The sequence below is a fragment of the Mesorhizobium sp. M1088 genome, from assembly GCF_040318575.1.
Lineage (GTDB): Bacteria > Pseudomonadota > Alphaproteobacteria > Rhizobiales > Rhizobiaceae > Mesorhizobium.
In genome coordinates this window covers 1-54,077 of record NZ_JAMYMO010000001.1, presented here as the reverse complement: position 1 = coordinate 54,077, position 54,077 = coordinate 1, and the positions used below count along the sequence as shown (strand labels likewise).

General features: G+C 61.9%; 58 protein-coding genes and 8 pseudogenes (1 of these 66 running past the window's edge). 26 read left to right on the top strand and 40 right to left on the bottom strand.

Annotated elements, in window-relative coordinates:
* The 3 genes from uxuA to NKH49_RS00315 form a co-directional block, all read right to left on the bottom strand.
* Positions 1-408 carry the 5' end (the start) of a mannonate dehydratase gene (gene uxuA / locus NKH49_RS00325; RefSeq protein ID WP_352925088.1) on the bottom strand. The gene continues 792 nt to the left of window position 1, outside the view, so only the first 408 of its 1,200 coding nucleotides appear in the window; the start codon lies at positions 406-408; its stop codon lies off the left edge, out of view.
* 154 nt (positions 409-562) lie between these two features.
* Positions 563-1,222, bottom strand: a complete 660-nt coding sequence (locus NKH49_RS00320; RefSeq protein ID WP_352612058.1) for a ThuA domain-containing protein — start codon at positions 1,220-1,222, stop codon at positions 563-565.
* 11 nt (positions 1,223-1,233) lie between these two features.
* Positions 1,234-2,331, bottom strand: a complete 1,098-nt coding sequence (locus NKH49_RS00315; RefSeq protein WP_352612056.1) for a Gfo/Idh/MocA family protein — start codon at positions 2,329-2,331, stop codon at positions 1,234-1,236.
* A gap of 265 nt (positions 2,332-2,596) precedes the next feature.
* On the opposite strand from NKH49_RS00315, the gene NKH49_RS00310 reads away from it, so the two are divergent.
* Positions 2,597-3,505: a dihydrodipicolinate synthase family protein gene (locus NKH49_RS00310; protein WP_352612054.1), complete on the top strand. Its 909-nt coding sequence runs from the start codon at positions 2,597-2,599 to the stop codon at positions 3,503-3,505.
* On the opposite strand, the gene NKH49_RS00305 is transcribed toward NKH49_RS00310, so the two are convergent.
* The 6 genes from NKH49_RS00305 to NKH49_RS00280 form a co-directional block, all read right to left on the bottom strand.
* Positions 3,506-3,886: a DUF1801 domain-containing protein gene (locus tag NKH49_RS00305; RefSeq protein WP_352612052.1), complete on the bottom strand. Its 381-nt coding sequence runs from the start codon at positions 3,884-3,886 to the stop codon at positions 3,506-3,508.
* A gap of 109 nt (positions 3,887-3,995) precedes the next feature.
* The gene (locus NKH49_RS00300) at positions 3,996-4,466 is read right to left on the bottom strand and encodes a DUF1801 domain-containing protein (protein ID WP_352569221.1); all 471 of its coding nucleotides are present in this window, start codon (positions 4,464-4,466) and stop codon (positions 3,996-3,998) included.
* Between the two features lie 4 nt (positions 4,467-4,470).
* Entirely contained in the window at positions 4,471-4,701 is a 231-nt protein-coding gene (locus NKH49_RS00295; RefSeq protein WP_352612050.1) for a hypothetical protein, read from the bottom strand.
* Between the two features lie 87 nt (positions 4,702-4,788).
* Complete coding sequence (locus tag NKH49_RS00290) at positions 4,789-5,181, bottom strand: VOC family protein (RefSeq protein ID WP_352502145.1); 393 nt, start codon at positions 5,179-5,181, stop codon at positions 4,789-4,791.
* Between the two features lie 71 nt (positions 5,182-5,252).
* The gene (locus NKH49_RS00285; protein ID WP_352473443.1) at positions 5,253-5,663 is read right to left on the bottom strand and encodes an SRPBCC family protein; all 411 of its coding nucleotides are present in this window, start codon (positions 5,661-5,663) and stop codon (positions 5,253-5,255) included.
* Positions 5,660-5,983 carry an ArsR/SmtB family transcription factor gene (locus tag NKH49_RS00280; protein WP_023716560.1) on the bottom strand — a complete coding sequence of 108 codons (324 nt, stop codon included), beginning with the start codon at positions 5,981-5,983 and terminating at the stop codon, positions 5,660-5,662. The genes NKH49_RS00285 and NKH49_RS00280 overlap by 4 nt, the downstream gene beginning before the upstream one ends.
* A gap of 194 nt (positions 5,984-6,177) precedes the next feature.
* On the opposite strand from NKH49_RS00280, the gene NKH49_RS00275 reads away from it, so the two are divergent.
* The 4 genes from NKH49_RS00275 (at position 6,178) to NKH49_RS00260 (ending at position 7,581) form a co-directional block, all read left to right on the top strand.
* Positions 6,178-6,420 (top strand): type II toxin-antitoxin system Phd/YefM family antitoxin, encoded by a 243-nt coding sequence (locus NKH49_RS00275; protein ID WP_352502143.1) that lies wholly within the window; start codon positions 6,178-6,180, stop codon positions 6,418-6,420.
* The gene (locus NKH49_RS00270; RefSeq protein WP_352612047.1) at positions 6,417-6,845 is read left to right on the top strand and encodes a type II toxin-antitoxin system VapC family toxin; all 429 of its coding nucleotides are present in this window, start codon (positions 6,417-6,419) and stop codon (positions 6,843-6,845) included. Before NKH49_RS00275 ends, NKH49_RS00270 begins: the two co-directional genes overlap by 4 nt.
* A gap of 108 nt (positions 6,846-6,953) precedes the next feature.
* On the top strand, positions 6,954-7,184 hold the full coding sequence (locus tag NKH49_RS00265; protein ID WP_023676182.1) for an AbrB/MazE/SpoVT family DNA-binding domain-containing protein: 231 nt from the start codon (positions 6,954-6,956) through the stop codon (positions 7,182-7,184).
* Positions 7,174-7,581: a PIN domain-containing protein gene (locus tag NKH49_RS00260; RefSeq protein WP_352502141.1), complete on the top strand. Its 408-nt coding sequence runs from the start codon at positions 7,174-7,176 to the stop codon at positions 7,579-7,581. Before NKH49_RS00265 ends, NKH49_RS00260 begins: the two co-directional genes overlap by 11 nt.
* An 87-nt stretch (positions 7,582-7,668) precedes the next feature.
* Here NKH49_RS00260 and NKH49_RS00255 read toward each other — a convergent pair whose 3' ends face one another.
* The 9 genes from NKH49_RS00255 to NKH49_RS00215 form a co-directional block, all read right to left on the bottom strand.
* Positions 7,669-8,925, bottom strand: a complete 1,257-nt coding sequence (locus tag NKH49_RS00255; RefSeq protein WP_352612043.1) for an RNA polymerase sigma factor — start codon at positions 8,923-8,925, stop codon at positions 7,669-7,671.
* An 86-nt stretch (positions 8,926-9,011) separates the two neighbouring features.
* Positions 9,012-9,413: a YciI family protein gene (locus tag NKH49_RS00250; RefSeq protein WP_051406115.1), complete on the bottom strand. Its 402-nt coding sequence runs from the start codon at positions 9,411-9,413 to the stop codon at positions 9,012-9,014.
* A 204-nt stretch (positions 9,414-9,617) separates the two neighbouring features.
* Positions 9,618-10,400 carry an ABC transporter ATP-binding protein gene (locus tag NKH49_RS00245; protein ID WP_352451005.1) on the bottom strand — a complete coding sequence of 261 codons (783 nt, stop codon included), beginning with the start codon at positions 10,398-10,400 and terminating at the stop codon, positions 9,618-9,620.
* Between the two features lie 10 nt (positions 10,401-10,410).
* Positions 10,411-11,208: an ABC transporter permease gene (locus tag NKH49_RS00240; RefSeq protein ID WP_352925128.1), complete on the bottom strand. Its 798-nt coding sequence runs from the start codon at positions 11,206-11,208 to the stop codon at positions 10,411-10,413.
* A 97-nt stretch (positions 11,209-11,305) separates the two neighbouring features.
* The gene (locus tag NKH49_RS00235) at positions 11,306-12,307 is read right to left on the bottom strand and encodes an ABC transporter substrate-binding protein (RefSeq protein WP_502904858.1); all 1,002 of its coding nucleotides are present in this window, start codon (positions 12,305-12,307) and stop codon (positions 11,306-11,308) included.
* Positions 12,308-12,532: 225 nt separating this feature from the next.
* Positions 12,533-13,264, bottom strand: a complete 732-nt coding sequence (hutC, locus tag NKH49_RS00230; protein ID WP_352502138.1) for a histidine utilization transcriptional repressor HutC — start codon at positions 13,262-13,264, stop codon at positions 12,533-12,535.
* Positions 13,265-13,295: 31 nt separating this feature from the next.
* Positions 13,296-14,318 (bottom strand): zinc-dependent alcohol dehydrogenase, encoded by a 1,023-nt coding sequence (locus NKH49_RS00225; protein ID WP_352925126.1) that lies wholly within the window; start codon positions 14,316-14,318, stop codon positions 13,296-13,298.
* Between the two features lie 15 nt (positions 14,319-14,333).
* Complete coding sequence (gene hisD, locus NKH49_RS00220; RefSeq protein ID WP_352612040.1) at positions 14,334-15,656, bottom strand: histidinol dehydrogenase; 1,323 nt, start codon at positions 15,654-15,656, stop codon at positions 14,334-14,336.
* Positions 15,657-15,736: 80 nt separating this feature from the next.
* Positions 15,737-16,510, bottom strand: a complete 774-nt coding sequence (locus NKH49_RS00215; RefSeq protein ID WP_352473450.1) for an SDR family NAD(P)-dependent oxidoreductase — start codon at positions 16,508-16,510, stop codon at positions 15,737-15,739.
* 198 nt (positions 16,511-16,708) lie between these two features.
* Between NKH49_RS00215 and NKH49_RS00210 the strand changes: the two genes are divergently transcribed.
* From NKH49_RS00210 to NKH49_RS00200, 3 genes and pseudogenes are all read left to right on the top strand, one after another.
* The gene (locus NKH49_RS00210; RefSeq protein ID WP_352925086.1) at positions 16,709-18,775 is read left to right on the top strand and encodes a N,N-dimethylformamidase beta subunit family domain-containing protein; all 2,067 of its coding nucleotides are present in this window, start codon (positions 16,709-16,711) and stop codon (positions 18,773-18,775) included.
* Positions 18,658-19,026 (top strand): annotated as a pseudogene (locus NKH49_RS00205) (hypothetical protein); the annotation flags it as partial. The gene NKH49_RS00210 and the pseudogene NKH49_RS00205, both read left to right, overlap by 118 nt.
* Before the next feature lie 281 nt (positions 19,027-19,307).
* On the top strand, positions 19,308-19,853 hold the full coding sequence (locus tag NKH49_RS00200) for a dihydrofolate reductase family protein (RefSeq protein WP_352502134.1): 546 nt from the start codon (positions 19,308-19,310) through the stop codon (positions 19,851-19,853).
* A gap of 730 nt (positions 19,854-20,583) precedes the next feature.
* On the opposite strand, the pseudogene NKH49_RS00195 reads toward NKH49_RS00200, so the two are convergent.
* Positions 20,584-21,476 (bottom strand): annotated as a pseudogene (locus tag NKH49_RS00195) (NAD(P)/FAD-dependent oxidoreductase).
* On the opposite strand from NKH49_RS00195, the gene NKH49_RS00190 reads away from it, so the two are divergent.
* The 3 genes and pseudogenes from NKH49_RS00190 to NKH49_RS00180 form a co-directional block, all read left to right on the top strand.
* Positions 21,475-21,663: a hypothetical protein gene (locus tag NKH49_RS00190; RefSeq protein ID WP_352542047.1), complete on the top strand. Its 189-nt coding sequence runs from the start codon at positions 21,475-21,477 to the stop codon at positions 21,661-21,663. The pseudogene NKH49_RS00195 and the gene NKH49_RS00190 overlap by 2 nt on opposite strands.
* Before the next feature lie 101 nt (positions 21,664-21,764).
* The gene (locus NKH49_RS00185; protein WP_352612030.1) at positions 21,765-22,415 is read left to right on the top strand and encodes a TetR/AcrR family transcriptional regulator; all 651 of its coding nucleotides are present in this window, start codon (positions 21,765-21,767) and stop codon (positions 22,413-22,415) included.
* Positions 22,411-22,638: pseudogene (locus NKH49_RS00180) on the top strand (hypothetical protein); the annotation flags it as partial. The gene NKH49_RS00185 and the pseudogene NKH49_RS00180, both read left to right, overlap by 5 nt.
* A gap of 424 nt (positions 22,639-23,062) precedes the next feature.
* On the opposite strand, the pseudogene NKH49_RS34895 reads toward NKH49_RS00180, so the two are convergent.
* The 3 genes and pseudogenes from NKH49_RS34895 to NKH49_RS00165 form a co-directional block, all read right to left on the bottom strand.
* A pseudogene (locus NKH49_RS34895) lies at positions 23,063-23,227 on the bottom strand (GMP synthase (glutamine-hydrolyzing)); the annotation flags it as partial.
* A gap of 96 nt (positions 23,228-23,323) precedes the next feature.
* Positions 23,324-23,911, bottom strand: a complete 588-nt coding sequence (locus NKH49_RS00170; protein WP_352502216.1) for an NAD(P)H-dependent oxidoreductase — start codon at positions 23,909-23,911, stop codon at positions 23,324-23,326.
* A 508-nt stretch (positions 23,912-24,419) separates the two neighbouring features.
* Entirely contained in the window at positions 24,420-25,316 is an 897-nt protein-coding gene (locus tag NKH49_RS00165; protein ID WP_352502130.1) for a LysR family transcriptional regulator, read from the bottom strand.
* Between the two features lie 276 nt (positions 25,317-25,592).
* Between NKH49_RS00165 and NKH49_RS00160 the strand changes: the two genes are divergently transcribed.
* The 5 genes and pseudogenes from NKH49_RS00160 to NKH49_RS00140 all read left to right on the top strand — a co-directional run.
* Positions 25,593-26,327: an SDR family NAD(P)-dependent oxidoreductase gene (locus NKH49_RS00160; RefSeq protein WP_352473458.1), complete on the top strand. Its 735-nt coding sequence runs from the start codon at positions 25,593-25,595 to the stop codon at positions 26,325-26,327.
* A 62-nt stretch (positions 26,328-26,389) separates the two neighbouring features.
* Positions 26,390-26,989: an NADPH-dependent F420 reductase gene (locus NKH49_RS00155; RefSeq protein WP_352872170.1), complete on the top strand. Its 600-nt coding sequence runs from the start codon at positions 26,390-26,392 to the stop codon at positions 26,987-26,989.
* A gap of 3 nt (positions 26,990-26,992) precedes the next feature.
* Positions 26,993-27,499, top strand: coding sequence for an SRPBCC domain-containing protein (locus NKH49_RS00150; RefSeq protein WP_352450990.1), 507 nt, complete (start codon positions 26,993-26,995; stop codon positions 27,497-27,499).
* Positions 27,500-27,533: 34 nt separating this feature from the next.
* Positions 27,534-28,346 (top strand): SDR family NAD(P)-dependent oxidoreductase, encoded by an 813-nt coding sequence (locus NKH49_RS00145; protein ID WP_352473461.1) that lies wholly within the window; start codon positions 27,534-27,536, stop codon positions 28,344-28,346.
* Between the two features lie 3 nt (positions 28,347-28,349).
* Positions 28,350-28,462: pseudogene (locus tag NKH49_RS00140) on the top strand (alpha/beta fold hydrolase); the annotation flags it as partial.
* Between the two features lie 713 nt (positions 28,463-29,175).
* Here NKH49_RS00140 and NKH49_RS00135 read toward each other — a convergent pair.
* From NKH49_RS00135 to NKH49_RS00125, 3 genes are all read right to left on the bottom strand, one after another.
* Positions 29,176-30,093 carry an oxidoreductase gene (locus NKH49_RS00135; protein ID WP_352617781.1) on the bottom strand — a complete coding sequence of 306 codons (918 nt, stop codon included), beginning with the start codon at positions 30,091-30,093 and terminating at the stop codon, positions 29,176-29,178.
* Between the two features lie 49 nt (positions 30,094-30,142).
* Positions 30,143-30,712, bottom strand: a complete 570-nt coding sequence (locus NKH49_RS00130) for a TetR/AcrR family transcriptional regulator (RefSeq protein WP_352502126.1) — start codon at positions 30,710-30,712, stop codon at positions 30,143-30,145.
* A gap of 705 nt (positions 30,713-31,417) precedes the next feature.
* Positions 31,418-32,074 (bottom strand): TetR/AcrR family transcriptional regulator, encoded by a 657-nt coding sequence (locus NKH49_RS00125; protein WP_352617784.1) that lies wholly within the window; start codon positions 32,072-32,074, stop codon positions 31,418-31,420.
* An 88-nt stretch (positions 32,075-32,162) separates the two neighbouring features.
* On the opposite strand from NKH49_RS00125, the gene NKH49_RS00120 reads away from it, so the two are divergent.
* Positions 32,163-32,528 carry a VOC family protein gene (locus tag NKH49_RS00120; protein ID WP_023676207.1) on the top strand — a complete coding sequence of 122 codons (366 nt, stop codon included), beginning with the start codon at positions 32,163-32,165 and terminating at the stop codon, positions 32,526-32,528.
* Positions 32,456-33,034, top strand: coding sequence for a GFA family protein (locus tag NKH49_RS34890; protein ID WP_502893840.1), 579 nt, complete (start codon positions 32,456-32,458; stop codon positions 33,032-33,034). The genes NKH49_RS00120 and NKH49_RS34890 overlap by 73 nt, the downstream gene beginning before the upstream one ends.
* Before the next feature lie 71 nt (positions 33,035-33,105).
* Here the strand turns inward: NKH49_RS34890 and NKH49_RS00115 are convergent, their stop codons facing one another.
* The 4 genes from NKH49_RS00115 to NKH49_RS00100 form a co-directional block, all read right to left on the bottom strand.
* Positions 33,106-33,843: an SGNH/GDSL hydrolase family protein gene (locus tag NKH49_RS00115; RefSeq protein ID WP_352617787.1), complete on the bottom strand. Its 738-nt coding sequence runs from the start codon at positions 33,841-33,843 to the stop codon at positions 33,106-33,108.
* 37 nt (positions 33,844-33,880) lie between these two features.
* Complete coding sequence (locus NKH49_RS00110) at positions 33,881-34,828, bottom strand: sigma-70 family RNA polymerase sigma factor (RefSeq protein WP_352617790.1); 948 nt, start codon at positions 34,826-34,828, stop codon at positions 33,881-33,883.
* Positions 34,829-34,847: 19 nt separating this feature from the next.
* The gene (locus NKH49_RS00105) at positions 34,848-35,780 is read right to left on the bottom strand and encodes an alpha/beta hydrolase (RefSeq protein ID WP_352502123.1); all 933 of its coding nucleotides are present in this window, start codon (positions 35,778-35,780) and stop codon (positions 34,848-34,850) included.
* Between the two features lie 811 nt (positions 35,781-36,591).
* Complete coding sequence (locus tag NKH49_RS00100) at positions 36,592-37,509, bottom strand: AraC family transcriptional regulator (protein ID WP_352502121.1); 918 nt, start codon at positions 37,507-37,509, stop codon at positions 36,592-36,594.
* A gap of 132 nt (positions 37,510-37,641) precedes the next feature.
* Between NKH49_RS00100 and NKH49_RS00095 the strand changes: the two genes are divergently transcribed.
* From NKH49_RS00095 to NKH49_RS34885, 4 genes and pseudogenes are all read left to right on the top strand, one after another.
* Positions 37,642-38,385, top strand: a complete 744-nt coding sequence (locus NKH49_RS00095) for an SDR family NAD(P)-dependent oxidoreductase (RefSeq protein WP_352502120.1) — start codon at positions 37,642-37,644, stop codon at positions 38,383-38,385.
* A gap of 10 nt (positions 38,386-38,395) precedes the next feature.
* Positions 38,396-38,797, top strand: a complete 402-nt coding sequence (locus NKH49_RS00090; protein WP_352502119.1) for a VOC family protein — start codon at positions 38,396-38,398, stop codon at positions 38,795-38,797.
* 4 nt (positions 38,798-38,801) lie between these two features.
* A complete protein-coding gene (locus NKH49_RS00085) occupies positions 38,802-39,143 on the top strand; it encodes a nuclear transport factor 2 family protein (protein WP_352502118.1) in 342 nt (113 codons plus the stop codon).
* Positions 39,144-39,150: 7 nt separating this feature from the next.
* Positions 39,151-39,362, top strand: a pseudogene (locus NKH49_RS34885) (P-type conjugative transfer protein TrbJ); the annotation flags it as partial.
* 191 nt (positions 39,363-39,553) lie between these two features.
* Here NKH49_RS34885 and NKH49_RS00075 read toward each other — a convergent pair.
* The 6 genes and pseudogenes from NKH49_RS00075 to NKH49_RS00050 all read right to left on the bottom strand — a co-directional run bounded on the left by NKH49_RS00075 (position 39,554) and on the right by NKH49_RS00050 (position 44,759).
* Positions 39,554-40,405, bottom strand: a complete 852-nt coding sequence (locus NKH49_RS00075; RefSeq protein ID WP_352541805.1) for a LysR family transcriptional regulator — start codon at positions 40,403-40,405, stop codon at positions 39,554-39,556.
* 167 nt (positions 40,406-40,572) lie between these two features.
* Entirely contained in the window at positions 40,573-40,875 is a 303-nt protein-coding gene (locus NKH49_RS00070; protein ID WP_352502116.1) for a tautomerase family protein, read from the bottom strand.
* A 93-nt stretch (positions 40,876-40,968) separates the two neighbouring features.
* Positions 40,969-41,951, bottom strand: a pseudogene (locus NKH49_RS00065) (zinc-dependent alcohol dehydrogenase family protein).
* Between the two features lie 149 nt (positions 41,952-42,100).
* Positions 42,101-42,400 (bottom strand): annotated as a pseudogene (locus tag NKH49_RS00060) (helix-turn-helix domain-containing protein); the annotation flags it as partial.
* A 207-nt stretch (positions 42,401-42,607) separates the two neighbouring features.
* Positions 42,608-44,170 (bottom strand): glutamine-hydrolyzing GMP synthase, encoded by a 1,563-nt coding sequence (gene guaA, locus NKH49_RS00055; RefSeq protein ID WP_352473470.1) that lies wholly within the window; start codon positions 44,168-44,170, stop codon positions 42,608-42,610.
* A gap of 55 nt (positions 44,171-44,225) precedes the next feature.
* Positions 44,226-44,759, bottom strand: coding sequence for a MarR family winged helix-turn-helix transcriptional regulator (locus NKH49_RS00050; RefSeq protein WP_352617798.1), 534 nt, complete (start codon positions 44,757-44,759; stop codon positions 44,226-44,228).
* Between the two features lie 71 nt (positions 44,760-44,830).
* Between NKH49_RS00050 and NKH49_RS00045 the strand changes: the two genes are divergently transcribed.
* Complete coding sequence (locus tag NKH49_RS00045) at positions 44,831-45,157, top strand: hypothetical protein (protein ID WP_352617801.1); 327 nt, start codon at positions 44,831-44,833, stop codon at positions 45,155-45,157.
* Here the strand turns inward: NKH49_RS00045 and NKH49_RS00040 are convergent.
* The 3 genes from NKH49_RS00040 to NKH49_RS00030 all read right to left on the bottom strand — a co-directional run bounded on the left by NKH49_RS00040 (position 45,129) and on the right by NKH49_RS00030 (position 47,703).
* Positions 45,129-45,803: a 5'-methylthioadenosine/S-adenosylhomocysteine nucleosidase gene (locus NKH49_RS00040; protein WP_352617804.1), complete on the bottom strand. Its 675-nt coding sequence runs from the start codon at positions 45,801-45,803 to the stop codon at positions 45,129-45,131. The genes NKH49_RS00045 and NKH49_RS00040 overlap by 29 nt on opposite strands.
* 26 nt (positions 45,804-45,829) lie before the next feature.
* Positions 45,830-46,288 (bottom strand): PaaI family thioesterase, encoded by a 459-nt coding sequence (locus tag NKH49_RS00035; RefSeq protein WP_023677140.1) that lies wholly within the window; start codon positions 46,286-46,288, stop codon positions 45,830-45,832.
* A 125-nt stretch (positions 46,289-46,413) separates the two neighbouring features.
* A complete protein-coding gene (locus tag NKH49_RS00030; protein WP_352617806.1) occupies positions 46,414-47,703 on the bottom strand; it encodes an RsmB/NOP family class I SAM-dependent RNA methyltransferase in 1,290 nt (429 codons plus the stop codon).
* A gap of 345 nt (positions 47,704-48,048) precedes the next feature.
* Between NKH49_RS00030 and NKH49_RS00025 the strand changes: the two genes are divergently transcribed.
* Positions 48,049-48,726 carry an MIP/aquaporin family protein gene (locus NKH49_RS00025; RefSeq protein WP_023677138.1) on the top strand — a complete coding sequence of 226 codons (678 nt, stop codon included), beginning with the start codon at positions 48,049-48,051 and terminating at the stop codon, positions 48,724-48,726.
* 79 nt (positions 48,727-48,805) lie between these two features.
* On the opposite strand, the gene katG is transcribed toward NKH49_RS00025, so the two are convergent.
* Complete coding sequence (gene katG, locus NKH49_RS00020) at positions 48,806-51,004, bottom strand: catalase/peroxidase HPI (protein WP_352617810.1); 2,199 nt, start codon at positions 51,002-51,004, stop codon at positions 48,806-48,808.
* Between the two features lie 147 nt (positions 51,005-51,151).
* Here katG and NKH49_RS00015 point away from each other — a divergent pair, with 147 nt between their 5' ends.
* Positions 51,152-52,060, top strand: a complete 909-nt coding sequence (locus NKH49_RS00015; protein ID WP_352617813.1) for a hydrogen peroxide-inducible genes activator — start codon at positions 51,152-51,154, stop codon at positions 52,058-52,060.
* A 55-nt stretch (positions 52,061-52,115) separates the two neighbouring features.
* Here NKH49_RS00015 and NKH49_RS00010 read toward each other — a convergent pair whose 3' ends face one another.
* Complete coding sequence (locus NKH49_RS00010; RefSeq protein ID WP_352617815.1) at positions 52,116-52,718, bottom strand: cupin; 603 nt, start codon at positions 52,716-52,718, stop codon at positions 52,116-52,118.
* 417 nt (positions 52,719-53,135) lie between these two features.
* Between NKH49_RS00010 and NKH49_RS00005 the strand changes: the two genes are divergently transcribed.
* Complete coding sequence (locus tag NKH49_RS00005; protein WP_352617818.1) at positions 53,136-53,777, top strand: peroxiredoxin-like family protein; 642 nt, start codon at positions 53,136-53,138, stop codon at positions 53,775-53,777.
* The last annotated feature ends 300 nt before the right edge of the window (positions 53,778-54,077 follow it).

Sequence of the window (54,077 nt, the reverse complement as noted above, 5' to 3'; positions counted from 1 at the left end):
AAGCTCGTGCATGTTCATGCGGAGCGCCCGTCCGCCGCCCGGCAGCGGCGCAGCCAGGTCGGTCCGGGTCCAGTCGAGGATCAGCATGAAGTTGTAGCAGACCGTGCGCACACCGCAGGCGCCGAGATTGCGTAAGGTCTGCCTGAAATTGTCGTAGAGCCGGTCGAGATCGCCGCGGCCGAGCTTGATGTCCTCGTGCACGGGCACACTCTCGACGACGCTCCATTTCAGGCCCATCGCCGGATCCGCTTCGATAAGCGCCTGGCGCTGCCTGATGGCGTCGATCGGCCAGACTTCGCCGTAAGGGATGTCGTGCAGTGCCGTCACGATGCCGGTCGCGCCGGCCTGCTTGGCATGGGCAAGCGTTGCTGCGTCGCTCGGGCCAAACCATCGCCACGTCTGCTCCATTCGACCTCCAGCTGCGGAATTTCTCGATGAGAACCGCTGATGTATTGGATACTACCATGGCAGTCAATTGCTTGCCGCAGCCCGGTCCTGTGTCCGCGTTCGGGCGGCCGCCCTATGAGAGATTACAACGGTACGTGGCGTTCAGATTGAACGGCTATGCAAGGTCCGAGTTTCGGCTGGCCCAAATCGCGCCGCGTTCGAACATCGTGCGCATTTGCGGCACGGCGAACTCGTCGGCGGTGTGGCCGAGCGCGCTGTAGAAGACGCGGCCCTTGCCGTAGCGGCGCTTCCAGACGACCGGCATGACGACGCCGGCGATGAAATCGAGATGCTCGCCGGTGAAAGTAGTCGTCGCCAGCACCTCGTTGGTCGGATCGACATGCATGTAATACTGCTCTGAACGGTAGGCGAAGCCGTCGATGCCCTGCATGACCGGATCGTCTGGCCTGGTGATATCGACGTGATAGTCGATGATGTTGCCGGGATGGGCGACCCACTGGCCGCCGGTCATGAACTGGTATTCCGGCTCGTTGCGGAAGCTGTCGCACATCGTGCCGTGAAAGCCCGCAAGGCCGGTGCCGGCCCCGACGGCGCTGGTCAGGTTTTGCAGTTCCGGCTTTTCGATCGTCGACATGGTGATCACCGGGACGATGAGATCGAGCTTGCTCAGTTGCGGATCGGCAAGCGCCGAAGTCCCCTGCTCCAGCTGCACGTCGAAGCCGTTGCCGGCCAGCATCTCCTTGACGATTTCGGCGCTTCGAGCCGGGGTGTGACCTTCCCAGCCGCCCCAGAAAATCAGTGCCGTCTTGCTCATCGCATTGTTCCCTATTCCAGAATTCCGAAAGGCAGATCGGCGCGCATCGGCGCCGGCCGGGCGCAGCCATATCTGAGATCGATACGCTGCCCTACGTCTGCTGAAGAGATGATCGATTCCATGATTTCCAGGACATGGAGGGAAAGGTCGAGACTGGCGCGGTGTTGCCTGCCCGAGACGATCGCCTGCGCCATGTCGGCAAGGCCGAGGCCCCGGTAATTGCCGTCGCCATAGGAATGGATCTGATCGGCCACCGTCCAGTCGCCCTTGCGCTGGCTGGTCCTGATGTCGCCCTGGAACTGGTTGGGATCGGAGACGATCATCGAGCCCGTGGTTCCGTAAAGTTCGATGTGATTGTGTTCATGCTTCCAGACGTCGAAGCTGGTGGTGATCGAGACCGCGGCGCCATTCTCGAATGCGAGCAGGCCGGAAATATGGGTCGGCACCTCGACCCGGATGGTCTCGCCCTGGCGCGGTCCAGAACCGATGGTGCGGGTGGCGTAGGATGACTTCGCCTGCCCGGTCACGGATTTTACCGGACCCAGGAGATTGACCAGGCAGGTCAGGTAGTACGGTCCCATGTCGAGCATCGGCCCGCCGCCGGGCTGATAGTAGAAATCCGGATTGGGATGCCAGAGCTCGTGGCCGGGCACCTGCATGAAGGCAGAGCCGGCGACAATGGTCCCGACCGTATCCTTATCGACCAGCCGCCGCGCCGTTTGGTGGGAGCCGCCAAGAAAGGTGTCGGGTGCACAGCCGACGCGCACGCCCTTTTCGCGCGCGGCCGCGACCAGCCGCTCGGCGTCGCTGAGCGTCGTTGCCAGCGGCTTCTCGGAATAGACGTGCTTGCGTTGCCCGACAGCCTGCAGGCCGACCGGCACATGATGCTGCGGCGTCGTCAGGTTGAGCACGATCTCGACGCGCGGATCGGCCAACAGCGCGTCGACCGGCATGGCAGCCAGGCCGTAGGTCGCTGCTTTCGCCTCGGCTGCCGCCCGGTTGATGTCGGCGACGCCGACAATGTCGAGCACCGGGAATTGTGGCGATGCCTTCAGATAGGCATCCGAAATGTTGCCGCAGCCGATAATGCCGACGCCGATGCTGCGCATGGGCTTCTCCTCAAAAGGCGGCATTGATGAAACAGCAGAACTCGTTTGTCACCCCCCTTTCGGCCGGACGAGGTTGTCCCGTGACAAGGATATACCTCGAGAGCCTCAGAACCGCCGCCCGATCACAATCGCGCGCCTATGCGCGAGCGGCTTGATTTCGAGGTCGAACGGCCGGTACTCAGCAACACTGCTTCATGTAGCTTGCTCGACATTTCTGATGCCGGCTTTGAGCACAGCACAGATTTTCACCCGTAGAAGGACGCACATGATCCGCCCACAAGGAACCATCGCACCGATCCTGACGCCGTTCGAAAACGACGGCCGCATTGCCCGCGACCTCTGGATATCACACGCCAAGTGGGTGCTGGATCAGGGAGCGCATTTCCTGTCGCCGTTCGGCACCACGGGCGAGGCGTTGTCCGTCTCGTTGCGCGAGCGCATGCAAGCGCTGGAGTGGCTGGTCGAGGCCGGCATTTCGCCAAGCCATCTGATGCCCGGCACCGGTGTCACGGCACTTGCCGAGACCGTCGAGCTGACGGTGCATGCCGTCGGGCTCGGCTGTGCCGGGGTGATGGTGCTGCCGTCGTTCTTCTATACGGCCGCCGGCGACAACGGACAGGCCCGCTACTATGGCGAGCTGATCGAACGGGTGGCGAACCCGGCGATGAGGATGATCCTCTACCACATCCCGCAGAATTCCGGCGTACCGGTGAGCCCGGCGCTGACCGCCCGCTTGAGCCAAGCGTTTCCGGATGTCGTGGTGGCTTACAAGGACAGCGCCGGCGATTGGAACAACACCGTGGCGGTCATTGCGGCAGCTCCAGGGGTCGCGGTGTTCCCGAGTTCGGAAGCACAGCTGACGAAAGGCCTCGCCAACGGTGCTGCGGGCTGCATCTCGGCGACGGTCAATCTGAATGCCGCAGCGATCCGGGCCCTCTACGACGCAGCGCTGGCGGGAGAGGACATTACTGACGCGGATGCCGCCATCAAGGCGTTCCGCAAAATCATCCAGGACGCCGGCCTCATCTCCGCGATGAAGGCAGTGCTGGCGGTACGGTCCGGCGACAGACGCTGGCTGAACCTGCGCGCGCCGCATGAGAACGCGACGCAAGCCACCGGCGAAGCTTTGCTCGCCGCTCTCGGCCCGCTAGCCGACCATATCGGCCGGAGCTGACTATCGGGCCGTGTTCAGGGCGGCAGCAGCGCGTATCAGCGCCTTGAACGCATTCTCATCTATGTCTTCGCCCTCACGGATATCGATGGCGCGCCTAGTGTTGCCTTCGAGGCTGGAGTTGAACAGGCCTGAAGGATCCTGCAGGGCGGCGCCCTTTGCGAAGGTCACCTTCACGACGTTCTTGTAGGTCTCGCCGGTGCAGATTATTCCGGCGTGCGACCACACCGGAACGCCTCGCCACTTCCACTCCTCGACCACTTCCGGGTCAGCCTGCTTGACGAGAGCGCGGACATGGGAAAGCGTCTTGCCTCGCCAATCGCCCAGCTCACTGATCCTCGCATCTATCAGCTGCGAGGGGGAGCTCTCTGCATTTCCTTCCATAGAGCCACTCTTCATCACCATTGTCGCTTTCCCTAGGGTTGTTGCCGCTCGCCCGTCACATGAATACCGCTAGTCGGCACCGGGTTTGCGGGAATGACTGGCATTCCACTCACATTCGCTCGCCAGGCAACTGGCTGGCTTGCTTTACCCAGTCGGTGAGTTGAGCTTCGTCGAGCTGGTCGTCCTCGCGGATGTCGAGGTAGCGCACGTCCTTGTGCTTGGACTCGCCTGGAGGGAAAGGATGCAGCGACGTGCCGCGGAAGAAAGCCAGCTTGATGTACTTTGTGAAGCAATGGAAGTTGAGGAACCAGCCTTGACCCTCTACGCCATAGAAGGGCGAGTTCCATTTGACGGCCTTGCGCAGGTTGGGAACGTTGCGCTCGATGAGTGCGTCGAGGCGGCGGCCGACGTCGCGTTTCCAGCCCGGCATGGCCGCGATGTAGGCCTGCACGGGAGCGTCACCATCACCCTTCGGGATCTGCGGGTTGCCGCCTGCGAGGAGGACCGGCTTGGCGGCTGCAGGCTTGGCGGCGGGCTTCTTCGCGACCGCCGCTGACTTGATGGACGTCTTGTTGGCCATGCGGTCACTCCAATGCGCCGGTGCCCCCTGCGTTGCGCCACTTGGGAGCGTAAGGCAGCACGAACATGTACAGTCCGGTAAGCAGGAGCAAGCAGAGTGGAAACAGCGGCAAGAGGTATACCCAGTAGGCGGGTTCCTTGCCTACTCCCAGGCTGATGAAGATGGCGGCGACGACCGCCGCAAAGATGATCGACAGCCAGCGGTGGATCTGCCGAACCCATTTGTTCCAATCCATTGAGACCTCCTCTGAAGACCAACCGAAGCGGATCGGGCAGCCCGTTTGGCGACTCCCGCCGGGCAGCCACGCCACTGAACGCATGCTTTACCAGCGCGCCAGTTGGGTGATTTGAACGAGATTGCCGCAGTTGTCGTTCAGCTGGGCGATGGTCGAGCCGGTTACTTCGGTCGGCGGCATCGTGAACTCGGCGCCGCGCGCTTTGATGCGCTCGTAGTCGCCTTTGACGTTATCGGTGAAGAACATGACCGCGGGCTGGCCCTGCTGGAAAATGGCTTGCTGGTAGGTCTTTGCAGCGGGGTTGTCATTGAGCGCGAGTTGCAGCTCGGCACTGTCCGGCTCGTCGGGTGATGCGACGGTCAGCCAGCGAAACGGCCCATTGCTGAAATCGGCCTTCTTGGTAAAGCCGAGCGTTTCGGTGTAAAAGCCCAGTGCCTTTTCCTGGTCGTCCACGTATACTTTGGCCAACTTGATCTTCATTGGCTTGCCTCCATTGTCGCCTCGTGATGTCGCTCTGTAACAGAGCCCTTGCCTGGATAGCCCAGCGGATCTCAGTCCGTCCGCGCCAGAACCTGCTCCAGATCGTCAAAGAACCTCGGCCAGCCGACTTTGGCACCCCGGAAGTAAGGCTGCTGATCCGGCCGGAAGCCCGACTGTTCCATGCGCAAGCGGGCTCCGGTGCTCGTGGGGGTGAGGGTCCAGGAGACGACACTCTTGAGATCCTTGGTATCCCACGTGTAAGTCAGTGTTCTGTTCGGCTCGACCGTCTGCACCTGACATTCGACAGCGCCCCAGTCTGCGTGAAGATTGAAACGGTGGTCCGCGACAGGTTTGAAGTCATTTTTCATGAGCCACTCCTCGATCAAGTGTGGTTGCGTGAGCGCGCGCCAGATCTTCTCGGGCGGATAAGCGATTTCCCGTTCGACAACGACGGAGAGCGTTTCGGTCGACGTTCGGTTCACTGGTCCATCCTTTTGAGCAGGTCTTCGAGGTCGTCGAACCGGCTCTGCCAGAACCCGGTCATCTGGCTTGTCCAGTCAATCAGGGGGGCAAGCGCAGCAAGCTGCGCGCTATAATGGGTCTGTCGCCCTGCATGGCGGTCGCGCACGAGCCCGGCCTGCCTCAAAACGCCGAGATGTTTTGACACGGCCGGTTGCGAAATTCCGGCCTGAGCCGTCAGAGCCCCGACCGTCTGCTCTCCTTCGCGACACAGCCGCTCAAAAATAGCGCGCCGAGTCGGATCGGCAAGCGTTCTGAAGAGTACATCGTGAGCGTTTGGCATTGGGATCGATAACTCTTCGGCTATTGATCGATGTATAACCGCCGGGATATGTGTGAGTCAAGCGGGAAGCGGCATAATTCTCGTTGCAGGTCACCTGCTTCGCTCACGCAGCCAGTTGCTTATTCGCCGTGCTCTGCACTGGAATTGTCACGCGTTATGCGCTACATGACCATCTACATGGTCAGGAGCGTGACATGGATGCAGTCAATCTGGCGGACGCCAAGGCACATCTGAGTGAGCTCGTCGACCGGGTTGAAGCTGGAGACTCGATCGACATAACCCGGCGTGGCAAGCCGGTCGCCAGGCTCACGGCCGTGGCCCGCCCTCGCAAACGGATCGACGCCGTCCTGCTCCAATCCCTGACCGCAACCATGTCTCTGCAGGCTCAGGCTGCCACCGATCTGGTGCGATCGATGCGAGATGGCGATCGCTATTGACGTCCTATCTCGATACTTCGCTGATCATCGCGGCGCTATCCAACGAAGCCGTGACCGCGCGCGTTCAGGGCTGGCTGGCGGAGCAGGACCCTGCGCAACTTGTGATCAGCGACTGGACCATCACCGAGATGTCCTCCGCCATGGCGGTCAAGCTTCGGACCGGACAGATCGACCTGGATCAACGCGCGGCAGCGCTCGCGATGTTCAATAAGCTTGTCGCTGAGAGCTTCACCGTGCTGCCGGTGACGGGCGGGCATTTTCGGGTCGCCGCGAAATTCGCCGATCAGCATATCCTCGGGCTTCGTGCTGGCGACGCCCTGCACCTCGCGACGGCATCGGAGCATGGCGCCACGGTGTGGACCCTCGACCAGCGGCTCGCCGAGGCAGGACCGATTCTCGGCGTGCCGACGCAGTTGATGGCATGATCGAGGCCCTCTCCTCCAAAATGAACACACCTATTGGCTGCAATTCTTGACCCTTGACGACTTGTGGATATACATTTCTCCCAGCGTATATCTAAGAGAGGAAGTGGCATGCAGGTCGCCAAATGGGGAAACAGTCTTGCGGTCCGCCTTCCCGCCGCTGTGGTCGAAGCGCTTGAACTCAGGGAAGGCGATGAGATCGAAATCCATGTCGCTGACGCCCGCCAGCTTGGCGTCGCGCGGAAGCCCGGGCGTGAGGAGTTGCTGAAGCGTCTCCGCGCCTTCCGCGGTCGGCTTCCCGCTGACTTCAAATTCGATCGGGACGAGGCAAATGCCCGCTAGTTTTTTCGATACCAATGTCCTTCTTTATATCGCGTCAGACGACACGGCGAAGGCGGATCGGGCCGAGGCGGTCATCGCCGATGGCGGGGCGATCAGCGTGCAGGTTCTCAATGAACTCACCAATGTCGCGCGTCGGAAGATGCAAATGTCATGGGACGACACGCATGCGCTGCTGACCACGCTGCGCGGCCTGTTGACGGTTCATCCGCTCACGCACGAGACCCACGAAACAGGATTGAGGCTCGCCGAGCGGTACGGCCTTTCCACCTATGAAGCGATGATCGCCTCCGCGGCGGTTCACGCTGGCTGCGATACACTCTGGTCAGAGGACATGCAGCACGGAATGGCGCTCGACGAAGGCTTGCGCATCGTTAATCCCTTTCGCGTTGCGAGCTGATCACGCTCATTGAAGGGGGCTGGCCGGGAGCGAACTGGCGGCTTTCGATGTTGCCGAGCGGCGCGTCGGGCACGGAGAGCGATGCTGTCAACCACAAGCGTCTGCGCGGGCGAGGAGAAAGGCCGCTTCGCGCACGTTGCGGGTGAGCTTGGCCGCAGCCTCGAATTCGGCGCGGGCCTCGGCCAGCCGGCCGGCCCGAAACAGAAAATCGCCTCTCGCCGCCGGCAATGGCGCATAATTGCGCAAGGCGGCGGCGTCGGCAATCTCGTCTACCAGCCGCAGGCCCGCTTCGGGCCCGAAGGCCATGCTGTGGGCGACCGCTCGATTGAGATCGACCACCGGCGAGGGCATCACTGCACGCAGCCGGTCGTAGAGCGCTGCGATGCGGGGCCAGTCGGTGTCGGCCGGACTGCGCGCCCGCGCGTGACAGGCTGCAAGCGCGGCCTGCAACACATAGGGGCCATCGCCCCCGAGGGCTTCCGCACGGGCCAGCGCGTCAAGGCCTCGGCGGATCAGCAGCTGGTCCCAGCGCGCGCGGTTTTGCTCGGTCAGGGTCAAGAGGGCGCCGTCCGGCCCGATGCGTGCCGGCAGGCGCGATGCCTGGATTTCCATCAGAGCCAGCAGGCCGAACACCTCGGCATCCTCGGCCATCAACCCCGCCAGCATGCGGCCGAGCCGTTGTGCCTCCAGGCACAGGCTCGGCCGGACAAGGTCGTCGCCTGCCGTGGCGGCATAGCCTTCATTGAAGATGAGATAGATGACCTCCAGCACCGAGGACAGACGCGCCGCACGCTCGGCGCCGCGCGGCACCTCGAAGCTGAGCCTGGCCTTTCCGATCGTCCGCTTTGCGCGGACGATGCGCTGGGCGATCGTCACCTCGCTCGACAGGAAAGCACGGGCGATCTCGTCCGTCGTCAGGCCGCCGATGACACGCAGCGTGAGGGCCGCGCGGGCGTCGGCCGAAAGTATGGGGTGGCAGGCTGTGAAGATGAGGCCCAGCAGTTCGTCGCCAAGATCGTTGTTCATGGCTATTTCGTTTCCCTCGGCCGTACCGTCGCACTCGCCGTCCAGCTCCCGCGCGATCTCCTCATGCTTGCGCTCGCGCATCTTGTCGCGACGGATCGCATCGATGGCGCGGTGTTTGGCGACTGTCATCAGCCAAGCGCCAGGATTGGCCGGAACGCCGGTCCTGGACCATTCGGATAGGGCTATGACGAGGGCGTCCTGCACCAGTTCCTCTGCAAGATCGACATTGCGCACGAGGCGGGCCAGGCCCGCGATGAGCCGGGCCCGTTCAATGCGAAAAATCGCCTCGATCGCCTGCTGCGTCTCGCCTGCCGTCATGCTGCCTTATCGGCCAAAGCCATAACGAAGGCAAAGCAGGTTGCGGCCGACAGGTTCAGTTGCCGCTGAGCTTCTCGCGCGTCCGGTCATGGATTTCCGTGACCTCCGGCGTCAGATTCCCATTGCCAATCAGCCATCTCGTACAGCGGCCGGATTTCAATCTCGCTCGGTCCCGGCATGGGATTGGGGCAGCGCTTCACCCAGGCGACCGCCTCGTCCATGTCCTTGACTTCCCAGAGCCAAAAGCCGGCGACCAGTTCGCGGGTCTCGGCGAAAGGCCCGTCGATGACCGTCCGGCGGGGGCCATCGAAGGCAACGCGCTTGCCCTGCGAGGAGGGCTTGAGGCCATCGGCGTCGAGCAAGATGCCGGCATTGCGCAGCTCGTCGTTAAACCTGCCCATCGCCTCCATCGCCTCCTTCGCCTCGGGCGTGGGGACAAAGCCCTTTTCGCTGTCCTCGGTAGCCTTCACGAGCACCATCACACGCATCGTCTGTCTCCTTGTTGAGCCGGACTCACCGGCCCGGCATCGAAACGACGAACGGAGTTTAGGAAATCGACATTGTCCTGCAAATTTTTTTCGAGGTTGAGGAGAAGCCGCCGATCGCGGCTCCCCTGGTCAGGAATCGCGATGGCGCGATATCGAGATTGGGCGCAACGCTGGTCGCCGATTGTAAGTAATTGAGTGGCCCGCCTAAACCATTTCGGGACGTTTTGAGGCCTCGCGGATCGCCTTGTGCACGCTGCGCTGCAAATCCATGAAGGCCGGGGTTTCCATGACCTCTTCCCGGCGCGGGCGCTCGATGTCGACATTGAAGGTCTGCATGATGCGTCCTGGGCCGATCCCCATCACGACGATGCGGTCCGACAGGTAGACGGCTTCTTCCACATCATGGGTGACGAAGAGCACGGTGAGCCTGTGCTCCTCCCAGATCTGCGTCAGGAGTTCCTGCATCTGATGCCTGGTCAAGGCATCGAGCGCGCCAAAGGGCTCGTCCATCAGAAGCATTTTGGGTCGATAGGAAAGAGCACGCGCTATGGCCACCCGTTGCTTCATGCCGCCCGAAAGCTCAGACGGATAACGATTGGCGCTGTGAGGGAGCTTGACCAGATCGAGATGCTCGCGTGCTATCCTGCGGCAGGTCGCGCGATCATGACCCGCGGCCTTGAGGGCGAACTCGATGTTCTGCTGCGCCGTCAGCCAGGGAAGCAGGGTGTAGGACTGGAAGACGACGCCGCGGTCGAGGCCCGGCTGCAGGATCGGCGCGCCATCGATGGCAAGATCTCCCGCGTCGAAATCCTGCAGTCCGGCAACGATCGACAGCAGCGTGCTCTTGCCGCAACCCGACGTGCCCACCAGCGACACGAACTCGTTGTCGGCAAGATCGAGATTGATATCGCGCAGCACTTCCGTGCGCCGCGCGCCCGTGCCGAAGCTCTTGTGGAGACCCTCGATCCGCAATTTGGGCAAACTCATCGGCCCGGCCTCATTGCACGTGGCCCTCCTGCCGGAACAGCACTTTTCCCAGTGCCTTCATGACCTGGTCGGTGATGAGGCCAAGCACGCCCAGCAGCAAGATGTAGCCGATGATGGTGTTTGTCTGGAAATAACGCTGGGACACGGTGATGCGGTAGCCGAGCCCTGATGTCGCCGCGACAAGTTCCGCCAACACCAGCCAGGTCCATGCCCAGCCGAGACTGATGCGCAACGTATCCCAGATGCCTGGCAAGGCGCTGGGAACCACGATGCGCGTCAGGATCCTGCGATCCGGCAGGCCGAGCGTCCTGCCAAGGCCGATGAAATCAGCGGGAACCCGCTTCACATTGTCCATGATCATCAGCACCTGCTGGAAGAAGGTGCCGATGAAGATGATCAGGAACTTCTGGGCATCGCCGGTCCCCGACCACAGGATGGAGAGGGGCACGAAAGCGACCACCGGCATGTAGCGGATGAAATCCACAAGCGGCTCGATCGCCGCTTCCCAAGTCCTGAAGCTGCCGATCAGCACGCCAATCGGAATCGCCAATGCCGAGGCGATGAGGAAGCCAACAGAAATACGGTATATTGAGGTCCTGAGATCCAGCCACAGCGTGCCGTCACCCGAGAGCTTGCCGAGCTGGGTCACCACGCTCCCCGGCGAGGGCAGGAAAATCGGCTTTACCAGCCCCAACCCCGTTGCCGCCCACCAGGCGAGGCCGAGGCCGGCAAAAACCGCCACTGCTATCATCAGGAAGCGCGAGCGTGCGATGGGCGCGCCCCACCCGGCGGGGGGGCGACGGCGCATCGGCTGTTTGATCACCTGCCCCGGCGCTGCGTGAGACGGGCTTGGCTTGGTCGCACGCTGCTCGGACATTTGCGTCACCACCGCGAGCCGGCCCTCGTCATTTCGCGGCCTTGACGAATGACGGGTCGATCATCTGCTCCGGCGTCACGTCCGCCTGAAGCAGCCCGGCGTTCTTGGCGGCTGCCTCGACATCGGCGAATGTCTTGGTGGAAAATTCGCCCGTCAGCGCATCCTTGTTTTCGGCGAGAGTATAGTAACGCACGCCATCAAAGGCGGTGTTGAGGTCTTCGACGCTCGAACCAACCGCCTTGGAGATGATCGCCCGGCCGTCGGGCGTGTCGGCATTGTAAGCCTTCAGGGCCGCATCCCAGGTTTTGATCATGGCAAGCACCTGGCCGGGACGCGACTTGATCACCTCATCGCGCACCACCAACACGTCACTGATCAGGCCGGGATCTTCGCCTGCGGTGAAGAGCAGCTTGACGTCCTTGTTCTGTGCCCTGGCCGCGGTGAGATAGGGCTCATAGGTAACCGCGACCGGGACCTGGCCGGCGATCAACGCACTGCCGGCATCCGCCGCCGGCATTGGAACCGGCTGGACATCGGCGATGGACATGCCGTTCTTGGCGAGCGCGTATTTGAGCAGGATGTCGCTCGTCGTGCCTTCCTCGAAAGCCACCTGTTTGCCCTTGAGGTCGGCGACGGAGGCGATGTCCTTGCCGGCGATCATGGCGTCCGCCGTCATGCTGACGTCGAGCAGAAGCACGATCTTCACCGGCAGGCCGGCCGCAACCATGCCCATAGCCGTGTGGGTCGCGATGTTGGCGGCATCGAGCTGGCCGCTCGCCAGGGCGGCGTTGATGTCCTTGTCCTCGGCGAAGTTCACGATCTGCACGTCGGACAGCCCGTTTGCCTTGAACAGACCCTTGGCTTCGGCGATGTGCCACTGGCCGTAGCCAAGCCATGGCTCGATACCGATCTTGAATGTTCCTGCCTCAGGCGTCGCCGGAATTGTCGTGTCGGCCGCGTAGACCGCCGGGGCAAACCCGACGGCAGCAGCCATAACGAGTGCCCGAAATTGTCCTGCTAGGTTACGCATCATCTTGTTCCCCTTGATGATCAGGCCGCTTTTTTGAACCAAACATCCGGCCTGGTGAGAATGCGGGCTTCTGCTCTTGCGGCACCGTGCCTCGGCATCTTAGCTGTTCGTTCAACGAAAGTGCGACGACACTTCAACGTCAGCAACAGCGGATGTCAAGGCTAAATACATACATGCATATACAAGTTAGCCCGCTCCTTCCGACTCTGATTCGCTTCACTGCGATCAGGTTTTTTTGGATGGAGAATATCGACTGCCAAGCGAGTAGCGGCTGCCAACGTAAGTCAGCTTGCTGATCGTGGCAACGACGGCGCCCGTCCATGTCCGGCGATGCAGAAACAGGCAGCAGCTGCCGACGTCGATGCCCAGATACCGCGCCGTCTCGGCATCGGCAGGGGTCGCCGAGATGATGTGCTCGACCTCCGTCACGGGGGTTTTCTGCATGAGGTAGTCGTAGGTCGCTGTCTTGGAAAAATCCTGCTTGTCATAGTCGGGTATCAGGCCCGGGTTGACGAAGCGCTCTTCCAGTTGCACAGGCAGGTCGTTCTCGAAGTTGACGACGATGGAATGATAGACCGACACGCGCTTTGCAAACTCAAACGAAAGCGCGAGCTCCTTTGTCGGCGTGATCTTTTCGAGGACGATAACCTCGGAGCGATGCCTGTTTCCCCGCGCGACAATTTCCGCCGCGATGTTGTTGATCTCGATCAGTGCGGATTGCGGTCGAGGCGGCGCGATGAATGTGCCGACGCCCTGGAGCCGGATCAGAAAACCCGCAGAGGTCAACTCCCGCAAGGCACGATGGACCGTCATCCGAGACACGCCGAGTGTCGCCACGAATTCATTTTCGGACGGCAGCTTGCGGTCCTTGCTCCATCGCCCCGTTCCGATATTCGTCAGGATGTAGTCCTTGACCTTCTCGTAAAGAGGGCTGGCGGTGTCGGGCAAAGTGATCATTACAAAAATCCTTTCCGGCAAGGTTCGGAAATCACACGCGCCCGGCAGACCGCATCCGGATGATTGTTTTCAAGCCATCGCCCTGTCCCGCCAACAACCGCTTATAGGCTGCGGGAACATCATCCAGGCCGATCTCCCGGTCGATCAGTTCGACCATGGGCTCGGTCAATTCGCCGAGCATCCGGATGGCGTCGGGAAGCTCATCGGCAAAGGCGTGGCATCCCAGCAATGCGATTTCGCGTTCAACCAGGATGTTGGGATCGATATCGAGGCGGCCGTGGAATATGCCGACCATCGCAACGGTGCCGCCGGCGTCGAGAACGCCGAGCAACTGGCCGAGTGCTGCGATGCTGCCGGTCGCTTCGACGGCAGCGAGCAAGGGGGCATCCGCGGTGACGGCGGCGATGGCGTTCCGGTTCAAATCGACGATGCTGGCGCCGGTGACCCGCGCCACGCGGGCGCAGCGGCCCTGATTGCGGTCGGCGACGAGCACGGTACCTGCGAATGTCCGGGAAAGCAGCAGTGCGGCAAGCCCGCCAATGGTCCCGCAGCCGACGACAAGAACGGAACCGGCCGTTTTCGGCAGACGCCGCACTGCGTGCAACGCTACAGCCAGCGGCTCGGCCATCGCCGCGACCCGTTCGTCAAGCACGGCATCGACGATGTGCAGGAGGCGTGCGGGCAGGACCGCCTGTTCGGCAAATCCGCCGTCGCATATCTCGCCGACAAAGCCCAGCGACGTGCAAAGATGCCGCTTGCCTGCATGGCATTGCGCGCATTCTCCGCACCAGAAACGGGAATCGGCGACCACTCGGTCGCCAACACCGACGGTATCCACGCCCTCGCCGATGGCAATCACCGTGCCTGTCAGCTCATGGCCGGCCGTGGAAGGCGATCGGCTTATCCATTGGCCCGTGCGGAAGTTGTGGAGATCGGAACCGCAAATGCCTGCGGCATCGACCCTCAGCTTCACCCAGCCTGGCTCGGGAGCGCCTGGCGCGGCGATATCCTCGACGCGCAGGTCGCCGGGTCCATGGAGCCGCGCCGCCCTCATCGTCATCGTTTCCGCTCAGCCGGCGAGATAGCGATCGCGGATCTCCGAAACCGCGTTCTCATGCGAGCTGAATCCTTCGTAGCGGGCGAGCCTGCGGGCATGCAGGGCGAGTTCCGGATAGGCCGCCGAGGTCACATAGCCGACCGACGATCTCTTGACGAAATCCGTCACGGAAAGCGGTCCAAAGGTTCGCGCCCACCGGCTGGTCGGCAGCACCGCATTGGGTCCCAGGACGAAGTTGGCGAGGGTCACCGGCGTATGCGGACCCATGAGTATCTCGGCAGCTTCCGTGATACGTCCGAGATGCGCAAATGGCTCCGCTGACAGAATCTCGAGGTGCTCCGGCGCATAGTCGTTGATGAACCGGTAGCTGTCCTCCAGCGACTCGGTCAGCACGATGCCGCCGCGCCTTCCAGTCAGCACCGCGCGCGAGAACTCCACACGCTGTTCGCTCATCCGGGACCAATGTTCCGGTATCGCAATCAATGCGGCTTCGGCGACCTTGCGGCTGTGCGTCACCAGGTAGGCCGAGGAATCCGGCCCGTGCTCGGCCTCGATCAACAGGTCAAGAGCAGCCAGGCCGCCGTCGACGCTGTGATCGGCAAAAATGATCGCTTCGGAAGGACCGGCGGGGAGACCTGTGTTGATGATCGGGGACAACACGCTCTTTGCCGCCACCACCCAGGGGCTCCCCGGCCCGACGATCTTGACGGCAGGCTTCACAGTCTCGGTCCCATAGGCGACGGCGGCGACCGCATGGGCGCCGCCGCACTTGTACACGGTCTCCACGCCGGCGATGCGGGCAGCAACCAGCGTCGCGGCGTCGACGGAACCATCCGAAGTCGCAGGCGTCACGATCGCGATCTGGGGAACCCCGGCAATCACCGCCGGAACCGAAGTCATCATCGTCACCGAGGGAAAGGCGCCTTTGCCGCGCGGAACATAAAGCGCAACGGAAGCAATCGGTGTGTATCGGTCGCCCGCATAGGCGCCCGGCCGAACTTCCTTGAGCCACATCGTTTCCGGGCGCTGCTCCTCGTGGAAATGCCGGATGTTCTCAATGCCGAACCGGATACTCTCCACGACGTCCTTGTCGACCTTGTCGAATGCCGCGTCGAACTCCGCTTCCGAAACTTTCAGTCCACCGTCGGCAACATCGGCTTTGTCGAGTTCGCGTGCAAACCGGAGCAGTGCCGCGTCACCTTCATCCTTGACGGCCTGGATGATTGGACGGACCTTTTCGATGAAGGAAGACAGATCTCCTTCGGCGCGTTTCAGTAAACTGGCCCGCTGATCGACACTGAGGGATGACAGGCGGTGGAAGCTGACGTCAGACATGGCGGCTCCTTTTGTTAGAACGCAATTACGATTAGCGCTTGTCGATCACTTCTGGGACACGTCTCCGGCCCCTGAAGCCTTCAAATCGATGCGAGAAAGCCTCCATCCACGGGAATGGACTGGCCGGTTATGTAGGCTGCCGCATCCGAAGCGAGGAACACCGCGATTCCGTGCAGGTCCGAGAGATCACCAAAACGGCGCTGCGGAATCTTGGCGAGCATCGATTGCTGCCATGCCTCGTTGCTGTAGAACACGTCTGTCATCGCTGTTCTGAAATAGCCAGGCGCAATGGCGTTGACCCGGATCCCGAGATCGGCCCACTCTGCAGCAAGCGCCCGCGTCATGCCGAGGAGGCCTGATTTCGACGAGCCGTACGGCACCGCCGTGGGAACCCCAACCTCGGAGGTCAGCGAGCAGAGATTGATAATGACGCCGGGCCGCCCGGCGTCTCTCATCTGCCGCGCGGCGGCTTGGGCGCAGAAGAAGGCGCCTTTGAGATTCGTATCGACAATCCGGTCCCACAAGGCCTCGTCGACATCGAGTGAAGGCCGGACCTCTTCCACCCCCGCATTGTTGACGAGAATATCGAGACCTCCGAGCAGGCTGCCGGCCTCGGCTGTCGCCGCCCGGCAGCGGTCGACATCGGTGACATCCAGGGCGACGGCGTGCGCGACCCCGCCGGCGGTGCGGATGGCGGCCATCGTCTTCTCGAGCGAGGCCACGCTGCGCGCCGCGACCGCGACGTCGGCGCCGGCCGCGCTGAGCGCCTCGGCGATGCTGCGCCCGATGCCACGGCTTGCGCCGGTTACAAGCGCCTTCCTGCCTGACAGATCGAAGAGAGATGCGTTGCGCATGTCATCCTCCTTGGTAATGTCGCGCTTGGACCGATCGCGTCGAGACTATCCGAATGCAGCTTATCTATACAAGCATGTACATCATGGCCGTAGTGCGCCATGCGGAACTCTGCTTGTCAGAGCGGCAGCGCATTGGCCGACATCGGACCGGTCTACGCGGTTCGCCCCAGCCCATCTGGAGTTCATCGGGAGGGATAGATGAAGCGCGCAGTAAACCACGACGCGATGAGCGTGGTCGGCTATACAACCCCCTGGAGTGCCAAAGCAGGCCAGCGGATCACCCTCAGCCTGTCATGCGACCGGCCGATAAAGGCCACACGAATTTGCCGGCTCGACAAGCCGGTTCCGGAATTTCTCGCCTGGCCCATCGAAACGGTAGGTGAAGCACGGCGTCGGCATTTCGACCAAGGGTCGTTCCTGTTCGTGCGAGCCGGCGAACTGGCCAAAGTACAAGCCGTCCACGACATACGTTTCGAGCTGTTCCTCACGCGCAACGAAGGTGCGCGCACGATCCTGGAAGCAGGCGCCCTCGGGCTGCGCCTCCGCGACGGCGCATTTGTCGTGGAAATCGGCGGCGAAACCCTTGTCGAGAAGAAGGCGCCAACTGGTGTGTGGCTCACTGTCGAGTTGGACCTGCGGCAGGAGCAGTTGCGCCTGCGCATCAAATCCCATGACCGTCTCGCGCCTTACGAACTCCATGAAGGTTTTGCCGGCCCTGAGCGGACCCTCCAGGCGCACGACATCCATTTCGGCGCAAGCGCCACCAACCACGAACCTACCCTCAACGCGAAATTTGCTGCGATCCGGCTCGACACCCCACAGGGGACTGTTGCCTGGGATTTCCCGACGCTGTTACCAACGCAGGCGATCCTGACGTCGGGCGGAGCAGATCCGTTGCTCCTCGACGTGATCAATCAGCCAGCCTTCTGCGTGACTTCGGCACGCTGGGACGGATCGAGCTTCGAGCCTCGCTTGGTGCCGTCGCACTACGACGCTATCCATTGCCACGACGACGACATCGGCCCGCTTGAGTGGCCGGTCTCGCACCGCGTGACGATCCCCGAAAACGCACACCCAGGCGTCTACGCGTTCCAGGCCGAATGGGAGGGTGGCTACGAACGCGTGGTGTTCTTCGTCACCTCTTCACAGGTTTCGTCGCCGCTGTTGTATCTCGTGCCGACGGCCACCTATCTCGCTTATGCGGACGAATATCTCCCGGATCATCTTTATGAATGGAAAGGCGACGACCGGGGACATCGCTTCGCGATCGCCAACAATCTGAAATCCCTTTACGACTACCATTCCGACCTTAGCGGTGTTTCCATCTGCTCCTACAAAAAGCCGAAAGTGACGCTCAGGGACGATTACGACTATCCGCTCTGCGGCTGCCCACACAATTTGCCGGTCGATCTGCATTTCCTCCGATTCTGCCACGACAATGGAATCGTGTTTGACGTCATGACCGATCACGATTTGCACGAATGCGGCATAGACGGTTTGCGTCGACATCAAGCCGTCGTCACCGGCAGTCATCCCGAATATATGTCGATCGAGATGGAGCAGGCGCTGCGGCAGTTTGTAGCCGAAGGCGGCAGCATCGCCTATCTCGGCGGAAACGGCTTTGCTGCCACTGTGGCTTTCAAGGACGACCTGATGGAGTTGCGGCGCTCGCCGCTGGAGGCCGGCCGCACCTGGGACGGCCCTGTCGCCGAACAGGCGCTGTCGATCACCAACGAACCAGGCGGCTATCTCCCCTGCCGCGGCCGAGGCGAATTCTCGCTGATCGGCGGTGCAATCTCATTGATGGGTTTCGATGGCGCACGCCCCTTCACGCGCACTGAGGAAAGCCATGAAGCAGGATGCGCATGGCTGTTCGAAGGCGTTGAAAATGCGACCTTCGGCACCGACGGCATGGTGCTGGGCGGTGCCGCGGGCTACGAAGTGGATGCGACGTATCCAGCCCTCGGCACTTCCGCTGACACCGTCGTGATCGCGCGGGCGACGGGATTTCCCGACAGCTTCTTCCAGGATCCGACGCGCTGGTATGAGGGCGGGGATAAGCAACGCATCGCCCGCCGCTGCGCCGAAATGACCCTGCGAAAGCTCGCAGCAGGCGGCTTGATCTTTTCCGCAAGCTCGGTTGCCTGGTGCGGCGCGCTGCCAGCCGCAGGCGCCATGAACGATGTCGGCAGGATCACGCTCAATCTGCTTACCCGCCTCGGTGCGACGAAAGGAGAACCAGGCCGAGAAAAATCGATAAGCTGATTGGCGCCGTTACGGAAAGACCCGTATCCGGTCTTGGGAAATCAAATCAGTCGGCGTGCACCGGCTTCGTCTCACATGCCTCTCGCCACCTGGCGGACGGCAGTTGCCTCAGCCGCAACCAGCCGGCGAAATTGCAGCCCGGTGGTGAAAGTTGGGCGGAGGCCTATGTGGCGAGCGGTGACTTGGCGGAGGAAGTCGCGAAGTTGAAAGCCCAAGAGGGCAAGCCGATCATCGCCCACGGCGGAGTGAGCTTCGCCCGCAGTCTCGTCGCCCAAGGACTGGTCGACCAGCTCGCCCTGATGGTGGCCCCGTGGCGCTGGGCAAAGGCCTGCCGCTGTTCTCCGAACTCGCCACGCCGATGTCTCTCAAGCTGGTGAGCTCGAAAGCCTTTCCGGGGGCCGCGGTGGCGCAGATTTACCGGCCAACGTGAACAGGTCAGAGAATGTGTGCAGCCAACGAACCGACGAAGTAAGGGCGAGGTATAAATGAATGCGATCCCTTCGGATCGTCGTCGATCGATAGGAGCCTGTGCATGGCGAAGCTTGTGTTCGGAATGATGCAGTCGCTCGACGGCTATGTCGCTGGCGCCGAGGGCGGGCCCGGGCTGCCGATGCCGGGCGAGGCGCTCCATCGCCACTTCAACGCCCATGTGCGCGGGATCGCCGGCAGCCTCTACGGCCGGCGCATGTACGAGGTAATGCGCTATTGGGACGAGGGTCAGCCAGGACAGGACCAGGTCGGGCGCGACTTTGCGGCGGCCTGGCGGGCGCAGCCGAAATGGGTCGTCTCTCGCACCCTGAAGTCGGTCGGGCCGAACGCGACGCTGGTGGACGACGATCTCAAAGGGTTCGTTAGGGCGCTTAAAGCCGAACACGAGGGCGAGATCGAAGTCGCCGGACCGGAGCTTGCGGGTAGTCTGACCGAGCTTGGCCTTGTCGATGAGTACCGGCTCTACTTCCGTCCCATCGTGCTTGGTCGCGGCAAGCCATTCTTCGCCGGCCCGCGGCCGCCGCTGCGTCTCGTGGCCAGCGACCGGGTTGGCGAGGACGCGATCAGAGTGACGTACGTTCCCGCCTGATCACAACCCACCCGACACCCTAACGTCCGTCGGACCGAATTTGAGCTCATTCCTACTCGATTGTTCCAAATCTAGTTAGGCCATTGATATAGCTAGGTTTTTATTCGTTGCCGCGCAAGAAGCCGACCCATGGGCCGTCAAAACGTTACAGTCTTGATTTCAAATGGAAAAATAGCACGAAAATTTTTTGTGCGGTTTCGGCATCTATCGAAGTCGATCGCCTTTTCCCGACCCACTTTGGGCAACTCAGGTGGGTTTCACAGCGAACCAAGAAAGTACCGTCACTAACTTTCATAGCACAGCGCGCCACAACGCGACCCGCCGCGGCAGCGTCATCCAAGCGCCATCCCTCTCCGTTTGTAGGTGAACTGGATACCGCTGGCAGTGCAAACTGGACACTCCCGGCAGCATAAACTGGACACCTCAAGACCCACCCGCTCCGAGGACGCGACAGCACGGTTCAAGGTGCAATGTCGCGCCCTCCACTTGCTGAACTTCTTCCCGGAGGGGGCCGGGGGAGGTTGAATAACCTGTGGAAAGCCTGTGGGTCTTTTTGGGACCGTTTGCGGACCGGCCTGAGCCTAGGAATCGTTTTGCTCAACTGCCCCTTCGAGACGGCTGACCGGCCAAAGACGTCCCTCAGGGGAGAGGGGCCCCGCGTTCCGTGGCACCGGCCCGCAACCTTCAGAATATGATAGCCCGCGGCAACCGGAGAAGGGAATCTGTGCTCTCAAACCAGCATCGACTGCTGGGCGGAGATACCCGCCGTCGCGCCATGCGATGTTGCCAGGGTGACCGAGGCCATGAGGGGTTGGCGAGGTCGCCGGCGGCGTAGATGCCGGGAATGCTAGTTTCGCGGCGCTCGTCGACCTTGAGGGCGATGCCGAGGGGCGTATCGACCGTGGCGAGGCCCAGTGATTCATGCAGGCTTGCGGACGGCTTGTTGCGCGGATGGGCGAACAGGATGTCGACCGCGACATTGCGGCCGGTATCGAGATTGACGGTGGCGATATGGCCCCCGTGATGGGCGATCTCGGTGATCCGGCCATCGACGACAGGTATGTTGCGGCGCGCCAGATCGGCCCGGATATCGGGTGGAATGTCGTGACCATCGGCGAAGAGCGTCAACGTGTCGGTCCAATCGTGGTACAGCCTGACATAATTGTGCGACTGCGGGCCGGACCAGACGAGGCCCCAATGCTGGCCGGCGGCTTCAAAGCCGTCGCAATAGGGGCAGGGTACGATGGACGTGCCCCAGCTTTCGGCAAAGCCCGGAACATCAGGCATCTGGTCGGCGACGCCATAGCTCAGGATCAGGCGCCGCGCCCCAAGGCTTTCGCCATCGCCAGTGAGGACGGAGAAATCGTCGATGGCGCCGGAGACGCTGTCGGCCCGGGCACTGACCAGCCTGATCGTGGGATAACGCGCCAGCTGCTGCCGCGCCTCGGCCAGGATGTCCAGCGGTGGCTTGTGATCGTGACCGAGCAGGCCATGCGAGTGGCCGGCGAAGCGATTGCGCGGCAGGCCGGTATCGAGAACTGTGACCTTGCGGCGGGCACGGCCGAGCTGCAGGGCGCCGGCGAGACCGGCAAAGCTGCCGCCGATGATGATGACGTCATCCATGGTGATGGGCTCCGTGTTGTTGATGGAGGGGAGTGGGCTGGGCCTGGCGCGAAATATCGTCCAGCGATACGCGCTCGAGACGGGCAGCGAGCAGGGCTTCGGCATCGGCGAGAAAGTCGCCCATCACTGTGTTGGCCGGCCGGACAATGCCGCATTCGATATCGCCGGGCGGCCCGGGGAAACTTGATTTGGAGGACAGGTTGAAATCCACCCGCTAGCTTGCACATTTCGGAAACTACATGGTATCGTAATTCAAGAATTAGGATACTGTCAAGGACTGGAATTGTCGTGACCGAAAACAGCCAGGGCCGGCGCGGCCGGCCCGCCAACGAGGCGCTTGGCCAAACGATACTCGACGCCGCTTGCGAACTCTTTGTGGAATTGGGTTTTCAAGCGACGACATTGGACAAGGTCGCCCAGCGGGCGAAGATATCCAAGCTCAGCATCTATCGGCACTTCGAGAACAAGGAGGCGCTGTTCAGCGCGGCCATCGCGGCCGGCTGCCATCAGTTGTTTGCACCACAGGCCCTTCTTGAAGGCGTCGACGGTTCGGTCGACGATCAGCTCATGGCGGTGGGATCATCACTGCTTCGCACGCTGTTGAGATCAGACGTCCGCAGTGTCGAAGCCATGGTCATGGCCGACAAGACGAATCAAAAGTCGTTAAGCAAGCTCCATTACGAAGCCGGCCCCGCCCATGTCATCGCCCAAATCGAGGCCCTGTTGCGCCAGCTGCACGCGAAGGCGGTTCTGAACGTGCCCGATCCTCTCCGGTCCGCCCGCTTGTTTGCCGCGCTTTTCAAAGGATCCGATCTCCTGATTATCGCACGCTTCGATGAGGCGAGAGCAGAGGACGACAACGAAATCGAATCCTATTGCCGGTCGGCCGTCGCCATGTTCATCGCCGCGCACGGTGGCAACGACCACGCGGGCGGATAAGCATTTGATTGCTCCGGGCAGCTTGGCCGGGACCGTCGTCCAGGCGCTTCGTCATATTGGGCCGGCGCGCGCGGCCGAGCTTGCACAGATCGCGGCACCTCATCTTTCTCCCAACGACAAAAAGACGCTCGCATCTACCGCGGTCCAAGCTCCCGCCTGGATGCGGTCGACGCTTCTCTCCATCGCAGATCCGGCAGCAGTCGGGACAACATTTGATAGGTGATGCGACGGTGCCATCCGACGATATGCTATCGGGTCCGGAACATCGATCGGTACCGCAGCCAAAGCTGAAACTATGTATGTCGATAACTAAAGTTCCGTCAGCGCAGAAATGTCATGGTACGGGCAATTTTCGTTATATTTCAAAGCGTTGACGCACAGAAAAGTACCGTCAAATCCCAAAAACGAATGACGGTACTTTTTAGAATGCTCTGTCGGATACGAAAAGTACCGTCAAAGTACCGTCAGAGTGATCTGCTACAAGCTGCGAGCCGCGCCAGGCGCTCCGATAAACTTAACGATTTCAATGATTTGATAGGTTTGTCAATTCCATTGATAATGTGCCCTGGCTAGCAGTCTTCTCTGCCCGCAAATCATTGTTTTTCTGCGAAATTCTACGCTAGAGCCGCCTATCATCGCCGTTTCCCTCACTCCCACTCGATTGTGCCTGGCGGTTTGCTCGTCACGTCATAGACGACGCGGTTGATGCCGCGCACCTCGTTGATGATGCCGGTGGCGGCTGCGCCCAGGAATGCCATGTCGTGACGGTAGATATCCGCGGTGCTGCCATCTACCGATGGTGATGCGCGTACATACCGATAAGGGCAGCGGTCACGAGCCGCGCTGTCCCCACGGGCATTGCTCTACGTGCGCCCTTCAAGGAAAAGGAGCATTGTGACGGGGCTTAGCTATAGACGCTGTAGCATTGATCTAATGCGATTTATCGCAGCATCGACGCCTTGCCTAGGCAGACTTTCAACCTTGTAAAATGAAAGGAACGTAAGCGAGGCTTGAGGAGCACAGGTATTCAGAATAGCTGTCTTGAGAACACGCCGCATTGGCCGCCTGAGGATCAGCCAATCGACCCACCAAGGTGAGCCCAAAGTTGTTATTGCAACCACCTTCCTTAACTGGTGAAGTCGCGGTTGTATGGCACCAAGATCGGCTGCGTGATCGTATGCAATACCAGGCACCCATACCCTGTCGAACCAGCCCTTCAATATAGCTGGAGGTCCGAACCACCACGTGGGAAAAATCAAGACGATAGTCTCGGCCCAGAGAAGATCCTCAATCTCTTTAGCTACCTCTGTGGTCTCGAATCCGGAATAGTAGCTCGCGCGCTCCGCCGGTGTAAGAGCCGGGAAGAAGCCAGATCGATACAGATCAACATGTCGGCACTGGTGCTTCGCATCCACCAGGGTGTCGATAGCTGCGTTCGAAAGCGTTTGGCAAAGGCTTGGATTGAGTGGATGAGCCGTGACAATCAAACATCGCATACTAATATTTTGAATCCTCCCCAATTTGGTTGCGCTGCGCGTCATCATTCGTGCGGCGCGGTGCTCGGGCAAAGCTTCTCATACCAATCATGGGATTTCGAAATAGCTGTACGCGCCACAGTCTTCAAAGAGCAATTGTTTTTCAACGCCGAGAATGGCCCTTCTCGTCGCCTTGAGGGACTAGAGGCCACCATGCAAGGACAATCGCCTACATCTGCCGGGGTATTATCGCTTCCGCCACTCTGCTCTCGGCAGCTCGCTAAGACTCCCCCTCATTCCCACTCGATGGTTCATAGCTATGGTAACTCGCTGATTTGGCTATCGCAAATCCTTTGCGCATGACGAAGAACCCTCTTGCGATCCGTCAGAAATTTGCGCTCTTGATTTCAAACACCAATTTCGACGGTCCACGATTTGCTCGTTTTGGCGACTATCGGTATCAATCGGTCGATTTCTTTCTGACGGCCGCCGACCGCTCGAGACAGCGCCATCGGCGACCTGCCAGGCGTCAGTCGCGCGATATGGACAGCCCCGCGAGAAGCGGCGCGTACGCGGCGAGCCTGCGGGATACGAACTCCGTGAAGAGCCGTACGCGCTTCGTCTTGCGTGTCTCCCCCTGTGTGAGAAGCCAGAGCGTTCCGTACATGTGCAGGTCGGTGCCCGGCACCCTCGCCAGCAGGGGGTCGGCATCGCCGACGAAGCAGGGCAGTGTCGTGATCCCGAGCCCTTGCCGTACAGCAACGATCTGCGCCTCGGCGTCCGTGGTCCTGAAGGGAACCGCCGTGGTGCGAACCTCACCCTCGCTGGCCCATTCCGGAATTCCATGAATGCTTATGACGATCCACCGGATGGGATCAGGTGCGCCCGCACGCCACGCGGCTAGTCGATCGCAGGACATATAGACGCCGCCGAACAGCTCCGGTCCCTTCAGGCCGTGAAGATTGAGCGGCAGGGTTTTGCGGTCGTAGACGACGCGGATCGCGACGTCGGCCTCTCGGTTGGTCAGATTTGCCAGCTCGCCGGACGACAAGATTTCCATCTCGATGTCCGGATGCAGACGCGCGAAGTCGGCGAAGTCCGGCATGAGCAGGTGTGTCGCGAGGGGCGGTGCCAGCGTCACCCGCAGAAGCCCGCGCACGCTCTGGTCGCGCCCGAAGACGCGCGTCTCCAGCAGGTGCGACGACACTTCCATCTGGTCCGCGAACTCGAGGACCTCCTCGCCCGCAGTCGTCAGGCGGTAGCCCGAAGGCAGCTTTTCGAACATGTGCACCCCGAGGCGTTCCTCGAGCTGGGCGACACGTCGCAGCACGGTCGAGTGGTTCACACCGAGGCGCTCGGCGGCGGCCCGCACCGAGCCTCCGCGCGCGACGGCAAGAAAGTAGCGAACGTCATCCCAGTCGATCATGGTGCAATCCGGCACCGCGCGGTGCGCCTTCCAAAGCCCGTATCTAACACATCGAACAGCAGTACGGGCGGTCATCATAGCCTATGTCGACGCGCGCGGCTCAATTCCGAACGGCGGACGCCGATCGTCGCGGCTGGCGTCAGTCGTCCAGCCGGATCGATTTCGCACCACCGATGTGCGCGCTTCCGCACTCAACAACTGACGCCGGCGGACCCATTTCGAGGTTCTCGGGGGTGTCCCCGCACAACCAAAGGCGAAGGCCTGGAAGGATAAGTCATGGGAAAGCTTGAAGGGAAGGTTGCAGTCATCACCGGCGGCGCTACCGGCATCGGCCGCGCCGCAGCAAAGCGCTTCATCGAGGAGGGCGCCTTCGTTTTCATCTTCGGCCGTCGGCAGGAAGCGCTCGACGCCGCTGTGGCCGACCTCGGGCCCAATGCCCGCGCGGTGAAGGGCTCGGTCTCCGATCTGACCGACCTCGACCGACTTTACGCTGCGGTGAAGGCCGAGCGTGGAACCCTCGACATCGTCTTTGCCAATGCCGGGGCGGGAAGCCAGCTTCGGCTCGGCGAGATCACCGCCGAGCACATTGACGAAACCTTCGACACCAATGTGAAGGGTACGATCTTCACGATCCAGAAGGCGCTGCCGCTGATGAGCGAGGGCGGTTCGATAATCCTGACCGGATCGAGCGCTGGCACCACGGGCGCCCCGGGGATGAGCGCCTACAGCGCGAGCAAGGCGGCAGTGCGCAACCTCGCGCGGACCTGGGCGGAGGACCTAAAGGGCACCGGCATCCGGGTAAACGTGCTGTCGCCCGGGGCCACTGCGACCGAGCTAGCGAAGGAAGCGCTAGGCGAGGAGGGCCAGAAGGTCTTCGCCTCGATGACTCCGCTCCAGCGCATGGCCGATCCGGCGGAGATCGGGGCGGCGGCGGCCTTTCTCGCGTCGTCGGACAGCAGCTTCATGACTGCCAGCGAGGTCGCCGTTGACGGCGGTCTTGCGCAACTCTGACGCGCTAACCCAGCGCCGTTGAAGGCCGGGGAAATCAATACCAACACGGATCGGAGAAGATCATGAGCTACGCAATTGTAGGATTCGGTAAGATAGGCCAGGCCCTCGCCCACGCCTTCGCCCGTAAAAACATCGACGTGGCCGTCGCGAGCCGCCGACCGCCCGAGGCGTTGGCGCCGCAGGCTCGGGCGATTGGACCCACGGTAGTCGCCAAGTCGCTGCGGGATGCACTCGAGGCCGACACAATCATCTTGGCAGTCCCGTTCGGGGAGCATCGCGAGGTTGCGAAGGCTCTGCCGAGCTGGGAAGGCAAGACAGTCATCGACGCGATGAACGCGTTTCCAGTGCCTGAAGAGCTGGACGGTCTCCCGTCCTCCGCCTTCGTCGCGAAGGCGTTCACCGGCGCCAAGCTCGTCAAAGGGTTCAATCATCTGGGTGCGGCCACTCTGGCTGCCGATCCGATCGTCCAGGGCGGGCACCGTGTCGTCTTTCTGTCGAGCGACGACGAGGACGCGACCGCTCCCGTGGCGGCCTTGGCCAAACAACTCGGGTTCGCACCCGTCAAGCTGGGAAAGCTCAACGAGGGTGGCGCGCTGGTGCACGCGCGCGCCCGCACTTGGGGCCAGCTCATCTTCCAGGATTTGTTCAAGAAGGAGCAGTAATCGATGTACGACCATGTGACTTGGCCCGAGCGATATGATCCGAAAACGTCGGCCATCTACGCACTCAACGACATTGACGTGAAGGCGCCGCCTGAAGCGGTCTGGAAGCTGCTCGTCGAAGCCGAGAATTGGTCGAGCTACTTTCCCGCCGAGGATCAGGTCAAGATTCTGACGGGGGAGCCGGAACTGGCGCTCGGAACGCGATACAGCCGTGTGACGGTTGGATTTCCGATGAGTCTGGTCGTGACGGAATGCGAGCCCCTTCGCAGGCTCGCATGGGCGACGACAGTTGATGGCGACGAGACCGGCTCAAGCGCATACCATGGCTGGGTCATCACGCCTACGGACCATGGCTGCCATGTGCTGACCGAGGAAACGCAGCAGGGCCCCTTCTTCCTCGATGAACTCGGGCGCAAACATCCCGGCGCACTCTATCGGTATCACCAAGACTGGGTCGAAAGCCTCGCCCACGCAGCGGAGGCGGAAACAGCGAAGACGACAGTGGATTGATTGCGCTTCCTGTTTAATTTTGGAGATGAATGAGATGAATATCGAACTCAAAGGCCGCAAGGCCATTGTTACCGGATCCACCGCCGGTATCGGCCGCGCGACGGCGGAGGGGTTGGCACGTGCCGGTGCATCGGTCGTCGTCAACGGCCGTGGAAACGCTCGGGTCGATGAGGCGGTGCGGCAGATGCGGCAGGCCTTCCCCGGCAGCGACATCTCGGGTATCGCCGCTGATCTTGCGACAGCGGAGGGGGCAAAGGCCTTGATCGCGCATGCGCCTGACGCCGATATCCTTGTGAACAACGTCGGTACAGCACACATCCGGAGCTACAACGGCGTCGAGGATATCGCAAATATCCCCGATGAGGACTGGCTTGACCTCTTCCAGTTGAACGTAATGAGTGGCGTGCGCGCGAGCCGTCATTACCTGCCGCGGATGGTGGCGAAAGGCTGGGGCCGCATCGTGTTCATAAGTAGCGAATCCGCAGTCAACATCCCTAAGGAAATGCTCGACTATGGCATGACCAAGACCGCTCAACTCGCGGTCTCACGCGGGCTTGCCGAGGCGGTCGCGGGCACGGGCGTCACCGTCAACGCCGTCCTGCCGGGACCTACCCGCTCTGAGATCCTGGGCAACTTCATGGCGAAACAGGCTGACGCAAATGGAATCACGCAGCACGAAGCCGAGCAGGGCTTCCTGCAGGCGATGCGTCCGACGAGCCTCATCCACCGCTTCGCGACCACCGATGAGGTGGCCAACATGATCATCTACACATGCTCGGAGCAGGCTTCGGCGACCACCGGCGCGGCTTTGCGGGTGGATGGTGGCGTGGTCCGCTTCGTCGCGTAGCAGGACGACCAAATTGTGCCGTTCGCCAACTCGGGTCCGCTGTCGGCCAAGCTGCTGAAGCATGGCACGCTTAAGCCTACAGGGATCTGGCGCACGGCATGCGCACGGTCCACGCATTGCGGGAGCACTCTGAAACTATGCGAGGCACGAGAACGTATTCAGCTACGGCGCCGTCCCCGCTGTGCTCGGCGGCTGTGTGCTCGTCTCGTTGGTCCCGCCCCGGGGCTTAGACCATGATACAAATCCACGGAACATAATGTCTATTGTCCGAGGAATTGATCGGCGCTCCGATCCCAATCCAAAGCATGTGCTGTGAACGGCGCGGTGGATCGATCCCTTTGAGCATCTCTACACATAATCGAAGGTCTATCGCCGACCTGCAAAACGGCTGCTTGTTCTTGCAGAATCGCCCGCGAACTATCGCCTCCTATCGTTGACCAACAATTTCCGAATATATCCCACAGTACTCCAACCTACTCTACCGCACGCCCCCTCACTCCCACTCGATTGTTCGGACGGACCATAAGCATCTGATTTCGCTCGAAATTTCTCAGTTTAGATGACAATAAGCCGACATGGGGGCTGTCAAAAATCTACGCTGTTGATTTTAAACAGATTTTTCACTGAATATTTTTCGCATGGTTTCGGCATCTATCGAGGTCCATTGCCTCTGAGAGCCGATTTTTAGCGGCTGGGAGCCGCTCCGCTAACAGCGGAAAAGTACCGTCATGTCTCTTATAGCAAGGTTTCGTCGCCCGGGCGAGGCTCGTCCAATCCGCGCCCCAGAGCAAGCCTACACGAGGGCCTGACGCACCGTGTCGCCGTGAAGTCAGGTGGCCGGCAAGCCTGGATCGATGCCGGTCATGGCGATGGAGACGTCCCAGAGCCGCTTCGCAAGCGCGGGATCTTCGGCATGCGGCGCGCGCTTTGCTTCGCCGGCTACACCGCGGATTCCGCCAAGGCCGGTGGGACCGTAATAGCCTCCGGGCTTCACCTTGCCGGTCGCAGCCAAAAGTGCCGGCCACGCGCCCTTGTCGGAGCTATTGAGCAGCAGGCCGACGATTGGGCCTGCGATCTGGACAATCCCCATGTGGCGGCCAAGACTTGTATTGGCGACGCCAGGGTGAACGCCGATGGCTGTGACGGGCGACTTCGGCGCGCGCAGGCGACGATCCAGTTCGAAGAAGAACAGCGCGTTCGCCAATTTGCTGCCGCCGTAGCGATCGGTCTTGATGTAGCTCTTGTCGGCGTTGAGGTCGTCCCAGTCGATCTTGGCCTTCAGATGCGCGATGCTCGAGGTCACGACCACCCGCGATCCCGGCGTCTCCGCCAGTTTGGGCAGGAGCAGCGAGGTGAGCGCGAACACGCCGAGATGATTGACGCCGAACTGCGATTCGAACCCCTGCTTCGTGCGCGTCAGCGGCGGATTCATGATCGCGGCATTGTTGATGAGCGCATCGATCCGTGGCTCCTTCGCCGCGATCTCGGCTGCGGTGCGAACGCTGTCCAGGTCACCGAGGTCGAGCGGCAACCAGACGAGATCGGCATTCGGCGTGATCCGCTTGATCCGCGCGATGGCGTCCTGCGCCCTGGTCTGCTCGCGGCAGCCAAGCAGGACGCGCGCGCGCCTGGCGGCAAGCACCCGCGCGATTTCGAACCCGACGCCGGCGTTGGCGCCTGTGACGATGAAGCTTTTTCCCGTCTGCTTGGGAACGTTAGCTTCGGTGAAACCCTTGCAATTCGACATTTTCGATCCTTATCTATGAGTGACTACATACTCATTTAGGGGCTAAAACTCAGGCGGCAGACCCCTTCCAGAAAAGGTCGAACCCGGCCTGCCGGATGGCGTCACTTTCCTGAGGTTTGGCTGTGACCGCGTTGATGCTGATGTCGGCCAAGTCGAAGAGAATGGTATCGATGTAGAAGGCGATCCTGTCAGGCGCGGCATGGCCGGCGAGACACTCCTCCACCATCGTCCGCGCATCCCGCTGCATGGCGTGACACCGGTTCCGGCTTTCCGCTGTCACGCGATCCGAGACCTTCAACTGACGAAGGGCCTTGCGCGCCGTGGCGTGAGCCAGTCCCCAGTCAATCAGACGGTTCCAGACCGCGAATAGTCGGTCTTTGGGGGAGGCGTCCGCCGGATATGGCGCCAGCATCATCTCTACCAAGTCGGCCTCGATCTCGAGAAAGAGCTGGTTGAGCAGATCGTCCTTGGTTGGAAAGTAAGTGAACAGCGTTCCCTCAGACACGCCAGCAGCCTTTGCGATCTTGGCCGTGGACGCGCCTGTGCCCAGGCTGGCGACGAACTCGGCCGCTGCATCGAGCAGTGCCTGTCGCTTTTCTTCACTGAGGGGACGCGCCATATTTCCGTCCAACGACATTGAGTGAGTACATACTCGATTATATAGGGAATAGCATGAGATTGGTCAAGGGATGCAGCCCCGCATCTTTCGCGGTCCATACCGACCAAGCTCGAATGAAGATTGTGTGGGCACACACCATGAGGCTGCGGCTGCCTTTTCAATAAGGGACGCAGTGGGGATCGAGATGTCTATCGAAAGGGAAATGCATTGAATTCAGGGCCTTGATTGCAGTCCCCGGGGCATCATCATGCCTACTTCGATGAGAGCAGGTGATGGCACGCCCAGCCCTGACCAATCCAAAAGCGTGAACGGCACCACAAGCGGACATTACTCGGTATCTATCGAGATGTGTGAGCCGCCTACACTACGACACAGTTTCCCGCAGTGTCCGAAACTACGCTCCCCTCACTCCCACTCGATCGTTTTGAGCCATCGTAACGCGTTGACGCGGTAGCACAAACTTTTCTGCACGCCCTAAAGAACCGACTCTGCGATCCGTCAGAAATCTGCGCTCTTGATTTCAAAAGGGAATTTCGGCGATTCGGGATCGGCTCGGTTTCGGCGACTATCGACAACAATCGGTCTATTTTCGACAGCCGCGCCGCAACAAGCCGCGACCCACTGGGGACCAAAAAAAGGACCGTCAAACACGGCCGAGCGGTCCGCACGGTTGCGCCCGGCATTCGCTCGTCGCCGTGGCGTGCCTCACTTGCCGTATGACGCAAGGAACACCCGTACGCCGGCCGCGGCGTGCCGTCGAAGCTTCGCCGGTTTCGGAATCGACTCGTCACCCAACAGCATGGCCCTGTTCAATGGCTCGCCCATAATCAACCAATTGAACTGGGAAGCGGCGACGGCCGGATCATCGATCGCAAGCAGGCCGCGATCAGCCAAGCGCTCGAACAACACTGCCATCGCCGTCATTGCGCGCCCGGGTCCGCCATCGAAGAGCGCCTTTGCCAGTTCCGGGAAGCGGCCGACCTCACCGATCACCAGACGGCGTAGCTGCATGACGCGCGGCGTGAGCACGGTGGTAAGCTGTCGGTACGCATAGCGCCGAAGATATTCGGCAATATCTTCGCCCTCGGCGAGTTCGGGCATTTTACTGTGGACCCTATCGCTGGCTCGATTGGTCAAGCTGCTCACGATCTCCACGAACAGCATCTCCTTGTTCGGAAAATTCTTGTAGACGGTCTGTTTCGACACCGCCGCAAGCGCCGCGATCTCGTCCATATTGGTGGCCAGATAGCCCTTTTGCAGAAACACTTCTGTCGCCGCCTCGAGGATGGCCCGGCGCTTTTTCGCCGACCGTCCGTGCGGTTCGAGTTCTTCTGTAGCACCTGCTGAACGCGTCGTGGTCATGCTCCTGGCGTGTCCGCTGCCGATTGACTCATGGGTACTGGACCGTCTAGTTTGATTTGGACCGAGATGCAATAGGGAGAGATCGACAATGCACATCCAGTTCGCGGAGCTTCCGGTGTTCGACCAGGAACGCGCCAAGGCGTTCTACATCGATCACCTGAACTGCCGCGTCGTCGCCGATCAGCCAATGGGCAATGATGGGTGGCGATGGATCGAACTCGGATTTCCAGGTGCCGAAACCACCCTCCACTTCTTAAGGCGCAAGGACGAAACACCATCTGAGGGCCCCGTCCTCGTGCTGGTTGACAACGAAATCGAAGTCACCGTTCAGAGACTCAAATCGCGAGGCGCCGAGATCATAGCAGAACCGCGCCCCGCGCCATGGCAACCGGGGCGCACGATCGCGGAGTTTCGGGACAGCGAGGGCAATCGCATGATGATCACCAGCAGATGACGCACTCACCTATCATGACCGCAACTTGCTCTTGCGGTGGCGTCGAACTCAAAGCCTTTGGCAGGCCGATCGTGAGCAGTGCCTGCTACTGCGACGACTGCCGGAAGGGAGCTGATCAGATCGAAGCTTTGCCAGGTGCTGGCGCCATACGCGATCCCGATGGCGGCACCGCATACATCCTCTATCGAAAGGACCGCATCGAGTGCTCCAAGGGGGCCGAATTGCTGAGGGGTTACAAGCTTAAGGAAACTTCAGCCACGAATAGGGTCATCGCCATGTGCTGCAATTCAGCGATGTTAATGAACTTCGATAGAGGTCCGCATTGGGTCTCGGCATACAGAGCGCGGTTTCACGGAGAACTCCCGCCACTGCAGCTGCGGATTTGCACTAAGTTCAAGTCGGACAGCGATGTCATTCCTGACGACGTGCCGAGCCACCGCGGTTATCCTCTAGGGTTCGTCGTTAAACTTTTGGCATCGCGCGTGGCGATGTTGCTAGGTCGATAAACCGGCCGCCAGCCTGCGCGATAAGACATTCAGATAGGTGCGCAAATCGGATACGGCCCTGCCGCTCAGGCTCAGGCCTCAATGAACTTCTGTAGGCGATCCGCCACGATCAGCCCTGCCCGGCTGTTCAAGTGCACGCCGTCGGTGTGAAATAGCCAGCCATTTACGCGGGCGACATCATCCGGACGCTGCCGCAGCACCAGTACGCGAAAAGCATCGCGATAGAATGGAAGAAAGTTGAACGCCGTGTAGGCCCGGCCAGGCGAGGCGCGAACTTCCTCGGTGAGCGCCTCATGGAGCGGGACATAGCCGCAGCGTTCCTCGTGCGCGATGGCCGCCACGATCGCAGAATATTCCTTGATCCGCCGGTTGAGCTCGCTCTGGAACGGATCGTCCGAATCCGGCGCTTCTCCTATCGGAGGGAGCGAGCAAAGGCCGATGTCCGCCGCCGTCTCGCGCTTCAGCCTGCGTGCTATCTCGGCCAGATTCTCGTGGAACCAATCGGGCGAAGGCGTGCGGGGCAGACGCTTCCAAAACGCAAAGAACCGCCGCACTTTGCGTGACACGAGCGTGAGAACATCATTCCCGCCGACCCAGACGATGACCTTGTCGGGACGGCAGGCGAGCACATCCGGCAACCGCTGCAGCGCATTGTACGCCAAGTCGCCGCCGACGCCAAAATTCCGGAACTCAAATTGCCCGTTGCCCGGCCGCCGGCGGAGCTCCGCCATCCAATCGAATGCCTGGCGCTTGCCCGCCGTGCTGCTCGACCCGAGGCACGCCACGATTTTTCGTTGAGGACGCACCATCGTAACTCCGCCAGGCCAGAAGTGAGAAATCGTCGCCTTATGCTCTTCCCAAAACGGCCCGCCCAGTCATGAGTTTCAGGTCGGATTCCGCGGCGTTTTCCAACATCCATGGACAGGCATAATAATCTTCGATGCGATCGATGACGCGACCGGCGACATGGACACGAACCGGCCACGCGACCTGCCACCGGTCGCCTCGCTGGAAGAGCACGATCAGGACAGGCTCTCCGTCGATCGCCCCCAACTCCATGGTCCACGTCTCCGGGTTTCGCTCGTATTCGACGAAATAGGGAGAACTTCTGAGCAGGCCGTCGAAGCAGTCGGCGACCCGCAACCGAGCATCGGCGCTGGTCAGGCTCCGCACGCCATCCCAGTCATGGCGGTTGAAGAGGTCAACATAGCGCTGCAAGAGCCGCGCGGTGTCGGGATCAAGCGGACGGTTCGGTTCACCGGCAGGTTCAGCGGGCAAGTCGGCGAGCTTCGCCCGTCCGCGGGAGAGCGCGGCTTTGACGCCCCCAACCGTCGAGTCCACGAGTTCTGCGGTCTCTTCCAGCGAATAGTCGAACACGTCCTTCAAGAGGATGCAGGCGCGCTCCTTGGGCGGCAAGCGGCCAACCAGCCGTTCGATGGCGCGGCGTGCATCGGTCGCTGCCGGCTCTGCAGAGACAACGCCGATGTCGTCCGAATAGGCGTGCTCCGCGCGCTCGCGCACATCGCGTCGCCTCAGAAAGTCGATGCAGCGATTGTGAGCGATGCGAAACAGCCAGGGCTTCAGCCGGCGGGCATCGTCGAGGGTCTCAATCTTCGTGTAGGCCTCGAACAGCGTCTCCTGCACGAGATCCTCACCGTCGAGGCGTGAGCCCGTCATGCGGGCGCAGTAGCGATGCAGTTGGGCGCGGGCGCCTGACACCGTCTCGAGGAAGGCGCGATATCGCGCGTCGAACAGGCCGGTCGGTCGCTCGGGCATGTCCTTCAGCTGCCACATCTTGGTTTCAATTTGCCAGTCATGCGACCTCCTGACCTTCAGCGCGTGTTGCTGCGGTTGCGGCCAGACCAAGCTTGGGGCGAACCCATTGTGCCAACCGCGCGATCGCGTCGTCGGCTTCGGGAGCGCGGCCGGCCATCATCTGGAACGAGTGCAGCATCCCCGGAAATACGTCTAAGCGCATCTCGACGCCGGCGGCTTTCGCGCGGTCGGCGAGCGCTCGGCTGTCGTCGAGCAGGGTTTCGTCTCCACCCACTTGCAGATAGATCGGCGGCAGGCCCTTCAGATCGGCAAAGATCGGGCTGGCGAGTGGATGCCGGGGATCGGTCCCTGCAAGGACTTGCGATACCAGCATATCCACGACCGCCTTCTGGAAGAAGGCGTCCTTCTCGCGGTTGCTTTCGTAGGAGTGCCCGCTCGCCGACAGATCATACCAGCCAGAGATGCTGAGGATCGCGGCCGGCAGCGGCCGTCCCGCATCGCGGAGTTTCATCGCCGCCGCAACGATCAGGCCAGCACCAGCGGAATCGCCTGCAGCTATGGTGTGCTTCGGCGCGACACCCTGCTCGGCAAGCCATTCGAACGCGGTCACGGCCTGCTCGATTTGGCGCGGAAACTTGCTCTGGAAAACGTAGTCGTACGTAGCGAGCAGAGCGTAACAGCCGATCGCCTTAGCAAGGTGTCCGACCATCTTGCGATGGGTCCAGATCGATCCGCCGACATAGCCACCGCCGTGCAGGTAAAGCATGACCCGGTCTTTGGCCGCCGTTTTTGGCTGAACCCACAGCGCGGTCTTGTCGCCGACCTTCGTCTCGACGTAATCGACGCCGCCCGGTTCTGCCGTCAAAACGGACCACTCGGATGCTTCCTGTGGCGATTCTCGACCGCTGCGAAAAGCCTCCGCGAGCGTTTCGTAGTGTATCTTGTTCGCTAGGCTCTGCTTGCTGTTCATTTGTCACGCTCCAATTCGTCCAGGAGGGCGATGTCAAGGATGACCGTGCCCATGAACAGCTAAGACGGATGAACCCAGCGAAAGGATACGTGGCCGGCAGATGCAACGCCTCGCCGGTGGCAGTTGCCGCGGACCCCGGGTGTCAAACCCAGCAAGGCTAGGCTGCTCCACCCTTCTCTGTGGGACGTTCGTTCCAGACATTCGCCGATCGGCCAGATGCTTCGTCTATGCCGTCGCCGGGTGGCCGGGGGCTGGGACTATTGACTATTATCGCCGAGCCAACATCGCCTTAAACGTGCTGCTCTATCCTCTTCTACTCCGCAGTACTCCTCGTCACTCCCACTCGATTATCAATCGTTAACTTAAGAACTTGAATTCGCTTCTGCATACCGTCATATAGACCGCCAAAAGTACCGGCTTTTGAAATCATTGGTTTTTTCTGGCATATCGCGGAAATTATGGTTCCGCCATCTATCGGCAGGCGCGGCGGCGACATCACTCCTTGGCCCGCACCGCCGCCTCTACGCCAGACTACGCCGCCCACGATTCCTCCCGGAATTATACCGTCACGGCTCGGTCCGCCATCCCCGGCGCGTGAACGTCCTTCACCTTCAAACAACCGCTTGGCCAGGCGCGCGAAGTGAAGGTCGCGTTGTGAGGCCTGCTGTGCCCTCCCCTATCGCTCACCCTTTGCGTGTCAGAAAAAAGAATGTGACTCGACAAGGATATCATCTCCACGTCGGAGCAGGATTGAATTGAAGCCCTGCCTACGGTGTAGTCCTTCGTCGTCCGCGAGTTCGCCCCGCGACATTCATCCATTGCTGATCGCCAGCAAATGTTCGGCGTTGCGTGGGCCTCTCTGGCGCAATCGCGCCACATCTCTCGACGGCGGCAACCCGAACTGACGAGCATATTCGCGGCTGAACTGGTTTGGGCTTTCGTAACCCACACCGAACGCGACGGACGTGGCGTTGCCTTCTCCGGCAATGAGCAGGGATCGGGCGTGTAGCAAGCGCACGTGCTTTTGGTACTGCAGCGGGCTGAGCGCCGTCACGGCCTTGAAATGGCGGTGGAACGCGGAAACACTGAGAGCCGCCATCTCCGCTAAAGCCTCGACGCGCAACGGCTTGGCGAAGTTCTCCCTGATCCACTGGATGGCGATCCCGATCCGCGAGAGAGCAGTGTCAGGCGTGGCGACATCACGCAGCATCCAGCCGAGCGGCCCCTGCATCACGCGGAAGAGGATCTCGCGCTCGTAGGCAGGCGCCAGGGCTGCGATCTCGTTCGGACGCTCCATCAAGCGCAGCATGCGAAGCCAGCAGTCGAGCAGGTCCGGTGTGACCGGCGCGACGGAGAAGCCGGGTCTGTAGAGCTCACCTCCAGCAGGTTTGGGCAGGTCGGCCAGCAGGTTGGCGACGATCGCCGGCTCCAGAGTCAGGCTGATCGCCAGATAGGGTTCTCCGTTTTCAGATGGGTGCACGGAGCCAACCGCCGGCAGATCGACCGACATCACGAAATAGGTCGCGGGATCGTAGCGAAACGTCCGATCGCCGACCGTCATCGTCTTCGACCCTCTCAGGATCAGATTGACCATGGGATCGTAGACGGCGGCAAGCTGATGTTCCGGTATGTCGCCCTGAACCATGGCGACACGCGGAATGCCCGTCTCCGTGCGGCGGTTTTCCGCGCGAGAAGCCAGCTGCCTGAGTTCCTGAAGCTGCGTGCCCATGGGCATCGTTGTTTCACAGCGGTGCACGCCGATCAACAGGGAAGCAGAAATAGGCAAGATCCGAGTAGGATCGTGCGAGCGGCCGCGATCCCCCGCGCCTATCACCTGGTCAGCAAATCCAAGGAGCACCAAATGAGCATCGTCATCATCACAGGCGGCAGCCGCGGCCTCGGCGCCAGCGTCGCGATCCAGTGCGCCAGGCGCAGCATGGGTGTCATCCTGACTTACAACAGCAATCCGGATGCGGCAGCGAAGGTCGGCAAGGCGATCGTAGCGGATGGCGGCAAGGCAGTCGCCATAAAGCTGGACGTCAGCGACAGTTCGGCGTTCCTTGCGTTTCGCGACGCAGTCGGCGAAGCGCTGGCAAGGACCTGGAACAGAAAGACCTTCGATTTCCTCGTCAACAATGCGGGGTACGGGCTCTATAACCCCATCGCCTCGGTGACCGAAGAGCAGTTCGATGGACTGTTCCGCGTGCATCTCAAGGGGCCATTCTTTCTCACGCAGGCCCTGCTTCCCCTGATCGCCGATGGCGGTCAGATCGTGAACGTCACCAGCGCAACCAGCCGCGTCGCGACCGCCGGCGTTGCGCCCTACGCCTCCTTCAAGGGCGGCCTCGAGGTGCTGACGCGCTACATGGCCAAGGAATTCGGCGAGCGCCGCATCCGTGCCAACTCGATCGCGCCGGGGCCCATCCGCACCGAGCTTGGCGGTGGGCTAAGCGAAGAATTCGAGGCGCTACTCGCCGGGCAGACTGCGCTCGGTCGCGTCGGCGAACCGGACGATGTCGGCTGCATGGTCGCCAGCCTGCTGTCAGACGAGAACCGCTGGATCAACGCCCAGAACATCGAAATTGGCGGCGGCTACATGATTTGAGGAAGCTCACATGCTCGATCATGTGCTCCTGACAGTAAATGATACGGCGCGGTCGATCGCCTTTTGCGAAAGGCCACTTCCTATGCTCGGGGTCACCGACCGCCTCGACTACGACGGTAAGGACGGACCGGCGGGGCATCCCGACCTCAAGGGCTTCGGCGCCAAGGGCCGGATGTTCTTCTGGCTGAGGGAGGGCTCGGCAGCACCCGGCGCGGTGCATGTCGGTTTCGCCGCCGATTCTGAAGCGATGGTGAATGCCTCCCATGCCGAAGCTTTGGCGGCCGGTGCGACCAAGATCAACGCACAGGGACCGCAGCTGCACTACGATCCCCGCTACTATGCGGCGCAGGTCAGAGACCTGGACGGTTGCAGCCTCGAATTCGTCTTCAAGAGCTGGCAGCACGGGAGCTAAAGCGATGACCGCCAACACCTTGCGCAAAGCGGCAGATGCGCTGATCGCGGCAACCAACGCGTTCGACGCCGACGCGGCGGTGACCTTGTTCACGCCAGATGCGGTGATCGACGACCCGTCGACCGGCCACCGATTCGACGGTCATGCCGGCGTCCGCGATTACATCGAGCGGTATTTCGTAGGCTATCACACGGTCACCCGCTTCCTCTCGATCGACGGCATCGGCGCCGGCCAAGCGCGCGTGCGGGTCAATTTCACCGGAGACTTTGGTCACGAGACCGGCCTTCTTGACATCTCGGTTAATGCCGCCGGGCTGATCGTTCGCATTGACGCCGATCTCGAATAACTAGACTAGCTTTACGAACCTGCCGTTCTCGTCTCTCTACAGTTCCAGCAGTCTGTCCAGCGCACGCAGCAGCTTTTGGGCGAAGCGCAACGCGTCGCGTACAACGTCCAGAACATCGACCAGGCGTAGCACATCACCCTACGGCAATGCCTCGATGTCCACCCGGACCAGCAGCTCGTCGCCGACGCACGCGAACCCTGGCAGAACAACGTCGGCGGGCATCGAGGGGAACGTCTCGGCATTTCAATTGGGCTGCGAAAGCGCGACGCAATTCAATCGTGAGTTCCGGCGTCTGTTTGGCGCTCCCCCTCTGCGCGACGTGAAGCGCCTGCGCCGGTTCGAACAGGCCGCGCAAGAACGTCGCTTCGACGCGACGACATCGACGTGCACTGAATGGAATCGACGAGAGATCAATTTGCGAGCCGCTCTATGACTAGGTCGAGCAAGGCTCGTAACCGTGCGAGCCGCCGTAAGTCCCGGTGGTAGCCCACATGGGTATCCCGGCCGGGTGGCGTTTCGCCGATGTCTATCGCTGCGAGCCCAGGCGTGCGGTCGCCCAGTGGCCTCGGCAAAACCGCAAGCCCGGCGCCCTGCGCACAAAGCTGCGCCTGGACCTCGCGATTGTTGCTGCGCAGGCAGACTTCAGCGTTAGGCAGCTTCTGTTTAAGCCACACTGCGTCGGGCATTTCTGCGTATGCCATATCCATGGTGATCAAACGCGCGCCCGCACCGTCTCCCAGCAACGGGGAGGCCATGCCTGCTGGTGCGTAGAGCGCATAGGGAATGTGCATCAGTCGACGCGAGATCACTTCCACATCGCTGAATGGGGTAATCCGAAACACCAGATCGGCCTCTCGCCGGGGAAGGCTGTAGAGGCGCGCGTCGGTGAGCAACTCCACGCATAGCTTCGGATGCCGGCGGCCAAACTCGGCTAGAACGGGAGCCAGCATGATGTGACCAAACCAATCCGACGACGAAACGCGCAAGTTGCCCTCGAGATGCGCCTCGGCGCCGGCAAGCCGCCGCTCGAAGGCGAGCGCCTCTTCCTCGATCTTTTCGGCATGGCCGAGCACCGCTTGACCTTCGTCGGTCAGAACAAAACCGTCGGAGTTGCGTTGGAAAAGCGTATGGCCGACAGCCTCTTCCAGCGCGCGCAATCGCCGACCCATTGTCGGCTGCGTCTGCCCAAGTCGGCGCGCTGCTGCGCCCAAAGTGCCCTCGCGGGAAATAGCCAGAAATATCTTTAGATCGCTCCATTCCATCCTTGATACTCAAACGTGCTCGCATGGATTCTCACGAAGATCGCCATCTTCATGCGATTTCATATGCAGCAGATCGAGGCGGGGCGCCATGGGAGGCGCGATATATTCGAGCCGGGAATGCAAGCGCCGGCTCGAATCGTGGGATTCTTGAGCATCCACGCCGCCCGTCACGCAGATATGGGTGGGGCCAACCGAGCAAATTCCTCCCGCGTCGCGGGATTTCCGTCAATCGACTCGTAAACCGTCTTGCTTCGTTCGAGCATGCCCATCAGAGACTTCGGACCTTCGAACGGGCGTCCGCCAATGTGCCAGCCATCGGTGTGGAGTTCCTCGATCAAGACCCACACTACTTCGCGAAACGCCTCGGAACCTTCGAAGCGAACCATGACGTCTGTGAGGGCCTTGGCCATTTCATGCTTCTCCTCGGCGGAGAAGACGTTGTCGACCAACGTAACGCGAATATATGGCATGATGTTTTCCTTTTAGGTTCTTGGGATCCGTGAACGGAGACGTCGTCTGGGAGGCTGTCACGGTCCCGGAACAGCCCGCTTCGACGTTCCGCATCAGACGTCTATGTCGACGACCAGCTTGCCCTGGGCATTGCCATCTTCGATGGCAGCGTAGGCGTCGCTCGCTGTTTCGAGTGTGAAGAGACGCGGGTCGACGATCGGGACAAGCTTGCCAGCCTCGGCCAGCCGCGCGGCCTCCCGCATGATCTCGCCGTGGTGTTCACGGCCAATGCCTGTCAGCAGCGGAAGAAGCGTGAACACGCCCGAATAGTCGCCGCCTTGAACGACAGTGGCGCCAGTGCGTGACTACCCCAACCGAGGGAACTGACGACATGGCCAAACCGCTTGACGGAGGCGAATGACGCGTCCAGCACCGTCCCGCCGCCGGTGTCGTAGACGACATCAAAGCCGCGACCGTCCGTGTATTCGGCGACATATTGCTCCACCGTCTTCTCGCGATAATCGATCGCGACCGCTCCCAGGCGCTCGATCAACGGCTTCTTCGCGGCTGCGTCAGTGGCGTACACCTCGGCGCCGAACGCCTTCGCGATCTGGATCGCAACATGACCGACGCCGCCCGCACCGCCCTGGACCAGGACCTTCTGACCTGCCGAAACCTTGGCACGATCGACAAGGCCCTCCCATGCGGTGATGAAGACCAGCGGCAGCGCTGCCGCCTCGCGCATGGACAGGTTCGTGGGCTTCGGTGCAAGCAGCCGCGCATCGACTGCTGCGAACTGGGCCAGCGAACCTTGGTTCCCGCCCACGCCTCCGGTCATGCCAAAGACCTCGTCCCCGCGTTTGAACGCGGTGACACTCGGACCAACCTGCTCGACGACGCCGGCAAGGTCGATGCCGAGAATCGCCGGAAGCGGATGTTTCGCATGTGCCGCAGCGCCTGCGCGGATCTTAGTGTCGAGAGGATTGACGCCGCTCGCTCTGACCCTGACGAGAACCTCGCCGTCGCCAGGAACGGGCCGCGAGACTTCCGAGAGCCTGAAGGGCTGTTTGAACTGACCCAAGATCAGCGCATGCATGGTGTGAGTGGATTGGGACATTGACGTACTCCGTTGTTTGTTGACGGACTTACGTTGCCCCATTTAAAGCCGCTTGGAGATTAACGATACTGCACGACATCCAAACATAAATGTTTGGCCCGAGCGTTGGAGCAACCGGCCTTGCGCACCAGCGTCAGCGCCACGACCTGGTCGACCAGCCTGGCCTCAAGCGGCGCGATGCCCGGAGGCCGGGTCTTGACGCGCAGCAGTCCTTCGACACCCTCGGCCATGAAGCGTTCCTTCCATCGCCACACGCAGGTTTTCGACTTGCCGGTCGCCGCCATAATCGCGAGCGTTCCAAGCCCCTGATCGGGTCAGCAGAATGATCCGCGCCAGACATGCTTCTGCGGCGAACTCCGCCCCGCCACGATCGCTTCAAGCCGAGCCCTGTCCGAGGCCGTTACAGAAATGCTGATGCCAGTACGCATCCCCTAACGTCGCACGCTGCGGCGACAACAGAAATCCCAACAGGACTCTTTCGTCCCAATCAATCCACTAGAAGTGGCCGCAGATCGGAGTTGCCGGGCAAAGATGGAGAAAGCCAGCTTAGCGGAGTGAAAAACTCGACTAGAACGGTAATTGCGCGGCGATGAAACTAGCCGCCCAAACTACGATATTGCCGCCGTTTGTACCCCTCACTCCCACTCGATGGTGCCTGGCGGTTTGCTCGTCACGTCGTAGACGACGCGGTTGATGCCGCGTACCTCGTTGATGATGCGGGTGGCGGCTGCTCCCAGGAATGCCATGTCGTAATGGTAGAAGTCTGCCGTCATGCCGTCGACCGAGGTGACGGCGCGCAGCGCGCAGACGAACTCGTAGGTGCGGCCGTCGCCCATCACGCCGACGGTCTGCACGGGCAGCAGCACGGCGAAGGCCTGCCAGATGGCGTCGTAGAGTCCGGCCTTGCGGATCTCGTCGAGATAGATGGCGTCGGCCTCGCGCAGGATCTCCAGCTTTTCGCGGGTGATGCCGCCCGGACAGCGGATGGCGAGACCGGGACCGGGGAACGGATGCCGGCCAATGAAGCTGTCGGGCAGGCCGAGCTCCTTGCCGAGCGCCCTCACCTCGTCCTTGAACAATTCGCGCAGCGGCTCGACCAGCTGCATGTTCATGCGTTCGGGCAAGCCGCCGACATTGTGATGCGACTTGATCGTCACCGACGGGCCGCCGCTGAAAGAGACGCTTTCGATGACGTCGGGATAGAGGGTGCCTTGTGCCAGGAAATCGGCGCCGCCGAGCTTCTCGGCCTCCTCCTCGAACACTTCGATGAACAGCCGCCCGATGGTCTTGCGCTTCTTCTCGGGATCCGACTCGCCCTCGAGCGCGCCGATGAAACGGTCCGAAGCGTCGACCAGGATCAGCGGCAGATTGTAATGCTGGCGAAACATCTCCACCACGCCTGATGCCTCGTCCTTGCGCATCAGACCGTGGTCGACAAGGATGCAGGTGAGCTGGTCGCCGACCGCCTCATGGATCAGCAAGGCCGCGACCGAGGAATCGACGCCGCCCGACAGCGCGCAGATCACCTTGCCCTTGCCGACCTGTTTGCGGATCGTCTCGACCGCGTGCTCGCGGTAGGCGCGCATCGTCCAGTCGCCTTCGATGCCGGCGATGTTGTGGACGAAGTTGCGGAGCAGCCTGGCGCCGTCCGGCGTATGCACCACTTCGGGGTGGAACATGAGGCCGTACATTTTGCGCTCGACATTGCCGAAGATGGCGAAGGGCGAGCCCTCCGATTTTCCGAGCACCTCGAACCCCTTGGGCAGGGAGATGACGCGATCGCCATGGCTCATCCACACCTGGTGGCGCTGGCCGGGCGCCCACAGGCCCTCGAACAACGGGCTGTCCTTGGCGATCTCGACGAAGGCGCGGCCGAATTCGCGGTGGTCGGAGCTTTCGGCGACGCCGCCCATCTGCACGCACATCGCCATCTGGCCATAGCAGATGCCGAGCACCGGCACGCCGGCATCGAAGACGATCTGCGGCGCGCGCGGGCTGCCGATGTCGCCGGTCGAGGCCGGACCGCCGGACAGGATCACCGCCTTCGGATCGATGCGCTTGAACGCCGCCTCGGCCGACTGGAAGGGCACGATCTCGGAAAAGACGCCGGCCTCGCGGATGCGGCGGGCAATCAGCTGGGTGAACTGGCTGCCGAAATCGACAATCAGGACGGTGTCGGGATGATTGGCTGTTTTCATGGCGAGCGTTTAGAGAAAGAAACGAGTCGGCGCAATGGGTTGTGAGGTCGCGCTTTCACTTCGATTCCGGTGTGTTGTCCTGAACGCCAGAGGCTTTGTCCAATGCATCAGTTTGCGTTGTATCGAGTGACCGCAAGGCGCCCATCAGCGCCGCGAAACGCTCGTGACCAAGGCGGGCAACATAGCTCCGTTCGATCTGCAGCTTGATGCGGTCGCCATCGCGCAGGGCGTCCAGGCCCTTGCGGGTGTAGCGCACAAGCTTGCCGCGACCGTCTTGCGGATCGGGCAGACGGTGCAACACACCTTCCGTCTCCAGGCCATCGAGCAATTGCTGAATCGCCTGCTTTGAGATCGCCGAGCGCTCGATCAGCGCCGACTGGCGCATGCCGCCGCGCGGGATATGTCCAAGCAGGCCGGCACGCGCTTCGGTGAACCAGTGATGGCCGGCAGCGCGCATCGCAGCGGCGAACTCGGTCTGCCAGGCGCGGCTCGCCTGCCACAGCCGCCAACCTATGTGATCCGGCAGCGCTTCAGGTTTTTCGTCAAGGTCCTTGACCAAATTCTTCTCGCCCGATACATAGTCAAGCATCTTGACTACTAGTTCACTCTAAGTGGCGATGCCGGTCAAGGCAATCGGCGACTTCAATTCAGGAGGAAATCATGGCAGCACTTCAGAAGGAAGCCCTTGCAATGCTCATTCCGGGCATGACCCATGTGTTGGAACGAAACGGCAAGGAGGCTTACGTCTATTTTGAATGCGAGGGTGCCGCGCACATGCTGCTCGACGATGGCGAGGCGCGAAGCGGGCGCTGGCGGATGCTCGATGACGGTTATGTCGCCGACTGGGACACCGGCGCGACCGGACGCTGGACCCTCGATCACGAGCCCGGGTCAGTCACTTACATCAATCGCGACAACGCCGTTCGCTTCAGGATGATCGGCGTGCTGTTCGGCAACGCTAAGAACCTGCCGCCCCAACAAGCTTGAAGTCGATCGCGCCTGAGGCGATCGCCTGTTCCAGCAGTTGCACCGCCGCGGCCAGCTTCTCGTCGATGACGTGCAGATATTCGGTCCAGTCGCCAACGTGTCTCAGATCGGCCGCGCCGTCGGAAATGCCGCGCAGGCCGATAAGCGGAACGTCGAACAGCTGGCAGGCGCGCAGGCAGGCGAAGGTCTCCATATCGACCATGTCGGCGGCGATCGCGTCGTAGGCGGCGCCGGTGACGATTGCCGCCCCGGTCGACAGCGTCGCCTGTCTGACGCCTGGTATCCTGAACGGCAGCGGCACGCTGACAGGCAGGTCGAGGAACGGCGTGGCGCCCTTCTCGAACCCCAGGGGCGAGGCGTCCATGTCGCGGTAGCCAACCGAAACGGCCTGGTAGATTTCCGTCTGCTCCAGCGTCCGGCTGCCCGCCGACCCGAGCGACACGACGAGATCGGGCAGCGCCATCCCGGCATGCAGCCGGGATAGTTCGGCGCTGAGTCCGACGCCGGCCTCGACCGGTCCGACGCCGGTCATCAGCGGTGTGAACAGCCGCTGCAGGTGTGGACCGTATTCGGCCTCGGCCGCTATGACGAAGAGAACGGACTTGCCGGAGATCGGGGTGAGCTCACCAGGTGTCTTGCCGGCCATGATCGTCCATCCTCCCTACCCGCTCCTCAGCCCTCGATTCCGTCGCGGCCGAGCACTGTCATCATCGTTCCGGTCATCGTGGCGATCAGCTTGGCCTCGCCGTCGACGGCGAACGCATAGGCTTGTCCATCGGCGACGATGATGGTGCGGCCGGGCTTGGTCACCGAGCCGCGGAACAGGAAGCGCTCGCCCCTGCCGGGCGCCAGCAGATTGACCTTGAACTCGATGGTCAGCACGCCGGAATTTTCCGGCATCAGCGAGAATGCCGCATAGCCGCAGGCCGAGTCGAGAGCCGTCGAAATGACGCCGGCATGGAGAAAGCCGTGCTGCTGCGTCAGCGCCGCAGAATAGGGCATTTCGATCTCGATGATGCCGGGCGTCACCAGCGTCAGCTCGGCGCCGATCGTCATCATCGCGTTCTGGCGCGCGAAGGACGTCCTGACGCGGTCCTCATAATCGGGAGCAGGAACGATCTTTGCTGCCATGGCCGTCGCCCTTCGTTTCTCGGCAAATCTTATTGCAAAGGCATTTATCGCAGAGGGGTGGGCGGCAGGCAATCGCAAATGCTGCACTGCAGCATTCGGCTTAGCCCTGTATCGATGGCAACGATTCAGCCGGCCCGCCGCAGCGCGCAGAAGTAAAAGCCGTCGGTGCCGCTCAGCAATGGCGACAGCGAAATGCCGCCCGCAGCGCCAATGCGCATTGCCGCTTCGTGGCCCGCAAAACGGCTGTCCCAAAGCTGGCGGTGATCGAGCGGGACAAAACCGGGATGGCGGCCCCGGAAGGCCGAAACCTGGTCGCCATTCTCCTCGTCGAACACCGAACAGGTGATGTAAACCAGCAGGCCGCCGGGTTTGACGAAGTCCCTGGCGGCATCGAGGATCGTCTCCTGCTCGCCCTTGCGGGCGTCGAGCTGTCTTTGCGTCAACCGCCATTTAGCATCCGGCCGGCGCCGCCAGGTGCCGCTGCCGGTGCAGGGCGCATCGATCACGACGATATCCATGTGCTTGCCGAGCGGCGCCAGTTCGGCCGGCTTGGTGACGATCTGCACATTGCGGTTTTCCGAACGGCGGATGCGGTCGAAGATCGGCGCCAGCCGTGCCTTCTCGGCATCGTGGGCGAATATCTGGCCGCGATTGTCCATCGCCGCGGACAGCGCCAGCGTCTTGCCGCCGGCGCCGGCGCAAAAATCGAGCACCTGCATTCCAGGTTCGGCGCCGGCCAGTTCGGCCGCAATCTGCGAACCCTCGTCCTGAACCTCGAACCAGCCTTTCTGGAAGGCCGGTTCGGCCTGCACGTTCGGGTGCCTGCCATCGCCCTCGATCGGCGGGATGCGGATGCCGTGCGGCGCGACCCGGGCAGGCTTGGCGCCCGTCTCCGCCAGTTCCGCCAGCACCTTGCCGCGATCGGCCTTCAGCGTGTTGACCCTGAGATCGAGCGGCGGGCGCGTCGCCAGCGCGGCACCCTCTTCCACCCAGGCCGTGCCGAACGCCCGTTCGAACAGCGGCATGCACCAGTCGGCGATGTCTGCCCTTACGGCCGGCGGCGCATCGGCAAGCCGGCGACCGCCGAGCGTTTTCAATTCGTCGGCGGTAAGCAGCGGCGGCGCGAACTTGTCGCCCTCGAGCGCCTCGTTCAGCGACTGCGCCGTCTGGCCCCATTCGAGCAGCAGCGCGCCGAAGCCGATGGCGCGCGGTGTGTCTTCGCCCAACAGCCAGCCGGCCGAGCGCTTGCGGCGCAGCGCGTCGTAGACGATGTTGCCGATTGCGGCGCGGTCGCCGCCGCCGGCGAAGCGGTGCGACAGGCCCCAGTCCTTCAGCGCATCGGCCACCGGCCGGTGGCGACGGCCAATGTCGTCAAGCACTTCAATGGCTGCCGCCAGCCGCCCGCCCAGTCTCATTTGTCGTCTTCCATTACTCAGTAAATTAATTCCGGCCCTGCTCTTAGAGCTTTTCGTGCCCTGATTGAAACAGTTCTGTTTCGCCGACGGCGAGACGATCCATGCCGAGGGGTGACGAATGTGGATTGGTGCATCGCGAGCCGCGGCCACCAGGCGGGCGCCGGCATGCGGAACGAACAATTCGATCAATATATTATAAGTCTCTAATGTGCGTATCCGGCGCTCACAAGCATAGCGGCTTGCGAAACTGCTCTGCTTTGCAAGTTTTCCGGTTGCGAATACTCTTTGCGCGGTGATTCGCGTCGCAGAAAAAGCGGAGCCGCGGGTCGATACGAGGAGAGGGCAATGAAAACTTATCTGGCGGAAGTTCTAGGCACGTTTCTATTGGTGTTCATCGGCACGGCTTCGGTGGTGACGGGCGGCTTCGGCGGCGCGCTGCCGCTCGGCCAGGAAGGTATCGGTCTGGCGTTCGGCATCGGCCTGATAGCGGCCGCTTACGCGATCGGCCCGATTTCCGGCGCGCACCTCAATCCGGCGGTGACGCTCGGTGTGTTCCTCGCCGGGCGGATGCCGGCTAGGGACGTCATTCCCTACTGGATCGCGCAGGTCATCGGCGCCATCATCGCGTCGCTGGCGCTGTGGATCATCGTCTCCGGACAGGTCGGCGGCCACACCGGCGGCTTCGGCGCCAATGGCTGGGACGTGACGAAATGGGGCGTCAGCTCGGCCTTCCTGTGGGAGCTGATCGGCACCTTCACCTTCGTCACGGTGATCCTCGGCGTCACCAACGCCAAGCACACGACGGCCTTCGCCGGCCTGGTTATCGGCCTGACGCTCGCCGGACTGCACTTCGCCATCATTCCGGTGACCGGCACATCGCTCAACCCGGCCCGTTCGATCGGACCGGCGCTGTTTTCGGGAACTGCGGCGATCGGCCAGCTCTGGCTGTTCATCGTCGCGCCGCTGATCGGCGGCGCCATCGCCGGCGTGGTCGCCAAGGCCGGTATCTTCGAGAAAGACTGATTTTTCGAAGGCTTCATGGAAAAGGCGCGGGTCGAGGCCCGCGCCTTTTTTTGTTGCGTCGAGAATTCGTATGCCCGGATCAGGCCGCGAGGTCGAAACGGTCGGCGTTCATCACCTTGGTCCAGGCGGCGACGAAGTCCCTGACGAACTTCCGCTCGGCGTCGGCCGATCCGTAGACCTCGGCCAGCGCCCGCAGTTGCGCGTGCGAGCCGAAGATCAGGTCGGCGCGGGTGCCGGTCCACCTGACTGCCCTGGTCTTGCGGTCGCGCGCTTCGTAGACTTCATCGGAACCGGCGGCCGGATCCCAAACCGTGTTCATGGAGAGCAGGTTGACGAAGAAATCGTTGGTCAACGTGCCCGGCCTGTCGGTGAACACCCCGTGCTTCGACTGACCGGTGTTGGCGCCGAGCACCCGCAACCCGCCGACGAGCACCGTCATCTCCGGCGCCGTCAAGGTCAGCAGCTGCGCCCGGTCGACCAGCATCGCTTCGACCGACATCGGCGGCTTGCCCCTGACATAATTGCGGAAGCCATCGACTTTCGGCTCGAGCGCGGCGAATGACTGGACATCGGTCTGTTCCTGCGAGGCGTCCATGCGGCCTGGCGTGAACGGCACCCCCACGTCATGGCCGCCGTCTTTCGCCGCCTTCTCGATCGCCGCGACGCCGCCAAGAACGATCAGGTCGGCAAGCGAGACCTTCTTGCCGCCGGACTGCGAGTTATTGAAACCCTTCTGGATGCTTTCGAGTGTCTCGAGCACCTTGGCCAGCTGCGCCGGCTGGTTGACCTCCCAATCCTTCTGCGGCGCCAGGCGGATGCGGGCGCCGTTAGCGCCGCCGCGCTTGTCGGAGCCGCGGAAAGTCGAGGCCGAGGCCCAGGCGGTCGAGACCAGTTCTGAGACGGACAGGCCGGAGGCCAGGATCTTCGCCTTCAGCGAGGCGATGTCCTGCTCGCTGACCAGCTCGTGCTCGATTGCCGGTATCGGGTCCTGCCAGATCAGCTCTTCCTTCGGCACGAGCGGGCCGAGATAGCGGACGGCCGGACCCATGTCGCGATGCGTCAGCTTGAACCAGGCGCGGGCGAAGGCATCGGCGAACTGATCAGGATTCTGATGGAAGCGCCGCGAGATCTTCTCGTAGGCCGGGTCGACGCGCAGCGCGAGGTCGGTGGTCAGCATCGCCGGCGCGCGGCGCTTGGAGGGATCGTGCGCGTCCGGCACGGTGCCTGCACCGGCGCCGCCCTTCGGCGTCCACTGATGGGCGCCGGCCGGGCTCTTGGTCAGCTCCCATTCGTAGTTGAACAGATTGTCGAAGAAGTTGTTGCTCCATTTGGTCGGCGTCGTGGTCCAGGTCACCTCGAGGCCCGAGGTGATGGCGTCGCCGGCAATGCCGGTGGCGTGCTTGCTCGACCAGCCGAGGCCCTGCGCCTCGATGCCGGCGCCTTCCGGCTCCGGGCCGACGAGCGATGCATCGCCGGCGCCATGGGTCTTGCCGAAGGTATGGCCGCCGGCGATGAGCGCCACGGTTTCCTCATCGTTCATGGCCATGCGGGCGAAGGTTTCGCGGATATCGCGCGCCGCGGCCAATGGATCGGGCGTGCCGTTCGGGCCTTCCGGGTTGACGTAGATCAGCCCCATCTGCACGGCGCCGAGATGGCCCTGAAGTTCGCGGTCGCCGGAATAGCGCTCGTCGGCGAGCCACTTGGTTTCCGATCCCCAGTCGACGTCCTGCTCCGGCTCCCAGACATCGGCGCGGCCGCCGGCGAAGCCGAAGGTCTTGAAGCCCATCGATTCCAGCGCGACGTTGCCGGTGAGGATCAACAGGTCGGCCCAGGAGATTTTCCTGCCGTATTTCTGCTTGACCGGCCACAGCAGCCGGCGCGCCTTGTCGAGATTGGCATTGTCCGGCCAGCTGTTGAGCGGCGCGAAACGCTGCTGGCCGGCGCCGGCGCCGCCACGGCCGTCGCCGATGCGATAGGTACCGGCGCTGTGCCAGGCCATGCGGATGAAGAGCGGGCCGTAATGGCCGAAATCGGCCGGCCACCAATCCTGCGAATCGGTCATCACCTGGTGCAGATCCCTGATCACCGCATCGAGATCGAGGCTCTTGAATTCCTTGGCGTAGTCGAAGTCCTCGTCCATCGGGTCCGACAGGCTGGACTGCTGATGGAGGACGCCAAGGTCAAGCTGGTTCGGCCACCAGTCACGGTTGCTCCTCCTGGCCGATCCATGTGGGACCGGGCATTTGCCGGCGCTGTTGTCGTCGGTTTTCGCGTCCATCTTTGCCTCCGATTTGTTGATTTTTCGGGATTTTGTTGATTTTCCGGGCAGGGCCGGCGGCCGCGCCATCCTGGAATGGTTCCAGACTAGCCCGCCCAGCCGATAAAGACAAATTGCCTTTGCTGTTTATTCTGATAGGTTTTCCTTATGATCGGTTTGACCGTCCGGCAGATGCATTATTTCGAGGCGCTGGCGCAGACGCTGCATTTCGGCCGTGCCGCAAAACTCGCCGGCGTCAGCCAGCCGGCGCTGTCTTCGCAGATCGCCGAGATGGAGCTGCGGCTGAATTGCCGTCTGTTCGAGCGCGGCGGCAAGGTGGTGCGGATGACCGACGAGGCCGTGGCCCTGCTGCCGCGCATCGAGCGCATTCTTGCCGACGTCCGCGACGTCGAGGCGACGGCCCGGCGCGGCCGCCCGGCGCTGGAAGGCCGCTTCCGGCTCGGCATCATCCCGACGGTGGCGCCCTATCTCCTGCCGCATGTGCTGCCGGAGCTGAAACGGCATTTCCCGGCCTTGCAGCTGGAACTGCGCGAAGCCGTGACCGCCTCCCTGGTCGAGGACACCAGTTCGGGAAAGCTCGACGCCTTCGTTGCGGCGCTGCCTCTCGATTACCCAGGCCTGGTTACCGAGGAACTTTTCTCCGACCGGTTCTTCCTGGCCGTGCCGGCCGGCGATCCCGCCTTCGCCTCGCCGCCGGTGCCACCGGAGAGCCCGGCGCTGGAGCGGCTGATGCTGCTCGAGGAAGGCCATTGCCTGCGCGAACAGGCGCTCGCCGTCTGCGGCAGCGTGCGGCCGGTGGCGATGGCAAGCTATGGCGCGACCAGCCTGACGACGCTCTTACAGATGGTGGCGCACGGGCTCGGCGTCACGCTCATCCCGGAAATGGCGGCCGGACCGGCCAGCACTATCCCCGATTTGAAGATCGTGCCGTTCCAGGAACCGATGCCGCAACGCACGATCTGCCTCGCCTGGCGGCGCAACAAGGTCCGGCACGACGAGTGCGTCGAACTGGCGAAGATCATCCGCAGGCTGGATGCGGCGGTGCTGGCGGCTTGAGCGGCGGGTCAAGGATCCGGTTTTAGCCCCGAAGCCAACCTGCAAGAAAACGACTTCAATCCTTTTTCCAGGCTGCGAGCAACGGGCCGTTGCTTCCATAGACAGGGTCCTTGCGCGGACGGCCGACCCTGGGGATCGAGACGACTGCCTTGGCATGGTCGGCGGCGGTCGTACACAGGTCATAGGTGCCGGATGGAGGATAGGCGCCGACAACCAGAAAATCGTCGGATGCGGAAAGACGCTGGTGCCCGGTGCCGGCCGGAAGCACCGCGACGTCGCCGGCCTTCAGCGGCAGCGTCCGCCCCTTGCTGCCGCCAAAGCGGACCTTGGCCGTGCCGCGCGCAACGCCCAGCACCTCGTGTATCCGCGAATGGTAGTGGACGTAACCGTAGATGCCGTTGCGCCAGCTATCGCCCCAGCCATTTGCCTCGAAAAGCGCCTCGATGACAGCCGCCGGATCGAAGTCTTCGGGCAGCGTCACGGCACCGCGATAGACGACCAGCGGCCAGAACGGATGGTTGGGCACCAGGCCATCATCGCTGAAACGAAACTCGTTCGGTTTGCGCGGCCTGAGGAGGTCGGCGACCTCTCGCCTGCCCGGCCTGGCGATACCGGTGACCTGCTCGACGGCTTTCTTCGTGGTTTGCAGAATGCTCATGGTGCGGCCTTGGATTGGTGGTGGCTTCATGCCGATTAACCGGCTGCATGGCGGGTCGGTTCCGCTGAGGGCAGAGTTCCGCGATCTGTGCGGTCGGCATTTGACGTCCGGGCACAGCGAAGCCGCCCAAGTTTCAAGACTTGAACACCGCAAGCATGTGAAGATCCAATCGGTCCCGCAGCTGTGTCGTCCCATGGCACGGATGAGACGATTACACTGTTTTGCCACAGCGCTCGCGACAGCTCGCGAAACGGGCGACCCGCAGAGGCTTTTTTCGTGTTATGATGCACTTGCAACGCGCGTAATCTCGACCTCGGCAATATGGCAAGGGTCGAACGCATTTTTGCCCCGGCGTCGCCCAGCATGGACTCAACTCCGGATGGCTGGGTGTGCTTATCCGGGGCGAGGAGGTTGTCCATGTCCACGAGTAATGTCGAACGCCCGCTGCAGCCGGGCGACCGGGCGCCGAATATTATTCTCGATGCGATCTCCCGCGAAGGCAAGATCGCGCTCGACGATTTTCGAGGCCGTAGCCCGTTGTTGATCGGTTTGTTCCGAGGCCTGCACTGTCCGTTCTGCCGGCGCCATGTCGCGGCGATGGCGCAACTTAAGCCGGCCCTGCGTGAGAAAGGCATCGAATGCCTGGCGGTGGTCAATACGCCGGTAGAGCGGGCGCGGCTCTATTTCCGTTACCACCCGGCACCCGATCTTCTCGCCGCATCCGACCCGGAGCGGGCCTCGCACCGTGCTTTCGGCTTGCGCGAGGTCGGGATGGACACGGTCATGGCGATCCGTGTCGATCTCCCGGGCGAGTTGCCCGAGCCTATGGACGTCATGGCAATGTACGAGTTTCTTAACAAGAAGGAAGGATATGAGATTACGGGAGCCGATCAGCAGGCGATGGCTTCCGGCCAGGGGCAGCTTGTCGGTCAATTCCTAATCGACCGGGCGGGCATCGTACGCTGGAACTTCACTGAAGTTCTGGAGGATGGCCTCAATACCTTCAAGGCGCCGAATCCGGAGGAATTGATGTCAGCGGCCTCCCAAGTTGCACATTGATGGGCTGCGGAAATAGGCGGCTGACACTCGCTCGACGACCGCGCCCTTCCCGCTCACTACCGGGGAACGGCCGTCCTGGGTCAGAACCTGAGGATCGTGGATGACCGCTTCGCGCCCAATGCACGAACCCGCTTCGCGGGAGGGGCGCCTCGTTCTGAGATGGCGCGACTGCCATTTTGACTTGAGCGGGTAGAGGGGTCGATCTGACCATGGAGTTCCCTTCAACGAGAGGAACTCGCCATGGCTACCCTGTCGACCGATGCACCAATCTCTCCGCTTCGCCAGCGCATGCAGCACGAC

Bases quoted from the DNA above. Each gene is read 5' to 3' on its own strand.
- NKH49_RS00215 (WP_352473450.1), bottom strand. From the start codon at position 16,510: ATGCGCAACGCATCTCTCTTCGATCTGTCAGGCAGGAAGGCGCTTGTA.
- NKH49_RS00110 (WP_352617790.1), bottom strand. From the start codon at position 34,828: ATGTGGCAGCTGAAGGACATGCCCGAGCGACCGACCGGCCTGTTCGAC.
- NKH49_RS00300 (WP_352569221.1), bottom strand. From the start codon at position 4,466: ATGGCCAACAAGACGTCCATCAAGTCAGCGGCGGTCGCGAAGAAGCCC.
- NKH49_RS00015 (WP_352617813.1), top strand. From the start codon at position 51,152: ATGATCGGTTTGACCGTCCGGCAGATGCATTATTTCGAGGCGCTGGCG.
- NKH49_RS00165 (WP_352502130.1), bottom strand. From the start codon at position 25,316: ATGATCGACTGGGATGACGTTCGCTACTTTCTTGCCGTCGCGCGCGGA.
- NKH49_RS00245 (WP_352451005.1), bottom strand. From the start codon at position 10,400: ATGAGTTTGCCCAAATTGCGGATCGAGGGTCTCCACAAGAGCTTCGGC.
- NKH49_RS00025 (WP_023677138.1), top strand. From the start codon at position 48,049: ATGAAAACTTATCTGGCGGAAGTTCTAGGCACGTTTCTATTGGTGTTC.
- NKH49_RS00260 (WP_352502141.1), top strand. From the start codon at position 7,174: ATGCCCGCTAGTTTTTTCGATACCAATGTCCTTCTTTATATCGCGTCA.
- hutC (WP_352502138.1), bottom strand. From the start codon at position 13,264: ATGATCACTTTGCCCGACACCGCCAGCCCTCTTTACGAGAAGGTCAAG.
- katG (WP_352617810.1), bottom strand. From the start codon at position 51,004: ATGGACGCGAAAACCGACGACAACAGCGCCGGCAAATGCCCGGTCCCA.
- NKH49_RS00155 (WP_352872170.1), top strand. From the start codon at position 26,390: ATGAGCTACGCAATTGTAGGATTCGGTAAGATAGGCCAGGCCCTCGCC.
- NKH49_RS00310 (WP_352612054.1), top strand. From the start codon at position 2,597: ATGATCCGCCCACAAGGAACCATCGCACCGATCCTGACGCCGTTCGAA.
- NKH49_RS00085 (WP_352502118.1), top strand. From the start codon at position 38,802: ATGACCGCCAACACCTTGCGCAAAGCGGCAGATGCGCTGATCGCGGCA.
- NKH49_RS00030 (WP_352617806.1), bottom strand. From the start codon at position 47,703: ATGAGACTGGGCGGGCGGCTGGCGGCAGCCATTGAAGTGCTTGACGAC.
- NKH49_RS00135 (WP_352617781.1), bottom strand. From the start codon at position 30,093: ATGTCGAATTGCAAGGGTTTCACCGAAGCTAACGTTCCCAAGCAGACG.
- NKH49_RS00290 (WP_352502145.1), bottom strand. From the start codon at position 5,181: ATGAAGATCAAGTTGGCCAAAGTATACGTGGACGACCAGGAAAAGGCA.
- NKH49_RS00150 (WP_352450990.1), top strand. From the start codon at position 26,993: ATGTACGACCATGTGACTTGGCCCGAGCGATATGATCCGAAAACGTCG.
- NKH49_RS00225 (WP_352925126.1), bottom strand. From the start codon at position 14,318: ATGAGGGCGGCGCGGCTCCATGGACCCGGCGACCTGCGCGTCGAGGAT.
- NKH49_RS00190 (WP_352542047.1), top strand. From the start codon at position 21,475: ATGGTGATGGGCTCCGTGTTGTTGATGGAGGGGAGTGGGCTGGGCCTG.
- NKH49_RS00235 (WP_502904858.1), bottom strand. From the start codon at position 12,307: ATGCGTAACCTAGCAGGACAATTTCGGGCACTCGTTATGGCTGCTGCC.
- NKH49_RS00160 (WP_352473458.1), top strand. From the start codon at position 25,593: ATGGGAAAGCTTGAAGGGAAGGTTGCAGTCATCACCGGCGGCGCTACC.
- hisD (WP_352612040.1), bottom strand. From the start codon at position 15,656: ATGTCTGACGTCAGCTTCCACCGCCTGTCATCCCTCAGTGTCGATCAG.
- NKH49_RS00115 (WP_352617787.1), bottom strand. From the start codon at position 33,843: ATGGTGCGTCCTCAACGAAAAATCGTGGCGTGCCTCGGGTCGAGCAGC.
- NKH49_RS00280 (WP_023716560.1), bottom strand. From the start codon at position 5,983: ATGCCAAACGCTCACGATGTACTCTTCAGAACGCTTGCCGATCCGACT.
- guaA (WP_352473470.1), bottom strand. From the start codon at position 44,170: ATGAAAACAGCCAATCATCCCGACACCGTCCTGATTGTCGATTTCGGC.
- NKH49_RS00240 (WP_352925128.1), bottom strand. From the start codon at position 11,208: ATGCGCCGTCGCCCCCCCGCCGGGTGGGGCGCGCCCATCGCACGCTCG.
- NKH49_RS34890 (WP_502893840.1), top strand. From the start codon at position 32,456: ATGGCAACCGGGGCGCACGATCGCGGAGTTTCGGGACAGCGAGGGCAA.
- NKH49_RS00075 (WP_352541805.1), bottom strand. From the start codon at position 40,405: ATGGAATGGAGCGATCTAAAGATATTTCTGGCTATTTCCCGCGAGGGC.
- NKH49_RS00305 (WP_352612052.1), bottom strand. From the start codon at position 3,886: ATGGAAGGAAATGCAGAGAGCTCCCCCTCGCAGCTGATAGATGCGAGG.
- NKH49_RS00090 (WP_352502119.1), top strand. From the start codon at position 38,396: ATGCTCGATCATGTGCTCCTGACAGTAAATGATACGGCGCGGTCGATC.
- NKH49_RS00250 (WP_051406115.1), bottom strand. From the start codon at position 9,413: ATGCGTGTGATGGTGCTCGTGAAGGCTACCGAGGACAGCGAAAAGGGC.
- NKH49_RS00170 (WP_352502216.1), bottom strand. From the start codon at position 23,911: ATGCGATGTTTGATTGTCACGGCTCATCCACTCAATCCAAGCCTTTGC.
- NKH49_RS00125 (WP_352617784.1), bottom strand. From the start codon at position 32,074: ATGACCACGACGCGTTCAGCAGGTGCTACAGAAGAACTCGAACCGCAC.
- NKH49_RS00120 (WP_023676207.1), top strand. From the start codon at position 32,163: ATGCACATCCAGTTCGCGGAGCTTCCGGTGTTCGACCAGGAACGCGCC.
- NKH49_RS00035 (WP_023677140.1), bottom strand. From the start codon at position 46,288: ATGGCAGCAAAGATCGTTCCTGCTCCCGATTATGAGGACCGCGTCAGG.
- NKH49_RS00320 (WP_352612058.1), bottom strand. From the start codon at position 1,222: ATGAGCAAGACGGCACTGATTTTCTGGGGCGGCTGGGAAGGTCACACC.
- NKH49_RS00130 (WP_352502126.1), bottom strand. From the start codon at position 30,712: ATGGCGCGTCCCCTCAGTGAAGAAAAGCGACAGGCACTGCTCGATGCA.
- NKH49_RS00210 (WP_352925086.1), top strand. From the start codon at position 16,709: ATGAAGCGCGCAGTAAACCACGACGCGATGAGCGTGGTCGGCTATACA.
- NKH49_RS00010 (WP_352617815.1), bottom strand. From the start codon at position 52,718: ATGAGCATTCTGCAAACCACGAAGAAAGCCGTCGAGCAGGTCACCGGT.
- NKH49_RS00070 (WP_352502116.1), bottom strand. From the start codon at position 40,875: ATGCCATATATTCGCGTTACGTTGGTCGACAACGTCTTCTCCGCCGAG.
- NKH49_RS00265 (WP_023676182.1), top strand. From the start codon at position 6,954: ATGCAGGTCGCCAAATGGGGAAACAGTCTTGCGGTCCGCCTTCCCGCC.
- NKH49_RS00050 (WP_352617798.1), bottom strand. From the start codon at position 44,759: ATGCTTGACTATGTATCGGGCGAGAAGAATTTGGTCAAGGACCTTGAC.
- NKH49_RS00295 (WP_352612050.1), bottom strand. From the start codon at position 4,701: ATGGATTGGAACAAATGGGTTCGGCAGATCCACCGCTGGCTGTCGATC.
- NKH49_RS00145 (WP_352473461.1), top strand. From the start codon at position 27,534: ATGAATATCGAACTCAAAGGCCGCAAGGCCATTGTTACCGGATCCACC.
- NKH49_RS00095 (WP_352502120.1), top strand. From the start codon at position 37,642: ATGAGCATCGTCATCATCACAGGCGGCAGCCGCGGCCTCGGCGCCAGC.
- NKH49_RS00100 (WP_352502121.1), bottom strand. From the start codon at position 37,509: ATGGGCACGCAGCTTCAGGAACTCAGGCAGCTGGCTTCTCGCGCGGAA.
- NKH49_RS00045 (WP_352617801.1), top strand. From the start codon at position 44,831: ATGGCAGCACTTCAGAAGGAAGCCCTTGCAATGCTCATTCCGGGCATG.
- NKH49_RS00105 (WP_352502123.1), bottom strand. From the start codon at position 35,780: ATGAACAGCAAGCAGAGCCTAGCGAACAAGATACACTACGAAACGCTC.
- NKH49_RS00255 (WP_352612043.1), bottom strand. From the start codon at position 8,925: ATGACGGCAGGCGAGACGCAGCAGGCGATCGAGGCGATTTTTCGCATT.
- NKH49_RS00200 (WP_352502134.1), top strand. From the start codon at position 19,308: ATGGCGAAGCTTGTGTTCGGAATGATGCAGTCGCTCGACGGCTATGTC.
- NKH49_RS00040 (WP_352617804.1), bottom strand. From the start codon at position 45,803: ATGGCCGGCAAGACACCTGGTGAGCTCACCCCGATCTCCGGCAAGTCC.
- NKH49_RS00005 (WP_352617818.1), top strand. From the start codon at position 53,136: ATGTCCACGAGTAATGTCGAACGCCCGCTGCAGCCGGGCGACCGGGCG.
- NKH49_RS00275 (WP_352502143.1), top strand. From the start codon at position 6,178: ATGGATGCAGTCAATCTGGCGGACGCCAAGGCACATCTGAGTGAGCTC.
- NKH49_RS00315 (WP_352612056.1), bottom strand. From the start codon at position 2,331: ATGCGCAGCATCGGCGTCGGCATTATCGGCTGCGGCAACATTTCGGAT.